The sequence below is a fragment of the Chitinophaga sp. S165 genome, assembly GCF_003182155.1.
Taxonomy (GTDB): Bacteria; Bacteroidota; Bacteroidia; order Chitinophagales; family Chitinophagaceae; genus Chitinophaga.
In genome coordinates, this window is record NZ_QGTG01000018.1 from 1 (window position 1) to 52155 (window position 52155).

Consider the following 52155-nt stretch of genomic DNA (forward strand, 5'->3'; position numbering starts at 1 on the left):
TAACTGTCGGTATGCCTGATCCAAAACTGATGGTTCTTGATGAGCTGCAAAACAACAACTTTTTAACCTTCCCCCCAAGTTTTCAACTTGATCCATTATGCCTCTAACTTAGCCACCACATGGGATTTAGCAGCCTACGCCGAAAAACAACAACTTCAATTTTTACTCTTTCCTGAAGGAATGTCCTACAACCGGAAAAACGACCAGTGTCGAACCATGCGCGTAAATGAAGTGTTCCTCGACATGGCCCAACAGGCGGGGAACCTGCCCCAAAATAAAAACGGAGATAATACTTTCGTACTATCTCCGTCCTCGTTGGTACCGCGTACGGGAGTCGAACCCGTCATTCCTCCGTGAAAGGGAGGCGTCTTAGCCGATTGACCAACGCGGCTTTTCCCGTTTGGGATTGCAAAGGTAGGGAAATACTTTAAATCGCAAAATTTTTTTTAAATATTTTCAAAGAGCACAGAATGTATCACCTTTGTGGTACTATGGGAAAACTGAACATACTTATAGCAGAAAACGATGCAAATGGTAAGGTCCTGATACAGGAGTCATTTGCCGATACCGGGCTATTTAATGTGGTGGCCGTGGCAGAGGATGGAAAGATCCTCAAAGATATCATGGAGGAATCTGATATCTTATTTCCTGACGTGATCCTGTCCGCAGCAGGACATGGATATGATGTCCTGTATTATATCAAAAGAAATGACGCTTTCCGGGAAATTCCTGTCGTAACATACTCAGCTTCAGATAGCGGCAGTGAAGAGAAAAAGTGTCAGCAAATGGGTGCGTTGAAACATTTCATCAAACCCGACAATGTACCAGGCTATCAGAAAATGGCCAAAGAATTATATGACCTGTTACTCGGTGAATAGACAATTATCCTCTTACCATTCATGCTGACCAGCCGCGCAGCGGTTGGCTTATAATATCTTATTTACAAATTGTACAGAGCCATGACTGATCAGTCATGGCTTTTCTATGGAAGAATTACATATGTTTAATTTCCTCCCGGTAAGATCAGCAACCGGGGCGATTGAAAAAACAGGTGTACATGCCTTGAATCATCAGGGGATAAAGCGATGGCTTTCATAGAATTCCAAATGGAACAATTGAGAAAGTTATGTAATTTGGCCCCGCCGCAATCAACAAACTACTACTTATGAATAGGAAGAACCTATTTCTACTACTTCTGGCTCTTTTTATATTCCGGGTTATTTATGGCTTGTGCTCGGAATTCTGGTTCCCTGACGAATTACAAATATACCTGATAGGGTTAAAGTCCTTTACCACTGGTACCTGGCCTACTTATGGCCCGGATGTCGTGTATACGAATACCCAGATTCCCGGAGGACTGCAAGGAATACTCGTAAGCGCTGGTTTTTATATTGCCAGGCTACCTGAAATGCCTACTCTGATTGTTAATATCTTGTCTTTTGCCAGCCTTTCTTTACTGGCTTACTATATTACCCGCCGGGTAAAGGGAGTTCCTGCCTGGATGGTTTGGGTGTTATGTATGACCACCCCGTGGACATTATATTACAGTACGAGGGTCGTAAACCCATCTTATGCAATAGCACTGGCTATTCCCTTTTTTATCTGCCTGCTGGAGGTATTGCCGATGAGTAAAGACAAGTTCATTTCTCCGGTACTGGCTTTCTTTGTAATGGGTCTTACAACAACCATGATCATGCAGCTGCATATGTCCTGGGTGTTGTTATTGCCATATGCAGGAGTAGCAATGTTGTTTTCTTATCGCATGGCAGGGCTTAAAAGTACATCTGTTCGGGTGCTTGTATACTTGACAGGACTAATTGTTGGCGCCCTGACACTTATACCTACCTTGCTGCACCCCGATTCCCAGGCTGGTAAGGTTGCATCCAACATTGTATTCAACTGGAAGAATGCCGGCAATATTATAACTATTCTAACCAGGTACTGGTCTTTTGCTTCTTTTGAAGTGCCCTACGTAATGGGTAATTCCCAGGAGAAATGGGAAGTAATGAAAGAACAGATGTGGGTCACACCTTTCATATTTTTATTGCTGATAGTAGGATTTGTACAGGTCGGATTATTTATCCTTTCTTATTTCATCAAGACGGACAATGAAGAGTGGAAAAAAATGAGATGGTTAAATCTGTTTACATTCCTGTTGGTGTTCGCGAGCTTTTTCTTCTCCATCAAAGGACCGTCCTCACATACTTTTTGCATGTTGTTGCCATTGCCGATGATCTATTCTTTCTATTGTTATGAATGGCTGGTTTCAAAGAAGGCCTTTGTGATAAAAGTATTACGCATCATTATCATCAGCGGTATCTTCTTTCATATCGGGTTAGGCATTTATAATTTCCATCACAGGTCTCTCTACAAAGACAGGGCTAAAGTTGTGGAAGCCTTAGAAAAGAAGGACTACAAAATATTGGGGGAAAGACGTTCAGACCAGTTGGGCTATGGTTATTAAACTGCTTGCATCTGAATGATCTTCCTTTCGCGCTGCAAAAGGGCAGACAAAAAAGAGGAGTGTCCCGGTAAGAGACACTCCTTTTTTTATGCTTATTTCCTTATTTAAATATTACACCGAAGAAGGTGCGCATATCGTTCCAGGATGCGGTATCAGCTGCAGCATTGTAAGCAATAGGCATATTGAATTTTTTGCCGTTTGCGGTAGATGCCGGATTGGTAAAGGCATGCGTAGCTTCAGCATACTCTTTGAAAGTGTAAGGGATGCTCAGAGAATCCAGTTGTTTCCTGAAAGTAGCTACTTCCTGTGGTGCTACAAACGGATCAGCTGCACCATGGCATACCAGGATCTGTGCCTTCGTCAGGCCCTTTACAGGTACTACGCCTGCCAGTCCGCCGTGGAAACTAACAACGCCATTTACTGGCAGTCCCAGTTTAGCGCCATTTAATACCATAGAACCACCGAAGCAGTAGCCGATCGCTGCTATACGGGTAGTATCTGCCTGCGGATAAGTCTTAGCTTTTGCCAGGGCTGCCTGCAGTCTGCTAAAGCCCAGTTGGGGATTGACATAGAACGGCATAGCGTATGCTTTTGCCTGATCAGGATTGTCGGCATGTTTGCCACCACCGTACATATCTATACCGATAGCCAGGTAGCCCAGTTCAGCAAACTGTTTAGCTCTGCTTTTAACATAATCGTCTAATCCCCACCATTCCGGTACGATCAGTACGATCGGCTTTTTAGCAGTAGTATCATCGCTGAAAGCTACTATGCTGTTCAGTGTTACGCTATCTGCCTGAATAGCGACAGTTTCTTCTGTAATTGTTGGTTGAGTAGCGGTGCTGTCAGCTTTATGTTCTGATGCAGCAGGCTGGTTATTGCAGGCTGTCATGCATAATGCGATAGCCGCAGGCGCGATCATTGTTGCAAAATTGAATTTCATGTGATAGCTATTGAGTGTTGTATTTTGGAAAAAGGGAATAAAGGTAGGCATTATACAGATTAGGCTGGTAGCCGTTTATCAAATAATGCAACATCAGGAAATCGTGCCAAAATTAACGTAGTATTATTTAATTTCAAGGAATGGACCGCGGATTTAACACAGCCATATCAAACTCATTTTTTACAGAGTCAGGAGTACTGCAACTGGATCTTCTGCAGTTGCTGCCAATGGCCGTCTGCCTATATGACGCCCAGGGAAACATGACATTTTATAATGAAGCTGCTGCGAGGTTATGGGGGAGAAGACCCGCAATAAACGACGAGCAGACCGGTTACGAAGATGCTTTCCCGTATTATACGACAGATGGGAATTATCTGTCGCTCAACGCGGCTACGCTGGTAGCAATGGCAAAAGAGGGCATACGTTGCGATGATTGGCAGGTCGTGCTTGAACGTCCGGACCGTTCAAGGAGTATTATTAAAGGAAATCTTATTATCCTGAAGAATAAGGAAGGGAAGATGACCGCTGTGCTGCATTGTTTCCAGGAAGTACCGGATGTTTCTGCCTCATTACGGGAAATTGAAGAGCACATCTTACGCTATAGAAGTCTGACCGACGAATTGAAACAGAGTGAAGAGCGCTATCATAAAATGATCGAAGAGGTCGAAGATTATGCGATCCTCCTGATGGACCAGTCGGGCGTGATCCAGAACTGGAATAAAGGCGCTGAAAAGATCAAGGGCTATCATGAGTCAGAGATCGTTGGAAGGCACTTTAGCGTCTTTTATTTGCCGGAAGACAGGGACAGGAATCTGCCTCAAAGATTGATCGCAGAAGCGACGCGTACAGGTAAAGCTGTACAGGAAGGCTGGCGAATGAGAAAAAATGGCAGCCGGTTCTGGGGCAGTATTGTTATTACAGCTTTACATGATACAGAACATAACGTTATAGGCTTCTCCAAGGTAACACGTGACCTGACGGAAAAGAAGCTGGCCGAAGATAAGATCCAGCAATACGCGAATGAGCTGGAGTTTCAGAACAAAGAGCTGGAACAATTTGCCTATGCTGCGGCCCATGATATGAAGGAACCTCTTAGAAAAATTCAGTTCTACAATAGCTATATTTTCGATAATGCCAGTCAGCAACTCCCTGAGAAATGTCTGGAGTATTTGAACCGGTCTATCAATGCCGCTGCGAGAATGAAGGGATTGATAGATGATCTGCTCACATACTCGCAGGCTTCTTCTTTTTCCCAGGAAATGACGGAGACAGACCTGAATGTGATCGTTCATGATGTGATCGCATCACATCATGACACCATTGAAAAGAATAATGCGATCATTGAGGTTAGCAATCTTCCTGTAATGCGTATTATTCCGTTTCAATTCAGTCAGCTGTTCGATAACCTGCTTGGGAATGCGTTAAAATACAGGCACCCGGAACGGCAACCACATATCGTTATTACTGCTGAAAGATCAGCAGCATTGCCTGATGGAAAAGTTGCGGACCCGTCTGAGAGCTGCTATTATAAGTTCTCCGTGATCGATAATGGCCTTGGCTTCGAACCAGGTTATGCTGAGAAGCTGTTTGAGCTTTTTCAGCGATTACACGTCCAGCCGGGCATCTCAGGCTCCGGAATAGGACTCGCCATCTGTAAAAAGATCGTCTTAAATCACCACGGCGTGATCAGGGCACACGGTAGTCCCGGGCAAGGCGCCAGGTTTGATATTTACATTCCCTGTGATTAAAAGCTCAACTATTGCTTACTTCCAGCATTTGTCTGGCAATGTTGTTTAGTTCTTCCGCTTTTGTGGGCTTGACGAAATATTGAACGGCCCCTTTTTCCATACAGCTTCTTACATGCTCAGCCTGGTTAGATGTGCTCCATACAACTTTGGGAATGGATTGCAGCCGGGGGATGTCCCGTAGCTGTTCCAGCACCTCTATAGCATTAAAAATGGGCATTTTATAATCGAAAATAAGAAGCGCCGGTAAACACGAGTCCGGGCAGCCGAGTAGGTATTCAACAGCCTGTTGCCCATCCATTACAGAATGAATGTCGGTGTTGGGATCTAACTTTGTAATGGCATCTTTAAGAATTTCCTGGTCCTCAGGATCATCGTCCGCTAAAAAAATAATTTTAGCCTTGCTCTCCATATCAGAATACGTTTAATAAAAACTTGTTCAATTCTCAATTTATGCATTCTTTTTAAAAAAAAGTTCTCCGAAATAGACAAAATGCAGCGGTAAATTTTCTATTACGGGCGCTTTTGTCAATTGTTCGGGAAGGACCGTCATTCCCAGGCCCGGAGCAGGCATATAATTTTGTGGTTATCCTGATATCAAAAAGGAATACCATGATAATGAATACCATACGCCTTGGCTGGATAGCCGCAGCGCTTTTGCCGCTCACTTTTATTGCCTGCAACAAAGACGATGATAATAATCCTGGAGAAAGCACCCAGAAAAGAACGATCACCGTTGAAAACGTACTGAACTCCAGAAGCCTGGTGGAGTCAGGAACCTATAAAGGAGAGGGAACACCACCAGTAATTCTGCCCGGTCAGTCTGTTAGTTTTCATTTCTCCGCCTCAGTTGGTCAGACAGTGACTTTTGCTTCCATGTACGGCTGGTCCAATGATCTGTTCTTCGCACCTGCTAATCCGGGCATCGCCCTGTATAACGAGAAAAAGGAGCCTATTGAGGGAGATGTTTCCGCCCAGGTAAAACTATGGGATAATGGCACCAGGATCAACCAGAAACCTGGAGCTACCGTTAACCATCCCGGAGTGGCAGACACAAAAGATATCACTGAAGTGAACGGTGCGGATGCGCAGGGTAATACTTACCTGCCAGCATCATCATTGGTAAAAGCTACATTGAAATATGACGGAGATTCCTACTTTACATTGACCCTGACCAACACTTCCGGCGGTACGGCTAATGAAACGCCCCTTAGCCCCGGAGTATGGGCTGTGTCCTATATTGCGGGCGGTCAGCTGCTGAACGATGCACCGCTTTATAAGGCAGGCCAGGCTACAGCGAACGGCTTGACCGCGCTGGCAGAATCCGGAGATAATTCGCAGCTATATGATTACGTAAAAGACAATACGGGCATCTTCACGCCATTATCGCCCGTCCTGGTGGTAGTGTATAACGGAGTTGATAATCCGATCTATAAAACGGGCGAAAATGATAGAGGACAGGGTTTGAAAAACCTTGCACAGCAGGGTGATGCAAGCATACTTGCGGCAGCACTTGAAAAGTTGAATGGAGTGAAGAAAGTATATGTGCTCCCGGCGCCTTCTTCAAAAGTATTATTACCAGTTATAGGCAACCAGGCAGGAGGCGTAGTATCGCAGGACCTGGACGTTGTAAAAGGCGACCGCCTTGCAATTGCCACTATGTACGGTTTTTCAAATGATTGGTTCTTTGCATCTGCTGATAACGGCGTAGATGCTACCCAGACCGGGGATATATCGACCAGCATTAAATTGTTTGATGATGGAACAGCTATCGACCAGTTCCCAGGTGCAGGTAATGCACAGTTTAATCTTGGAGGAAGCACATCTGCCGAGAATAAACCGATCAGCGAGATACCTAACCCCAACGCTTTTACGACCCTTCCCGCTATCAATAATATAGTGAAGGTGACCATTAAATGACCTATGCTATAGACGGGGGAGCCCTGTAACGGGGCTTCCCTTCTTTTATAAAAAAAAGCCCCATAACGTACATTAAGGGAAAAATCTGTATCTCTCCGGGAAGTCTGGACATTCCTGTTTCCTCTATATTATGGCATCTTTAATCCAGTGATATAAATGCCATACAACATGCAACTGGAATTTACTGATAAATCGACATCGGGCCGTTTTATGGTAAGAGTGAACGATCACTCTTTGAAGGGGGAAGGAACAATAAACGGTCAGAAGAGTACGATCAATACGTTCGTCATTAACAAAGGGTGTGAACAGCAGGTCACGATCGATGAAATTGTTTACACCATGCCCGCCCATTCGGTACTGCCCCTGGTGGCCAATCAGCATTTTACATTTGAAAAACCAGAACTGTTACTTGCCTGGCAATTCAACAGGGAGTTTTATTGCATCATGGATCACGATGCAGAAGTGAGTTGTGTAGGTTTTATATTTTATGGAATTAAGCATCCGATGTTCATTCCTCTTACCCCGCAGGAGATGCAAAGTCTTACTAACATTGAGCAACTCTTTCTGGAAGACATGGAACTGAAAGATAGTATGCAGGGGGAAATGCTGCGTACTTTGTTAAAGCGCGCTATTATTAATGTTACACGGATCGCCAGGAGGCAGACAGCGGGTTATCAGCATTCTTCGGAAGATAAGATGGATATTATCCGGCAGTTTAATCTGTTACTGGAAATCAACTTCAGAAAGGAGCATGAAGTGATCTTTTATGCAGAGGCCATGAATAGATCCCCAAAGACATTGACAAATCTTTTCAGGATCTGCAATTGCCCTTCGCCGTCAACACTTATACATAACAGGATCATACTGGAAGCTAAAAGATATCTGTATTACACAGATAAATCTGCAAAGGAAATAGGCTATAGTCTTGGGTTCGAGAGTCCTGCTCATTTCAGTCGCTTCTTTAAGCTAAAAACAGGCTGTAAGGTTTCTATGTTCCGCGACCTGATCTGCGCCGATAAAAATAAGGAGCTCCGGTTGTTATAAGAAAAGGGTTAACCGGAAGGTAGAAACCTTCCTGGCGTAACCCTCTCCATTACAAAACTTAAAACACTTACGCCGCCGTAAATGTGAATGAGTGTATAATTATTTCAACTTCCTGCTGATTGGATGGTGCGTTACCATTAAATAACCAGAGGTTCATGTGTACAGGTAAAGACAGTGTGCCCACATTGTATCCGGCCGGTGTTGTCCATGGGAAGAAGGAATTCGCTTCATCCAGGTTATGACCATGATAGCCTTTGTACGATACAGCAGTGCTGGTACGCGTGAATTTATAAGAGCTATAAGTGCCGTTCAGTGCCAGTTCATATGTCTGCGATACGTTGCCGGAGCCGGTAGCAGGGTACACGGTATAATTGAAATTATGCCATGCACTGTTTCCCCAGCGGGCAAACTCGATGTCTATTTCATGATGTCCGTTGTCACCTGCTTTATAATTAAACAGACCCAGTACAATGTTCCTGTCCAGTTTATCGACAGCGCCTTCTATTTTCCATACATAGGAACCGTATCCGAAGGTTTGTCTGGAAATTACTTCTGCACATAACCATCTGCCGGTAGCGGGGTCTTTTCTGATCTTCAGATGCAGATGGCCTTCGCTGTCCACCCATACGTTGCCTGAGCTCCAGTAATTAGGGCCGGGGCCGGAAGACCCCTGATCTCTCACATCCCATGTATAACCACTGAAGCTGATGGTAGCAGCAGCAGCGGCAACTTTGCGGGCGCCGTCATCGTTTGTTGAAGTTGGGTCGGGGGTAGCGGTTGTTTTGGTAGCTTCTTTGCTGCAACTGGCGAAGAGGGCCATTGCTGCGATTAGAATTGTGAGTCTTTTCATAGAATAATGGTTTTTTGAAGGTGGAAATTTTAACATTCCTGTATAATGACATTTGAAGAGGGGGGATACTTTGATATGGTGGTGGGATTTTTTTAAGAGGACATGATCGGGGATCAATCACAATGGGTTACATGGGTGCAAAAAAAATCAGCGCGAAGATATTCGCGCTGATCCTTAATCTTTGGCTTTTAATTTCTGAAGATTGAACCAGTTATCTGCTTCTTTCAGGAATGTATCTGGAATAACCTTGGCGAGGGTCGCATGCAACCAACGCAGGTCCTTGTTTTTCAGGTAGGCTTCCAGTTTCTGGTTTGCTTCCAGGAAAACTGCGTGTATGGTACACACCTCGTCTGAGTTTTTGCCGTTACCATTATAAAGTATACAGCCAGAGCTTACATCATGACATTCAAACAAGGAGACCCTGCCTTCCACGGCTACTGCAATATCCCAAAAGGTAATCTCCGATGGGTCTTTTGCCAATACATAGCCACCCTTAACGCCCAGGTTGGAGCGGACAAGTCCGCCTTTCTGCAATCGCGTGAAAACCTTTGCCAGATAACTTTCAGAAATATTCTGAAAGGTGGCCAGATCAGCAATTGTCATGATCCTGTCCTTCGGCGCGTCAATCATGTAATACAGCGAATGGATCGCGTATTCAACTCCTTTTCCCAGTAACGGCATACAATATTAGATCTTGAAAGCCCCAAAGATACTAAAAAGCGGGATCTACCGGGGCGGCCGCGGCCACGTTCGCCTCTGGATCCGGAGATGGTACTACCCATACAGTATTGATCTCCATTTTTATTTTCTTGCCTGCGTCTTCTTTTACTTCCAGCTGTCTGTCCCATCCGCGAGTGAACATAGCGCGTTGAGGACCCAGGTCTACACAGGTTACGTAGGTGGATTGTTTGTAAGGAAGTTTTTCTCCTCCGAAGATGTCAACTACCGCATTGTGGCCTGACCACTTACCCTGGAAGAGGGAGTACTGACAGGACATGGTAGCATAAACACCGTCGCTTGGTTTTGATAGTGCGGCATCGCCAGTTACACTAATGTTGCCGTAGCCTGGCAGTTTGAAGTGCTCGTCTACTTCCAGTCTGTTCATGTTATCCTTATTACCATCGAGGAATTTATTCAATGGGCTGGCTTCAAAGCCGGCAGTCCAGATAACTGTTTTAGTTGCTATTTTCTCACCATTGGATAGATATGCGTAATCTTCATCAACCTTAACAGGTAAGGTGCCGGGCCTGAGTTCAATGTTGCTGCTCATCAGCACTTCGTTGATATATTCTCTGGCCTCATTTGAATAACCTATTGCCAGTTCTGGCTGACGGTCAATCAGGATGATCCTCAATTTATCGGAAGTATATTTATCTGCAATTTCCTGCAGGCCGGTTACTGTTTCCAGCCCGGTCAGTCCTCCTCCTACAACTACAACGGTTTTAGCGCCTTCGCCTGTAAAACTGCCTGCTGCCAGTTGTGCTATATGTTTGTGCAGATTGTCTGCACCTTCGAACTGATCAACATTGTGTATGAGGTGATTACCTGGTATTTCAGGCTGCTTTAACCTGCTACCCGCTGCAACAATCAGGTAGTCATAATGCATAGTTAAGTCTTCAGCGTCTTTTTTTACCGCAATGGTTTGTTCCTTTGGTTGAATGCCAGTTACCAGTCCGGTCACCAGGTCAACACCTAATGGCTTTAATAATGGCTGAAGATCAATGCGTACAGTGTCCAGATGTGCTTCATAAAGTCTCGGACGGTTTGTTAAATAGTTATCCTTGTTGATAACGGTGATCTTAAGATCGTTGGCTTTGCCAAGTTCACGGCTCTGTCTTACAGCACTCATGGCACTCCAAAAACCGGAGAAACCTCCACCTATAATAACTAAATGTTTCATTAAAATAATCTGTTTCTGTTAATTGGATAATTCGGATACGACTTGTCGCAAATATACACCGGTTTATGAAATATGCGCCTAAACCGATAAAATAATTTTTGGCAGTTCAGGTAAAGAGGTGATGAAAAATTATAAAATAAGAATATCCTTCATGAATGAGTTTTCAGGATAATGTATTGGATGATAGTGAGTTAGTGTGCTTGTTTAGATGTGCAGCCGGCTGAGTGTTTCTCTGGATACGCCGATATATGCGGCAATAAGGGCTTTAGGCACCCGTTGAAAAAGGGAAGGGTATTGTTCCAGTAGTTGCTGGTATCTGGATTGTGCATCGTTGTTTAACAGGGCCATTACCCTTTTCTGCATGCTGATAAATCCATTGGTGATCTTTAACCTGCAAAAACGCTCGAACTGATGCATCTCATCGCACAATTGCATTCTGTCAGCATATGATATGTATAGTAATTCCACATCTTCGAGGCATTGAATGATAAAGGATGATTTACCGCCTGTATGTAGCGCCTGATAATCGGATACCCACCAGTTCTCCATAGAAAATTGCAGGATGTGCTCTTTCCCGCTGTCATCTATCATGAAGGTCTTTAACAAGCCCTTTAAAACGAAATATTCGTGGCTAACGGTATCGCCGGGTTGAAGAATGATGGAGTGCTTTTTGAATTTCTTAAGATGATAGCAGGTTGATATGCGCTCAAATTCAGCATCGGTCAGTTCGACTAATTCTTCAAAATGTTTTCTAAGCGCTGGATGCATACAGATATATTCAATGACTCAAACTTAGTGAAAATAATCATGTGATCTACATCACATGAAATGTGTGCGCTAGGTCCTTGTACCGGGGCCTTTTGTGAACTTAGCTTTGTGAAAAAATAAATATATGCAAAAGACGATCAGATACGCAACAGCATTTATGGCTTTATTAACATTAGCTTTTACAGGTATGACAGCTACTGCTCAGACTAAGAAACAATCTACATCCAAAAAAGTCCTGATTGTAGTAACATCTGTTGATGCAGCAGGTGACGGTACTAAAACAGGCCTGTGGCTGGAAGAATTTGCCGCTCCCTATTATCATCTGATTGAAAATGGTATTGAAGTTACAGTAGCTTCTCCCAAAGGAGGAAAGACGCCTATTGATCCTTCAAGTATCAGCGACCAGTTTATTGCTCCTGATGCTAAAAAACTTCTGAACGATCAGGAAGGAAAACGAAAACTGGACAACACCGTTAAGCTCAATAGTGTAAAGGCAAAGGATTTTGATGCAGTATTTTATTCCGGTGGTCATGGTCCAACCTGGGACATGCCGGATAACGCAACATCTATTGCATTGATCCAGTCATTCGTTGAACAGCAAAAGCCGATTGCCTTTGTTTGTCACTCTGCTACTGCATTAAAAAATGTAAAGACTAAAGGTGGCGAATACCTGCTGAAAGGTAAAACAGTAACTGGGTATTCCAATGATGAAGAAGTAGCCGGACAGACAACCAATAAAGCGGCTTTCTCTTTAGAAGATATGGTGAAAGGACGTGGTGCAAACTACCAGAAGGCTGAACAAAAATGGACGCCTTTTGCAGTGCAGGATGGATTGCTGATCACAGGAGAAAATCCTGCTTCGTCCCATATTACAGCTGAAAAGCTCGTAGCAGCGATTAATGTAAAATAATCATCAACCAGTTTTTATTGTATTCCGGAATAATGTATCCAATGAAATAAAGAGACGAAGCCCAGAAGAAGGAATTGCAGTGCTGTATAGATAGAAAATAATATTTCTTTCATTGGATCTAAAGTAAATAGTATAGGGTATATGTTATTGCAATTGTAAATATAAGGAATCGCCAGCCGTTTCGGCTGGCGATCTGTAATATTAGGCGCCCATAAGGTCATCCTGTTTTTCAGTTACTGCTTTCTGTCTGAAGATCAGTTCTTTGAAGCTGCCTTCATTGAGCACAGTATCTTCCTGGCCGAAGTGACGAAGCAGATAGTAGCGGTCATTTTCTTTATTTTCTGTACGTAACCAGAGTGCTTCGAGATTAAGGGCCGGGAATTTCAGTACCCTCATTTCTCCTTCAATTTCTTTCTCCTGCAGACTGGATTTGATCTTCTCCATGCCGTTCTCTATGCGATTGAGGTATTCGTCATCGGTATTTACCTGCAATACCTGTGGATCATCTTCCGTAGTAGCGAGGTCATAGAGCGCTACCGGTTGTCTTTGATCCAGCTCTATCACACGGAGTGAACTAGGTCTTTCCGGGATGGTGATATCCTTGTCGATATCTTTCAATCCCACAACATATGCGTGATGTGCAAAGCTCAATTCCAGCTCGGCAGCGCTCTTGTCAACCTTCAGATTAGGGCGCTGTAAACGTATCAGCGGACGAACTTCAGGGATTGGCTTGAGTAATTCCGGTTTGAATACGAGATCTTTGATCCACATAAAGTAAAAATGTTTTTTCGTGATATAAGTGTGTGTCCAGGAACCACTGCCCTGATAATTGGTAGAGAACTGATTAACGGTGAGTATGCTCTTACCATAGATAGGATCATCAATATGGAAATACTTTGTGCTCAATATTTTTGATACGCCGTAAATGACCATAAAGTGTCCGCCACCGCCAGACCAGCCGATTCGTGTACCGACTACCAGGCCTGCATCGATCTGTGCCTTAACAGCTTCCCAGCTTATCGTACCACCTTTTATTTCGACGAAATTTTTGGTACGTGTGAGTGCCTTGTCGAGGTACCATGGTACGTTACAAGGGCCGGGAACTGGTGATGTACAACAGGTCTGTCCGAGTTCTGCAGATGCGATCTTACATTGTGTCCACGGGTTCAGCAGTGCAGAATAAAAGAAAGAAACACTTTTGGACGTCGCCGCCCAGCACCAGTTAGACTGTGTCTGCGCTTCCATGTTAAAGTTAAGTACTGTACTCGAGTAAAATTTGTTCCAGATAGCTAATTCCTGTACAAAAGGTTTTTGGATAACCTGTTCGTGAAGATTTGTGAAACTCATGATGTGTAATGTTTGGGGTTAAAAAAATAGCTGCTCGTTGTGGAATTGTGAGAAACAAAACTACATGCTTCCAAAGTTTTTGAAAAGCGTAGAAATACTTGATTTATGCAAGTAGTAACCGTAAATGTTCCTGTAGTGGCTGCTGCGCCGTGGAGTACAGTTTCCGTTCGGATATTTTGATCAGTAAGTAATAGAGCTTATCCTGCCCGGTAAAATTTGTCAAATTTCAGTTGTCCATTTATGATCCTGAACCGATAAATGTAGGCGTACTCGCCTCCGCCTTCGAAGTATTCTCCGTTCTCATCTTTTTCTTCAGAACGGCCAATTACGCTCAGGGTTAGGGTGTTGTCAGCTGAATCATAACGTGCCGACATACCATAAAAATTGATCTTATCATCTGTAAGGTCAACAACACCCGCTTCGCCTTTCTCATAAAGCATTTTCGTCGGTAACTTGAGGAAGGACTTAACGAACGTTTTATAAAAGATCTGGTCGAAATAGAGAATAAACAATTCTTCTGTCAGGGCGTATTGCTTTTCGTGTAATCTCTCAAGATGCGTACGGGTGTCTCCTTTGGCGTCCTGTTCTGCGACTTCCCAGAATCCGTCTCCCGGATCAGACATGGGAAAATTAAAGAACTGTTTAGCCTTTTCTTTATCTCTCTGATATACTGCATCTCTGAATGTTCTTAGTTGGTCTATCCACGATTGGGCGAAGGCTTTAGTTGTGTTAGCAAACAAAAATAATGAGAGGTACAGGATTGTTTTTTTCATCTTGTATAGGGATTGGAATAGCAAAATAGGTAAAAAGACGACATGAAGAAAGGTGTACAGCGTAGGATTTTGACAGGTATCTTAAACGAATGAAAATGAAATGCGGCCTGATATATAAAAAATGAAGTATGCTGTATCGTCAGATTCTTGTATTTTTAAAGATTAAAAAAAGGAAAATTATGGTCATCGTCAACAGTTTCGCAGAATATCAAGCATTCGAGGGTAAAGAAATAGGTAGCTCTGAATGGCATAAAATAGATCAGGAGCAGATCAATAAATTTGCCGACGCAACGCTTGATCATCAATGGATCCATTGCGATGAGGAGAGAGCAAAAAATGATGGACCTTTTAAAAGCACTATTGCACACGGTTATCTGACCTTATCGTTAATTCCCTATCTGTGGAAGCAGATTGCAGACATCCGCAATGTTAAGATGGAAATAAACTATGGTATAGAGCATTTCAAATTTGGTGAGGCCGTGTTAGTGAACGACGAAGTGCAATTGAAAGCGAAACTCAACTCCATAGTTAATTTAAGAGGGGTTACGAAAGTGATAATTGGCGCCACCCTCAATATTAAAGGTAAAGCAAAGCCGGCTTACACAGGCGATGTGGTGTTTCTGTACCATTTTAATGATTAAACCGTCTGTAGGCATAAAATATAAAAGGGGACGATACGCTGTATTGTCCCCTTTTCATGTGCCATGACCAAAATAGTCCGGCGTGAATAGAATTAAAAAAGGTTGCCCGATTGAGCAACCTTTCCTGTTGGTACAACGGGCCGGACAGGTGTCTAACTTCTTTGTGCAAGATTTTAACCGTACGCGACATATGATCTTTAGGGTATAAAATATCGAAAAGACATATATCAACTTTAAGCCTTCAAGTTGATTGAGTGTGTTTTGTTACAATTTGTTTGCTAAAATGGGTTTGTTTTGTTACATATTCTGGGTTTGTTTACCTTTGTTATGTAACACAATTATCTATGGCCTTTAAAAGAAATGTTGAAGCATATCTCCTGGACTGGAAAAGTCGAGAAACTCGCAAACCACTAATTATCAGAGGTGCCAGGCAGGTGGGAAAAACCACATTGGTTAATAGCTTCTCAGGTTTTTATAGTCATTTCATCACACTTAATCTTGAAAAAGGAGCAGACAGAAAGTATTTTGAAGATTTTGACGATGTTAAGATGATTAGTGAGTCTTTGTTCCTTACTTATGGTATACCCCTGGCAGAGGTTGGTAATACATTGTTGTTTATAGATGAAATACAGGAATGTCCTAAGGCTATTCAAATGTTGCGCTTTTTTTATGAAGAAATGCCGATGTTACATATCATCTGTGCCGGATCCTTATTAGAATTTGCAATTCAAAAAGTGAAAAGTTTTCCAGTTGGAAGAGTTGAATTTTTATACCTCCATCCGATGAACTTCGAAGAATATCTAGAGGCGATTGGTAAGCGAGAGCTTATTGAACAGTTAAGGATAGTTCCCATCAGGCCCGTTGCTCATCAGATATTAATGGATACGTTTCATCGATATGCTATTATAGGAGGAATGCCTGAAGTTATTAAAACGGATATTGATAAAAGTAACCTTGCCGACCTTACAAGAATATATGAAAGTATATGGGGAACATATAAAAATGATGTTGAGAAATATACCACCAATGATACAGAAAGAAAGGTAATCAAACATATCATGGACACAGCTCCTCTCTACTTGGACGAGCGGGTTAAATTTCAGGGATTTGGGAATTCATCGTATAAATCCAGAGAGGTAGGAGAGTCATTTCGGACCCTTGAGGATGCAAAAATTATTCGTCTGATTTATCCGACCACTGATTTACAGCCTCCTCCAAAAGCTGATCTTAAAAAGTCACCAAGATTTCAGATATTGGACACAGGGCTTGTGAACTATGCGTTGGCTATTCAAGCGCAGATGTTAAGTATGGGTGATTTGAGCAATACTTACAAGGGAGCAGTGATTCCCCACCTGATTACACAGGAGATTATTTCATTACAACAGGTATCTACTAATAATCCACATTTTTGGGTAAGAGAGAAGTCTCAATCAAACGCAGAAGTTGATTTAGTGCAGGTGAACGGAGAGTATTTGATTCCAATTGAAATAAAATCTGGTAGTACTGGAACACTTCGGTCACTTCATCAGTTCATAGATGCTGTTGACCATTCTTATGCCGTCAGAATGTATGGCGGTGTGTTTTCTCTTGAGAAAGCAGTTACTGCTAACAGGAAGCCTTACTTATTGATGAATCTTCCTTATTATCTGGGAACTCAATTACCTGCTTATTTGAATTGGTTAGTACAACAGCCGGTTGTCTAAGTGCTGGATTTGTTGTAAAACAAAAAAGGAACATCATCCGATGTTCCTTTTTTGTTTTACGTTGGTACCGCGTACGGGAGTCGAACCCGTCATTCCTCCGTGAAAGGGAGGCGTCTTAGCCGATTGACCAACGCGGCTAATCCCCTCTTTAACATGCTCTCCATGTTTAGAGGACTGCAAAGGTAATCGCTATTTTGATATTTTCAAAAAAAAGTTGCTTAACTTAAATTTATATTGCTTTATCCCGCTATAGCTTGTAAATTCGCTACTCAATTTTTTTCAATCTCAACAAACTCAGTGTAAAATGGGAACTACTCTTAAAATCGGTATTAATGGTTTTGGTCGTATTGGCCGCTTAGTATACCGTCAGATCTACAAGATGCCAGGTATAGACGTGGTAGCTATTAATGACCTTACAAGTCCCGCTGTATTAGCTCACCTGTTGAAGTACGATTCTGCACAAGGTCGTTTCGATTCAGAAGTTAAACATTCTGATAACGCCATCACCGTTGACGGTAATGAAGTAAAAATATACGCACAGAGAGATCCTTCACAAATTCCCTGGAAAGAGCATGGTATTGATGTGGTGATTGAATCTACAGGTTTCTTTGCAGACAAAGATAAAGCAGCCGCTCACCTGACCGCAGGTGCTAAAAGAGTAGTTATCTCTGCTCCTGCTACCGGCGATCTGAAAACAGTAGTTTTCAACGTAAACCATGATATCCTGGATGGTAGCGAAACTATCATTTCCTGCGCTTCATGTACTACAAACTGTCTGGCGCCAATGGCTAAAGTACTGAACGATAAATTCGGTATCGAACTGGGTACTATGACCACTATCCACGCTTACACCAACGACCAGAATACCCTGGATGCTCCTCACCCGAAAGGTGACCTGCGCCGTGCTCGTGCAGCTGCCGCTAACATCGTTCCTAACAGCACTGGTGCTGCTAAAGCGATCGGTCTGGTACTGCCTGCCCTGAAAGGTAAACTGGATGGTTCCGCACAGCGTGTTCCAACTATCACAGGTTCTTTGACTGAACTGGTTACCGTTCTGAATAAGAAAACAAGTGTTGAAGAAATCAACGCTGCAATGAAAGCCGCTTCCAGCGAATCTTTCGGTTATACTGAAGATGAAATCGTAAGCAGCGATATTATCGGTATCTCCTACGGTTCCCTGTTTGATGCTACACAGACCAAGATCGTTGCTGTGGGCGACAAACAACTGGTTAAAACCGTATCCTGGTACGATAACGAAATGAGCTATGTATCTCAGCTGGTACGTACTGTGAAGTACTTCGCCGGTCTGATCAGCAAATAAGCTTATTGCTATACTGTAAGTGGTGAATGGTAAATGGTGATAACACGCACCATTCACTGTTCACCATTTATATTTTATTCTCAGATCACTTCTCCCATCTTTTAAAATATTACAAAATGAGTCAATTTTCCGACTTCAATTTTAACGGCCATAAAGCTGTTGTGCGCGTAGATTTTAACGTGCCTCTGAACGATAAATATGAGATCACTGACGATACCCGTATGACGGCTGCCGTGCCTACTATCAAGAAGATCCTGAAAGATGGCGGCAGCGTGATACTGATGTCTCACCTGGGGCGTCCGAAAGATGGTCCTACCGAGAAGTATTCCCTGAAACACCTGGTTTACCACCTGGTGAAACTGCTGGACGGTGTTACCGTGAAATTCGCTGAAGACTGTATCGGTCCGGTAGCAGAAGCAGCAGCAGCTAACCTGCAGGCCGGAGAAGTACTCCTGCTGGAAAACCTGCGTTTCTATAAAGAAGAAGAAAAAGGAGATAAAGCCTTCGCCGAGAAGCTGTCTAAGCTGGGGGATGTATATGTGAACGATGCCTTCGGTACCGCTCACCGTGCGCATGCTTCTACAGCTGTTATTGCTCAGTTCTATGCTGCCGACAAACGCATGTTCGGTTTGCTCATGGAAGCTGAAGTAGGTAACGCTGAAAAAGTACTGAACGGTTCTGAGAAACCTTTCACCGCTATCCTCGGTGGTGCTAAAGTGAGCGATAAGATCCTGATCATTGAAAACCTGATGGAAAAAGCTAACAACATCATCGTTGGTGGTGGTATGGCATATACCTTCCTGAAGGCACAGGGTAAAGAGATCGGTAACTCCCTCTGCGAGAACGATAAACTGGACCTGGCGCTGGAACTGCTGGCAAAAGCAAAAGCAAAAGGCGTACAGCTGATCCTGCCCGTGGATTCAGTTGCTGCTGATAAATTTGCAGCCGATGCAAATACCCAGATCGTTAGCAATGACAACATCCCTGCAGGATGGATGGGACTGGACATCGGAGAAAAATCAGTAGCCCTGTTCAGCGAAACGATCCAGCAGTCAAAAACTATCCTGTGGAATGGTCCGATGGGTGTTTTTGAAATGAAGGCTTTCCAGAACGGTACCAAATCAGTAGCTGATGCTATCGTGGCTGCAACAGCACAAGGTGCATTCTCCCTGGTAGGCGGTGGCGACTCTGTAGCTGCTGTGAACCAGTTTGGCCTGGCTGAAAAAGTAAGTTATGTATCTACCGGTGGTGGTGCTATGCTGGAATTCTTTGAAGGTAAAGACCTTCCAGGTATTTCCGCTATAAAAGGATAATCACTGCATAACATATTAAAGAACGCTTGGCGTTGTGTGCAAATAGCACTCAGCGTTAAGCGTTTTTTTGTATCTTGACCATATGAGTAAACTTTTCAGGCATCTATACTTCCAGGTTATCGTTGCCATTATCCTTGGCATACTCGCCGGAGCCCTATTCCCTTCTGTAGCCTCCACAGGTAAATTAATGAGCGAAATGTTCATTAACCTCATCAAAATGTTGATAGCCCCTATCATCTTCCTTACCATCGTACTGGGTATCGCCCGTATGGGAGATATGAAAAAGGTAGGACGGGTAGGAGGGAAGGCCATCCTGTACTTTGAGATCGTTACTACACTTGCCATCGTTATAGGGCTATTCGTGGCCAACGTGTTACAGCCAGGTGTGGGAAGAGCTTTTCAGAATATCAATACCGCTGCGGTAGCGAAGTACCAGGAACAGGCTGCCGAATTTAAATGGTCTGAGTTCCTTATGCATATCGTTCCCTCCAATGTGATCGATTCATTTGCCAAAGGTGACATTCTGCAGGTACTGATCTTCGCCATACTGTTTGGTTACGGCCTTACCAAAATGAAAAGCGCGGGCGCCTCACTGCTGATCACTTTTGAGAAATTGTCAGAAGTGTTTTTCAACATCCTGAAGTTTATCATGCGACTGGCCCCATTGGGCGCATTCGGTGGAATGGCCTATACTGTCGGCAGCTTCGGACTGGAGTCTTTATACCCTATGCTGAAATTAATGGGCTGCGTATACCTCACCATGTTATTGTTCATTGGAGTTGTGCTGGCCGGGATCGCCCGCATTTATAATTTTAGTCTGTGGCATTATCTTAAATTTATCCGCAATGAGATATTGATCGTACTGGGCACCTCTTCCTCCGAATCAGCACTGCCTGGCCTGATGGCACGGCTGGAAGAACTGGGATGCGCCAGGGAAGTAGTAGGACTGGTAGTACCTGCCGGTTATTCTTTCAACCTGGATGGCACCAGTATCTATCTTTCTATGGCCGTAATATTTCTGGCTCAAGTCTATGGTGTAAATTTGGACATCTGGCAGGAGCTGACCATCATCGGTATATTGATGATAACCTCAAAAGGAGCTGCCGGTATTACGGGTAGCGGATTTATTGTACTGGCATCAACACTTACTGCTATTAAGGTAATTCCCGTGGAGGGGCTGGGCATCCTGATCGGCGTAGACCGTTTTATGTCTGAGGCCCGTGCTATTACTAATCTTATCGGAAATGGCGTGGCTACGATCGTGATGGCTAAAAGTGAGAATGCTTTTGACGAAGGGAAATACCAGGCTGCTGTCGGTGTCAGCAAAAGGTATAAAACAATTTAACGCTTTCACCACTTAATGAAACTGCATTTGTCGAAACGTTTATCTGTCTCAGCCCTGCTGTTTTGGCTGATGGCATGGTATTGTTCACCTGTGCAGGCACAGGGCACCGCTTATACTTTCTCGCACCTGGACCGTAAAGATGGTCTGGCGAGTAATCATGTCTCTGCCATATTGCAGGATAGTAAGGGCTTTATATGGATAGCCAGTACCGCCCTGCAACGTTATGATGGTATCAACCTGGTAACTATTGCCAGTTTTGATAAGGTGCCGGGATCTATTTATTACGATGATATCTGCCTTTGTGAAGACAATAAAGGACGCATCTGGATGGGCGCTCCGGATAATATCAGGTATTACGATCCGGCAACATCAGGAGTTGCTGTATTGAAGATCGATATTCTGCCTTCTATTCATGGAAACCTCAATTGCAGCCGTATCATCCAGGACCATGCCGGTGTGATATGGGCCACTACGCAGGAAGGGCTGCTGAAATACGATGAGGAGAACCGCATTTTTATTAAACCGCCCAATATTCCCGAAGCCATACGGGGAGACCTGTACAGCACTATTATAGAAGATGCGAAGGGAAACCTGTGGATCAGCGGGCGTAATGGTATCTACATGCTCGAGCCCTCCCGCAAGCACATCTATTACTGGCAGGATAATCCGGGCAATCATCCTCTGCTCTCAATCAGGAGCAGTGTCAGGAAGTTTTATATAGACCGCCTGCAACGTATGTGGGTGGCCGCCAGGGGAGGAGATACGCTCTACCAGTATCAGCCGGAAACACGTCAGCTGAAAGCCTTCTCTTTTGCATTGCCTTCCGGCGATGGAAATATGGTGACCGATATTATTGCCGACAGGGAAATGAATATATGGGTAGCTACCGAAAACGGAGGTATCTATCGGTTTAATGAACGCACTGGTAAATTTGATACGAACATCCGGGCGAATAACGGAGATGATCAAAGCCTGCATTATGATTTCGAGGTCAATTGTTTCCTCAATGACCGTAATGGACGCCTTTGGGTGGGAACGGACCTCGGAGTTAACATCCTCAACATGCCGGACAATTCTTTCCGGATCATGGACCATCGTACAGTTTTCAAGGGCACCGAAGATCGGTTGCCCAGAGCGGAAGTGACAGGTCTGTTCCAGGATAGCGGGGGGAATATCTATGCCGGTTACTGGGGAAAAGGCTTCAGTTGGTTCGATCCTTCGCTGCAGTTGAAAGCTCACTTCCTGCATGATGCCAAAAGCCCCGCTTACCAGCTGCCGGAGGAGCGTAGCCTGGTTTGGAGTTTTGCCCAGATGCCCGACGGCAAGGTATTGGTAGGACAGGAAAATGGAAGGTTGTCGGTATTCGATCCTGAAAAAGGCAGGTTCGTGAACCACTATCATTCTCCTGCATTTGGAGATCAGACCTTAATGACCATGCTGCCGGAAAAGGATACTGCTGTATGGATAGGATTGTACAAAAGAGGGCTGGTAAGGTGGGACACACGTACCAACGAATTTGTGCGTTACCCCGGATTACTGGAATATGTAAAGCGGCCAATAACTATCATGGATGTGGCCCGTCAGCATGATTCACTGCTGTGGATGGCTTCGAGTGACGCAGGACTGATCCGGTTCAATATAAAAACAGGCAAAGTAAGCAGTTCCAGGATCTTTCTGCAGGATAAGCTATCAGTCAGTAACATTACCTGTATTGAATTCCTGGACGATAGTACACTGATAGCAGGAACTGACCATGGTCTCTGGATCTACAACACCAGTCAGGGAACAGGGCGCCCATTAATGATCAATGGTGCGCTGTTCGATGAATGGGTACTGAACCTGCAGGTGATCGGATCTACAGGCGTCTGGTTCACTACCCAGTATGGTTTTTACAGGTTTAATAAGCCACAGGGAACACTTGAAACATTTGTTCAGACCGGAGACATTATCGATAATAACCGGAAGGTACGCCGTTCCGTAAGCCAATTGAGGGATGGCCGTTTGATGGTAGGAGCTTCAGATCATTTTGTGATCTTCGATCCTGCAACGCTCCAGGTGGCGCCGCCACCACCCGATGTGACCATTCTGAGTTTCAGGACAATGGACAGTGTGGTGAACATAGGCGCGGAGCATGGGCGCTATACGCCTGTTACACTATCACACCGGCAGAACTTTATCAGCATAGAGTTCAAAAGTCTGCAGTATCATCATGAGTCGGTGGGATACCTGTATCAGATGGAAGGTGTAGATGAAGAATGGGTAAAGGCAGAAGGCCTGCTGATAGCAAGGTATACTAATCTGGCGCCCGGTAGCTATCGGTTTAAAGTACGCAGCGTGAATGCCGCCGGAACATTTTCATCAGGGGTGACTACGCTGACGATCAATATATTGCCAGCATTTTGGCAAACAGCCTGGTTCCGCATCTTATGTGCACTGCTGGTTATTGTACTGATCTATATCTATTTCAAGTTGCGGGTGAATGCTGTTAAGAAGGAAGCCCGCCGCCGGGCAGTGATACAGCAACAGATTGCCCAGCTGGAGATGAAAGCGCTCCGTGCACAGATGAATCCCCATTTTATTTTCAATGCGCTGAATTCTATCCAGACGTTCATGATGAAACGGGAAACAGAGCAGGCATTGTCCTATCTGAGCCGTTTTGCGAGGCTGATCAGGAATGTATTGGACAATTCACAGTTGAACAGTATCCCTATCTCAAAAGAGCTTAAAATGCTGGAGAACTATCTGGAGTTGGAAAAGCTGCGCTTCGGAGACCAGTTCACTTACGATATCACGGTAGACGATACGCTCGACGCCGACTTCACAGATATTCCGACCATGATCCTGCAGCCATTTGTGGAGAATGCTATCTGGCATGGGTTATTGCATAAAAAAGAAGACGGGCGGCTATCTATCACTTTCCATCAAAGGAAGGGCAGCCTGCTGTGTGTGATCGAAGATAATGGTATTGGAAGGGAGAAAGCCGCAGCACAGCGTCAGCCGGGAAACGAACATCATTCCCGCGGACTACAGATCACGAGGGACAGGCTGGCACTATATAACAGGCGCTTTAACCTGGACGCGACGTTTGATATTGAAGACCTTTACGATGAGACCGGGCAACCTGCGGGGACAAGGGTATGTGTCTGGTTCCCGCTAACGGAAGCATAAAAAAGCAGGCTGCTCAAAGAAGAACAGCCTGCTTTTTTTATACGGTATTTTGTGTGTTACCAGTTTCCGCTGGCGCCGCCTCCACCTCCGGAGCCGCCACCAAATCCGCCGAAACCACCACTGTCACCACCGCCCCAGCCTCCGCCGGAGGAACCTCCACCGAAGCCGCCAAAGCCACCGAGACCGCCAAGACCACCTACAGGGCCTATCCAGCCACCGGAGCCTCTTCTGCTGATGGTGGTGCCACCACCGCCACCCCGGTTTCTCATGATGAGTATAATGATGATAATGACGAATATTGCCATGAACAGGGCATTACTTCCTTTTCCTTTGCTTCCACGGCCTGGAGTTGCCTTATATTCTCCTGCCGCAGCGGCAATGATCTTGTCAGTCGCCTCGTCTAAACCCTGGTAATAGTGCTGCTGACGGAAATTAGGCTTGAGGTTTTCATCTATGATACGGTTAGCAATAGCGTCGGGCACTACTCCTTCCAGACCATAACCTACCTCAATACGCACCTTTCTATCCTGTATAACAGCCAGTATCAGGATACCGTTGTTCTTGTCTTTAGTACCGATGCCCCAGTCGCGAAGGATCTTGAGGGCCACATCACTGCTTTCATAGTCGCCGACAGTGTTCAGCGTTACGACCGCGATCTGCGTGGAGGTACTATCGTTATAGGCGCGGAGCTTGTGCTCCAGCATATCGGCTTCGTTACCTAACAATACGCCTGCCAGGTCGTTTACCAGCCGGGGAGGATTAGGGCGCGGAGGAATATCCTGCGCCTGTGCTTTCCATCCGGTGAATAACAGTATAACCAGCCATAACCAGCATATTTTCCTCATCATATATAATTTTACGCTGCGGAGGGATCATCACCGCTGCCTATCTACCGAACACTATATCGTCGGGTAATTCATTTTCGTCGTCCCCTTCAAAAGGAAAATGTGCGCAAAGCGATTCTCCTATTTCCCTGATGCAGGCATCAATGCCGCCAACATAGTCATTCTTAGAAAAATAGCTGACCAGCAGTTCTCCTTCTTTTACCCAGAACCCGGCGCCTACTTTTTCATGAATGCCTCTGTCTCCCAGTATTGCAAACTGGCGGTCTTTCAGCGCGATGTACAGGATAACACCGTTACTGCGTTTAGTCTTGTCCATACCCAGCTGCAGGAATATTTCCTGTGCACGGTCCATAGGGTTGACATACGCGCAATGGCTTTCCACATACAGCCTGATCTCTCCGCTCGTGAGCCTCTCCGAATCACGTATAGCCTGTACCAGTTGTTGCTTTTCAGCTTCTGTGAAGAGCTCCTTTTTTTTGAATGGGAATATGCTCATACAGGGTTGCTTTTAGAATTGCACTTTAGGAGCATTCTCAGCGCCCGCCTGTGCTTCGAAATAAGGTCTTTGCTGGAAGCCGCCGAAGCCTGCCACGATGTTGTTAGGGAAGGTGCGGATTGCACTGTTATATGTTCTGGCAACGTCATTGAAATCTTTACGGGCAACGCTGATACGATTTTCAGTGCCTTCTATCTGCGCCTGCAGGTCACGGAAGTTCTGGTTAGCCTGCAGTGTAGGATAGTTTTCAGTAACCATCAGCAATCTGCCCAATGCTTGGCTCAGCTGGCCTTGCGCCTGCTGGAACTGCTGCATTTTTTCAGGAGTAAGATCGTCAGGGTTTACGTTGATAGAAGTTGCTTTCGCACGTGCTTCTACTACTTTGGTCAGTGTTTCCTGCTCGAAGTTAGCAGCACCTTTTACAGTTGCAACAAGATTCGGGATCAGGTCAGTTCTGCGCTGGTACTGGCTCTGTACGGTACCCCAGGAGTTTTTAACAGCTTCATCCAGTCCAACCATCTTGTTATATTTCTGAACACCACAACCGCCAAGTATTACGACTACGGCTATAATAATAATCAGAACAAGTGTGTTTTTTTTCATTTTAATAAGGATTTAAGTTTAATCTATGGTTTGCAGTTTGGAAATACAACAGTACTATTATCACTTTGGTTTATCGTAACTTAGAATGCAGTTTTGGGGGCATCCGGTCATCAAACCTCCCTGAAATAAACTGGATAGCAATAGCAAACATAGTGGCTTTTTTTTAATCTGCAAGGAAGGGTTGCGTAAACGATAAAACGGCGTTATTTTACTTTCACAGAAAAGATATCATCATTGTCAAAAAAAACGGCCCCGGTATGTACGTTTCTCTATAATTTTACTAATATTTCACGGTGGCGAGGTACGGAACAGCTTGTATCTAAAGAAGTTATCCATGAATAAGCGCTTGTTTTTCAGTGTCTATCCTTCTTTCATTCGTTTGTAACGCTTTTTTTATAATAATTTGAATCTAAGGCAGCGTCAATGAGTGCACAACACATCCATATCCTGTATGTTGATGACGAGATACACAACTTAAATGCTTTTAAGGCATCTTTCCGTAGACTTTATACAGTATATACGGCTACTTCGGCAGAGGAGGCGGAAGAGGTGCTGGCAAAACAGGAAGTGAACATCATCATCTCTGATCAGAGGATGCCCAAAATGACAGGAATTGAATTCTTTGAATCCATCCTTGATAAATATCCGGAACCGATCCGGATGCTGTTAACCGGTTATGCTGATATCAATGCTGTAATAGACGCCATTAATAAGGGACAGGTGTACAAGTATTTTTCAAAACCCTGGAACGATGATGAGCTAAAGCAGAACATAGACAAGGCATATGAGGTATATTCTCTCCGGAAGGAGAATAAAGAATTAACAGCCAAATTGCTGGATGTGAATGAGAAGCTGGAATTCCTGCTACGGCAGAAACTGATCTCCTGATTATTACTGACTATTTTTTATGTACGGTAAAGTGAATGGTGCCGTCATAGATCTTGAAGTCAAGACCATTTTCCCAGCATAGCTCGTTCAGAAATTCAGTAACGGGTTTATCCTTATCAAGATCGCCGGAAATGAGTATGGCAGCCATACTGGCTGATGCGAACGATACCTTCAGCCCAAACCAGCGATTCATTACCGGGATTATATCTTCCAGCGGTTTATCATGAAACCGGAAGATCCCATCTCTCCAGCCCAGGGTAACGTTCTCGTCAAAACGTTTTACTTTGAAACGTTCGCCCGGCTTGTAAATAGCCTCGTAACCCGGTTTCAGGGTCACATCAAGACTATCACCTACATCTGTAACTACACTGCCTGTAACAAGGGAAGTTGTGATAACATTATTATCATAGGAATTGATGTTGAAGGCCGTGCCTAAAGCAATCACGGAAGTCGTGCCCGTATGCACGATAAAGGGTTGTTTCGGGTTATGCGCCACCGTGAAGAAAGCTTCTCCTTCCAGGTAAACCTCCCTGGTTCTGCCAGGGAATATGAACGGGAACCGCAGGGTGGAACTTGCATTCAGATGCACTTCCGTCCCGTCGGACAGTTCAATCCTGTAATCTGTTCTGGGCGGTACTGTCAGTGTATTCCACTCGATAGTATTGCTTTGATAGATGCTGTCGTGCGTGATCCGCTTTCCGGTTACAAGTACGCCCTCTTTCTGCATGGCCGTATCATTCGGAAGATGGGTGTTGTCCGCTATCAGTCGTGGGTCGGGAGCCGTGTGGGTTGTCGTGTCTATAGGTAACGCCGGCGTGAAAACAGGTGTTTTTTTCACCGGCCGTGTAGCCTGTTGACGTGCCATTGGCGTACGGCCCTTGCCTGGTGCAGGTGCTTTGAAATAGCCATTTTCATAAAGTATCCAGCCGGCTGCCAGTGTAATAGCGGTAGCAAAAACTGCTGCTGCAGCATTACGCTGTATCACAAACTGGAGGATCCTGGTATGTAAGGGTTTGGGGGCAAGGATAGCTGCTACTTTGCACCAGTCATGTTCTACCCGCAGATCGTCAAGGAAAGCATTATCGGTATATAATTTCGCTTCTTCCTGTTCATAGAAACATTTACGAACCTGTTCATCGGTATGCATGACCTTTTGCAGCAACTTATCTTCCACTTCACTTAATTCGCCCAGTTGCTTACGCAGGAGTAATGTGTATATATACTCTTGGTCGTATTTCATCTTGTGCTGAGAAGATTATTGAGGGTGATGTGTATGTTGTGTATGTTATGATCGGGTCACGAATCTAATAATACTGCCAGTTGCGGCGACAATGCCTGTTGCGGTACAAGAGCGCCTGTCTGACACGGCGGGCAGGTGCTGATCTGCTGCAGGTGCAAACATCGCTCATATAAAAGTTGATAAAAGAACCCCCCGGGAGAGTGCGAAATGTTCCTGTAGGTCCGCTCTCTCCATACTTCTATAAACAATTGCTGCACTACCTCCAGCGCACGATCCTGGTTCCCCAGCATCTGGCAGGCTTTGAAGCAAAGGGGCTTGTAGTATTTCATGAAGAAGTATTGATAAGCCTCAAGTCTGTTATCCTTCTGCAAGGCAGATAACATTGTGATGTCCTCGCTGGTTTGCATACTATTTCGGGATTGGTGTAGTGTATACCGGTTTGGATGATCAATTTCGATCAAAAGATCTACAATATTGTTAATGCCATGTTAATGTAAACAAAATGATTTCAAACTGATTCTCTGCGTTGCTCCCCCAACGTTCACGAATACTGCCGGTATACCGTTTGTTTGGTCCCCCAATTCACTACGCTTTATACACGACGCATACATGCTTCATATACGACGCATCCCCGACGCATCGGTGGGTAAAACCCGGCTTTCCCATCCTGTCCATAGACCGTTTTAAGACCGATCAGCTGAAACAGACAAATCATTATTTCTGACTTTCCCTTAAATTGCACCTTTCTAAAAAGTCTAATACACTGAAACATGCAAGTTTGGAAAGATTATCAGTTACAACATAAAGATCGTTTCCTCGAAGAACTGCTGGAATTGCTGCGTATCCCTTCAGTTAGCGCTGACTCAAGCTTCAGCAAGGATGTAAAGGCATGTGCCGAAGCTGTAAAGCTGCGCCTGGAAGAAGCCGGCGCTGAGAAAGTGGAAGTTTGTCCTACTGCCGGCCACCCTATCGTATATGGAGAAAAGATCATAGATCCTAAACTGCCTACCGTGCTGGTATATGGTCACTATGACGTACAACCTGCCGACCCGCTGGAACTCTGGCATAGCGGTCCTTTTGAGCCTGTTATTAAAGAAGAAAAGATATATGCCCGCGGCAGCGCGGACGATAAAGGACAGTTCTATATGCATGTGAAGGCATTTGAAACCCTGTCCAAAACCAATACCCTGCCCTGCAACATCAAATTCATGATAGAAGGGGAGGAAGAAGTTGGCTCCGCTAACCTCGGCATCTTTATCCAGGAGAATAAAGAAAGACTGAAAGCAGATGTAGTACTGATCTCCGACACTGCTATGATCAGCCTGGAAAATCCTTCACTGGATACCGGTCTGCGTGGCCTTTCCTATATGGAAGTAGAAGTGACCGGTCCTAACCGCGATCTGCATAGTGGCGTTTACGGTGGTGCTGTAGCTAACCCGGCTACCATCCTCTGTAAGATGATCGCTTCCATGCATGATGAAAATAATCATATAACCATTCCTGGCTTCTACGATAAAGTTCAGGAACTGACAAAAGAAGAACGTGCTGCATTGAACGCCGCTCCGTTCGACGAAGCAGAATATAAAGCAGACCTGGGTGTAGATGACCTGTGGGGCGAGAAAGGCTTCACCACCATCGAGCGTACCGGTATCCGTCCTACCCTGGAAGTGAACGGCATCTGGGGTGGTTACACAGGTGAAGGTTCTAAAACGGTACTGCCGTCTAAAGCTTTTGCCAAGATCTCCATGCGCCTGGTGCCTAACCAGGACTGGAAAGAGATCTCTGCCCTGTTCCAGGCTCACTTTGAAAAGATCGCTCCAAAAAGCGTGAAAGTAAAGGTAACTACCCACCATGGTGGCAGCCCTTATGTAACGCCAACTGATCATGTAGCTTTCAAAGCTGCCAGCGAAGCCGTTAAGGCCACCTTCGGTAAAGGACCTATCCCTACACGCGGCGGTGGAAGTATTCCTATCGTAGCGCTGTTTGAAAAAGAGCTGGGCCTCAAAACCATCCTGATGGGCTTCGGTCTGGATAGCGATAACCTGCACTCGCCTAATGAAAAGTACGGACTGGCCAATTTCTACAAAGGAATCGAGACCATTCCTTACTTCCACAAGTATTTCGCAGAAATGAGCAAATAGCCTGATAACGCTATTTATTAATAAATTTGAAGGCCGGCTCGTTACTAACGGGCCGGCCTTATACATATAGTCAAGATGAAAGAAGTAGAAAAAGTACGTATCGACAAGTACCTCTGGTCTATCAGGATCTTCAAGACCCGCTCCCTGGCTACTGACGGCTGTGACTCAGGCAGGGTGAAAATGAATGGCGCTAACGTCAAACCCGCCCGTCCCGTAGCTGTCAATGACATCTACGAGATCAGGACCGAAGGCCGTAAATGGGTGATCCAGGTAGTAGCCCTGCTGGCTAACCGTGTACAGTACACAGAAGCTATAAAATATTATAACGATATCACCCCCGAAGAGGATAAGCACGAACAACGCCAGGCCTCTGTCTTCCAGACAGGCAAACGTCCCAGCAAGATCGGCCGTCCTACCAAAAAGGAACGCCGTGAACTGGACGATTTCATGGGGGGAGAAGAAGATCTGTAAAATTTCCGGTTTCAGTAGTAAATTCGCAGACTTTTCAGGCGGCCTTTACCGAAAAGACCTCCTGCATGTGAAAATTTGTAAATCATTATCCATAAATGTCTAAGCAAAGCGATCTTCTCCCAGCCGATTTCCTTGTAAAGGTGGCTGAAGAATTTGGAACACCGGTGTATGTATATCATGCTGAAAAAATAAAGGTCCAGTACGAAAAGCTGCAAACGGCTTTCCAGAAGACGGATGCACGCTTTTTCTACGCCTGTAAAGCACTTACCAATATCAATATCCTCAAGTACATCAATTCCCTGGGCTGCGGGCTAGATACCGTATCCATCCAGGAAGTACATCTGGGGCTGAAAGCCGGTTTTGCTCCGAACAATATCATCTTCACGCCCAACTGTGTGGACCTGGAAGAGATCATTGCCGCGAAGGAACTGGGCGTTAATATCAACATCGACAATATTTCCATCCTCGAACAGTTCGGAAACCGCTTCGGCGATTCTTACCCGATCTGTATCCGCCTGAACCCGCACATCATGGCTGGTGGAAACTATAAGATCTCCACAGGTCACGTTGACAGTAAGTTCGGTATCTCTATTCACCAGCTGCGCCACATTGAGCGTATCGTGAAGAGCACCAAACTGAAAGTGACCGGTCTGCATATGCATACAGGTTCTGAGATCAAAGACGTGGACGTGTTCCTGCGTGGCGTAGAGATCATGTTCGAACAGGCAGTACACTTCCCTGACCTGGAGTTCATTGACCTCGGCAGCGGCTTTAAAGTAGCGTACCAACAGGGCGATCCTGAAACAGATATCAACCTCCTGGGCAGAAAATTGTCAGAGGCCTTCAATAAATTCAGCAAAACATATAGCCGTCCTTTGCAGGTATGGTTTGAACCGGGTAAATTCCTGGTAAGCCAGTGCGGTTATTTCGTTGTAAAGGCGAATGTGATCAAACAGACCACTGCTACCGTTTTCGTCGGTGTGAACTCTGGCTTCAATCACCTGATCAGACCTATGTTCTACGATGCTTTCCACCTGATCCGCAATATCTCCAATCCGAAAGGAACTGAGCGTATCTATACCATCGTGGGAAATATCTGTGAAACAGATACTTTCGGTTGGGACCGTAAACTGAACGAAGTGAAGGAAGGCGATTACCTGGTATTTTATAACGCCGGCGCTTATGGTTTCGAAATGGCGTCCAATTTTAACTCCCGTCTGAAGCCTGCTGAAGTACTCGTAAAAGACGGCAAAGCACAGCTGATCCGCAGGCGTGATACGATAGAAGATCTGCTGCGTAACCAGATCGAGTTATAATAGTTAAATAGTTAATACTTAAAATATTAATGCAGATTTGTATAAGCAAATCTGCATTTTTTTTGAAGTGTTGTAACCAGTTTTAACATAACTTTGCAGATAATTCTCGATGATCCTGCTTTTACCTGCACGCTGTATATACTGGAAGCCATAAAATATTTTATTATCCCATTCGTCTATATAGTATACGATGAGTATTTTTTACACATTATAGTTTATGAAAGTTTTATCTGCTAACTCCGAGGTGTTTAAAGAAGAGGAAGTACTGATAGACAGCCATATCTCATTTGGACCTTACGTTAAGTTTCTGAAAGAAAAGGCTGCTAAGACATCGGACGCGCGTGCTGCATACTACAACAAGATAGTTAAACAGTTTGAAGGCAACCCCGCCTTATTGGGGCCAATAGCCGGTGCGGACGATCTGTCTGCCTACCAGGAATATCTCGATCTGATCATTGCAACTATTTTCCCTGTCACGGTCGACATGGATAAAGATATCTATGGCATAGGTGTTCCGCACAAATTTGCCATTTTTTATTATTCCGATCTGTTCAAAAAGCTTTTTGCCGCTAATGGCGATAAATTGCTGGCAGTGCCGGACGGGATCTCTGTTGAGAAAGTAAAAAGGGACAAGCTTGAATGGTTGTACAAACTATTGCTCGAAAAAGTATATGGTTTCCCGGTAGACTATCAGAACGAGATCATCCATCATGTAACATTGCCGGAAAGCAATGGCCTGAAGAAGTATGTGAAGTTGCATATCGACGCCCGCTTCGTGGATGTCAAAGTAAAAGGTGAGCTGCCTGATCTGAGATATGATAATATCTGTCAGCAGCATTTTTCCCTGGAAACATTACAGGAATTACTACCCTTGCGCAACTTCGCGCTGGAAGGATTTGTGATCTGGACCATACAGGATGTTACAAAGGATGAGGTACAGAATACCATGAAGAACCTGATCCTGAACATGCATGATGGTAATGAGCAACAAACTTACCGCCGGATGGAAGAGGAAGTAGAGTCACTGATGCAGCAGGAAGATTCCAGCGTGCATATTGTGCCTATTCCGAAGATCAACGGACAGTACGTGCTGGAGTGTGAGCTCTGTGAAAGCGGCGTTATGCTGGGCGTTATCAATAATGGCAAACAGCAGCAGCAATTATTTCAGCAACTGCTGGATCACCTGATGAAGCAGAGAGATCCCCTGTTGATCCCTGAAGTGACAGATGCTACCTTGTTATCTTATCCCTTCCTGCGCTATCTGCCCCTGAAAGGTATCAAGAGTTACCTGATGGCGCCTGTGTGGTATGAAGATCAGCTGCTGGGTATTGTTGAAATAGCTTCTCCTCATGTGAACAGGATCACTGCGGAAACTTTAGGCCGGGCATATCCCGCCCATCCGCTGGTGATGATGCTGCTGACAAGGGGAGCCGATATAGTGAATAACCGTATCATCCAGGTGATAAAAGAGCAGTTCACTGCCCTCCAGCCTGCGGTGGAATGGAAGTTTACGGATGCCGCATGGCATTATCTGCATACGCCGAAAGAAGACCGTAAAGACATCGGGAACATTTCTTTTGAAGATGTTTATCCGTTATACGGCGCTGTCGATATCAGGAACTCTTCCACAGAACGCAGCAATGCGATCCATGAAGACCTGCGTGAACAGTTATTGCTGATCAGAGAGACGCTGGATTATATTGGTAACGCTATCTATCTGCCACTGCTGGAAGAACTGAAGTTTAAGAACGATGAGCTGATCACAGGTATTACCAGTGGTATGTTGTCGGAAGATGAACTGAAGACGAACAACTACCTCGATGAAGAGATCGGGCCATTGTTCCGTCACCTGCATGAGAGTCATCCGTCCCTGCAACCGGCACTGGAACGCTACTTCTCTCTCGTAGATACTTCAGAAGGCCACATCCTGCATCACCGCCAGGAATATGAAGAAAGCCTCGCCAAGATCAATAAGGAGATCAACAAATACCTGGATAAAGAGAAAGAGAACATTCAGCATTCCTTCCCCTGCTATTTTGAGAAGTACCGCACCGACGGGGTTGAGTACAATATCTACATAGGACAGGCTATTGCACAGAACCGCAAATTCGATTTGTTGTACCTGCGTAATCTTCGTCTGTGGCAGCTGAGTTCCATGGCAGAGATCGCGAAGATGACAAACAAGCTGAAAGATTCTCTGAAAGTACCTTTACAGACCACACAACTGATACTGGTACACAGCAATCCGATCGATATCAGCTTCCGCCAGGACGAACGCCGCTTTGATGTAGAAGGTGCTTATAACATCCGTTACGAGATCATGAAGAAACGGATAGATAAAGTGCATATCCGTCAGACAGGCAAACGACTGACGCAACCGGGTACTATCTCTATCGTATATGCTTACGCAAGAGAGATGGAAGAATACCTGAAATATATCACCTTCCTGCAGAATAAAGGATTACTGTCATCTGAAGTGGAAATGCTGGACCTCGAAGACCTGCAAGGGGTAAGTGGTTTGAGAGCATTACGTGTGAAGGTGAATATGGATTAAGGACTGTAGGATTTAATATAACAAAAAGGCCCGCTCTTGTTATGAGAGCGGGCCTTTTTATTTGTCCGGAGATCAGATCAGCTTAGAACCTGAACCCGAAAGTAATATAAGGTAATACGCCTTCTTCAGAACGGCCTACTACAGCAGAAAGTACTACGAGATTAGCAGGTGTGAAATATAGTCCGCCGCCATAACCGTCATGCCATCTGGCTGATTCTTGGTTAGGATACCATACCCGGCCTACGTCATTGAAGGCGAGTAAACCTACGCTTGCAGGGAAGAGATAGGAACGGAAGTCAAACAGTTTGATACGCAGTTCCACATTATTGTAAACAGCTGCATTACCGGTAAACCGATAGTTGCGGTAACCTCTCAGGTTCTGTACACCACCGATAGAAGCTGCCTGGAAATATTCATAGTCGCCCCAGATCTTATTAGCGCCGAAGCGGGCTACCAATACAACACTGGTAGGTACGTGGAAGTTAGTATAAATACTCAGGTCTGTTTGTGCCTGGAGGTAATCACGCTTCTGTTCATTCAATCCCTTGCTGCCATACACGGAGCTATTCCAGATGATACCTCTTGTAGGGATGAGCGGATTGTCGCGTGTATCTATCTTTAATCCCAAACGCAGACCGGCATATGTTTTAGACTGGTACACTGATAGTGAGTCCAGTCCGTTATGCGGGAAGTCGGAAATGATACGTCCTGCAGTCTGGTCCTTGTCAAGCGTATAATAGGTCAATGAAGGACCGTAGTACAACTCTACATTTTGCGACAGCTTGGTGTTCAGCAAAGGTTCGATGTTGTAAAGGCTGAAACGTGTACGGTAGTAACGGATGGTCCGTGATTTATCAAAAACGGTTTCATTACCGAAGCCGAAGAAGTTGATCGTGTTATTAGGTGCTTTTACATTGGCGGCAATGGTCAGATCGGAGTTGCCGATTGCATCAGTGAATTCACCCAGGTAACGGAACTGCCATGCGTTCGTACCTAGTGAGTGCCCGGCCAGTACGGTATGTCTTGTTGCGAACGGACGCTTGCGGAAGCCCTGTGTGGTATACTGGAAGCCGGCGCCGAGAGACAATCCGTCATCCTGGTTAAACGCAGCAGTGGCCAGCGGCATCAGCTTATTGTAGTTATAACGGAAGAAGACGCGTTCGTACCTGATCACATCCGGGTTAGAGGATAAGATACGCTTGTCATTACCATTCATGTCAAAGCTGTCTTTCCTGTTAGCGAGGTCGTAGATCCGGATACGTTTGCCTGCATGACTACCGGTACTATCAACATAAGTATCTATGTCCTTACCGCCAATGATGCGGATTTTGATAGGGGAGCCATTGTCGCCTTTCACTACATATTTATCTTCGCCGCCAAGACCATATAAACGTACTTCACGGGTATCTTTTGGATCGAAAGTACGATGGTAGATGACCTGTTCCAGTTCACCCTGTTTGTTGATCTTGGTAACAGTTACGTCTACCAGTCCGCCGGCCAGACGTTCTACAGAGAATAACTCTGTTTTCTTACTGCCGGTTACGTCCACATCTTTAGCCAGGAAGCGATAGGCCACCAGTGCTTCTTTTTCGAGGATGTCACGGCGGGCTTTCAGTATGTTATAGGTCCGCTCTCCAACTTCCGACTTGATCGAATCCGGGAAGTGGTTAACAGCATCTCTGATAGATGCATCTGTGATCTTCTGTACGAAGGCTTTAGAAATATCTTTCCACTGTTGTTCACTGAGCTCGTTCATAAAGGAACGGTCAAAGGGTTGTGCAGTAGGGTTCTGGCCTTCTATATACCTGATCTTCGGACGGAAGCCCTGGATGTTAGGCAGTGCCCAGCGCCTGGATGCGATACGTGGTAACAGACCTTCATTCACAAAGAATGCCTGGTCACGGTCGCGCGGGATGGGATAATATTTCTGCGTCTTCTCTTTTTTATTCTTTTCTTCCGCCCATCTCCACTGGTCGTCGTGACGGTCCCAGTCTGCGATCAGCCAGTCCAGCAGACGAGCATTCAGCACGGAAGGCTGATCAACGGTATTGTCGTTATCGCCCTGCAGTTGTTCCAGCAGTTTCGGCGTACTGAGAGTCTTTTTCTTTACATCCGGTTCTCTCTCTTCAAAGAGATATACATCATCGCCAAAGGTGTTTGCATAAATGCCGAGGATAGTGTCTTTGGGCAGATATACAAAAGTGGGATTAGTGTGATGCACGCCGGCAGCTTCAGCCAGTGGTACTACAGCTACCGGTGCGTATGGGTTAGCTGCGGATATCTGGTCCTGTACTACATCTTTCGCTACTGTTTCACGCAAGGCTTCAGGAACTGCCTTCTCAGGATATTTCTTCAGCGAACGGAGTACCCATTCCTTACCATCTTTATCTTCCAGACGCAGGGAGAGGGTTTGCATACCGCCTCCGCGTTTTATTATCTTAAGTCCGCCCTTTTCCTTGTTCAGGTCTAATACCGGGAAGCTGAGCGGAGTGGCCCATACGTCACGGTAGTTCCTACCCATTAACCAGTAATGGAAACCACTTTTACCTGCATATTTGGGATCAGCCGGCATAGACAGGCTAGATGGCAGCTGGCTGGCCGAAGGACTGGCATTAGCAATTGTGCTGGAACGGACATCCTGCAGGCTGAATAATTGTTGTGCGTATGCAGGAGCGTCGGTTTTATCTACCGTGTAGTATTTCACTTCCACGCGACCGCTTTTGGAGATTTCCAGTACGGTGTAGCCGTTCTCATTGCTGGCAAAAAGTGATTTACTGCCTTTCTTCACACGGGTTTCCTTCGAACCGGAACCGCTTACCACGTAAAAGTTCTGGTCATCTTTGATGAGCTGGAGGGTGTGATCATGGCCTGATACAAAGATGGCCGGGCCATGAGGTTTGATGGCCGCTTCCACGCCTCTGATCATTGACTGATAGATGGGGTTCGGAATATCTTCGGGCGTACCGAATACACCACGGGTGATCGGGTAAATAGAGCCGATCAGTGGTAAAGGAATGTACAGTCCTTTTTTAAGGTCGGTGAATGGGAAAATATGTTGTTTAATAGTATAGTATCCGCCATGTATGCCGTAGCTTCTGAAAGGGTGGTGCCCGGCGAAGATGATCAGCTTATTCCTGTTACGGCTTACGATGTCGTTCAGTTCTGTGAGGACCTCTTCCCTTGTTTTAGTATCGCAGGAAGACTCTGATCCTGGCTTCTGATAAGGGAACAGCCACCATTCCGTATCCATGATGATCAGGGTGGTGTTATTATCAAGTTGTACCTCTTCAGGGCCTGGGCAGCCGTCTTTAGGAAGGAAGTTGACATTGGGCAGTCCCAATGAATCTACATAGAGTTGCTGATTGATCACTGTTTGCCAGCCATCCGGTTTAGAGCGTTTCCAGTCATGATTACCGGGAATGAAGATGGCTTGTGTATTGGTATTTCTCACCAGGTTGACCTGGTAGTCGAGTATTTGTTTCGCCTCATCATATCTGCCAGCGCCGGGATCGGGCATACCGAGAGGGTATATATTGTCTCCGAGGAATAATACGGTGTTCCTCGAATCCTGCAGGTTGATACGCTGTTTAACAGCATCTATAACAACGTTGTGTCCGTCTTTGTGCAGTTCTCCGGCATCCCCGATAAGGATAACCCTGCGCGCCAGACTGTCGTCTGTCATCTGGGCCTGCGTAAGCAATGGCAGGAAAAGAAGGGGTAGAATGTGTCTCGCTTTCGGTAAAATGCTAATCATCGTGATGAGTTCAATGGTACTTAAATTTCAGTATGTTGGCTTGTGATTCGTCTACTGCTTCATTTGATATGTACATATCGCCGTTCGCACTGAAGGAGATGCCTTCCGGTTGCGGAAACCTGCGATGCCGTATATTATAGGCTTCCTGTACTTTACCGTCAAGGTCGGTAATGACGAGCAGGCGGTTGATAGCCGAAACAATATATAGCCTGTGTTCTATGGGATGAACTGCAGCGGCGGAAGGCCTGAAGTGCCCCACATCGCCGCCTGTTAACCTGGCAATATCAGCTACGTTGATACGGTATGCGGGCATGGTATCCCACTCCATCGTATTCAGCTGGAAACGGTAAGCGGTAGTAAAGCCCTCTCTTTTGTCTTCTTCGCAGTTCTTGCAAACTGCTACCAGGCTGCTATCCCGCGCATCGAAATACAGGCTTTCAAATTCTCTTTTGCCCGGAAGTGGCAGTTTGTAGTGTACTGCGTCTACTGTGTCGGTAAACATGGCGATAACATGATACAGGTTGCCGTTACTCTTCAGTACAAACCAATCAGGGCCGGTAGTTGCGAGGTCTTCGTAGTCACCGCTTTTGTCAAATTTAGAAGTGGGATAAGGCTTATCCGTATTCACATCAATTGAATGGATCTTCCCTTCTTCGTCATTAATAGCCAGGATATGATGTTCATCAGGAGCCAGGACAATGCCCGATATCTCCTGCATGGACTGCCTGACACGGTAACGGGTAGCCTCTGCAAGATTATAACCTTTAGGGGAACCATATTGTTTATCCTCGCGGTCGAAAGCATTGCAGGACAGAAACAGGAAAAAGAACGCAATATATCTTACTTGCATAGATGAGTAGTTAATATTCAACGCAAAAACACAACGAGCAGCTTGCCCGTTGTATTTTGCGTTGCGTATTCATAGAATAAAATTAACTTAAAAATGCAGTAACTTGCTGATCTCAGTTTCGCTTTTTTAACTAAGGCTTATGCAAACAGGATTAATCATAGAAGCAGCAGAAACATATGTTGCGAAGCAATACCAGGAGCGTCCTCACCCTAACCTGGTCTATCATAATTTAGAACACACACAGCTGGTAGTTGCAGCAGCACAGCAGATTGCAGCGCATTACAGGCTGGAGGACAATGAACTGCTGGTGGTATACGTCGCATGCTGGTTTCATGACCTGGGTTACCTGATGGGGGAAACGAAAATGCACGAGGAGAAAGGTGCAGAGATGGCAAGGGACTTCTTAAATATACAACAGATTCCAGAAAATGTACAACAACAGGTGACAGGCTGTATCATGGCTACAAAAATGCCACAGAACCCACAGAACCTGCTTGAACAGATCGTGTGTGACGCTGACCTGTTCCATCTGGGTACAAAGGAATTTAAAGAGCGTTCCCGTTTGTTACGGCAGGAAATGGAACTGACCACAGGCAGGGAAATTCCAGGCGCAGTCTGGAACGCAGGGTCACTAAGACTGCAGGAATCTCATCATTATTTTACTGCTTATTGCAAGGCATTACTGCAACAACAGAAAGAAGAAAACATCGCCAGATTGAAGAGTAAGTTAGAGAAACAGGAAGAGAAAGCGGAGAAGAAGAAAGAAAAGGCGGCAAAGAAAGAAGCCGTTGCAATGCCTGAAGAAATCGTAACATCCGATGAAGTTATAATAACGCCCGCTGAAGTCAGACCAACGCCTGTCACCGTAGCTGCAGTTAACGGAGATCCTTACGCCGCCTTGAAGGAGGAAAGGGAAAAGAAGGAAGAGAAAGGCGGTAAAGAGAAAAAGAAAGACAAGGAGAAAGATAAAGAGCCTAAAGTAGGCAGGGGAGTGGAAACAATGTTCCGTACTACTTCCACTAACCATATACGTCTCAGCTCTATGGCCGACAGTAAGGCCCATATCATGATCTCCGTGAACTCCATCATTATTTCCGTAATACTTGGTGTGTTGTTCCGGCGACTGGAAGATTACCCTAACCTCATCATACCTGCTTTCATCTTCCTGCTGACAGGTGTGCTGACCATCATCTTCTCAGTACTGGCCACCCGTCCTAACGTTAATGTAGGGAAATTTACCAAGGCTGACATCGACAGTAGAAAAACTAATCTGCTCTTCTTCGGCAACTTCCATAAAATGTCACTGGATGAATATACCTGGGGCATGACCGAGATGATGAAAGACAACGAATATGTGTATGGCAGCATGATCCAGGATATTTATCACCTGGGCGTAGTACTGGGCAAGAAGTATAAACAGCTGCGTATAGCTTACAATATCTTTATGTTCGGATTGATCATTTCCGTACTGGCATTCCTGGTAGCAGCCCTATTTTTTCCGGTGAAGAACTAAGCATGAGTAATAAGACTATTTTAACGAGTGTTCCGCTGTATGACCGAGACCTTAGCTGGTTATCGTTTAACTACAGGGTACTGTGTATGGCAAATGATGATCAGGTGCCTTTATATGAGAGGATTAAATTCCTTTCCATCTTCTCTTCCAATTTAGATGAGTTCTTTCGTGTACGGATGCCCGCTATCCTGACAGTGAACAAACTGTTGCACCGTGATCCGGATGTAGCAGGCGAGGAGATCCTTTCGCAGGATACCCTGCCGGCGATACAGACAGAGATCAGCAGACAGCTAACGGCGTTCGGGCGTATATTGACGGGAGAGCTATTGCCTGCCCTGCGCGCCAACAATATTCATCTCTACTACAACGAGCCGTTACATGCTTTACATATTGAGCACCTGCGGGAGTATTTCCTGACACGGGTGCTCAGCTTCCTGCAGCCATTGTGGTTAAGGAAGAAGAAACCGGAAGAAGTATTCCTGGAAAATAACCAGTTGTACCTCGTGATCTCCCTTTCGGAAGATAGTACTCCGGAGATGCAGCAATACGCCCTGGTGAACATCCCCAGCGCATCATTGCCCCGTTTCATAGAATTACCTGCGCTGGACAACGTATCTTACATTGCTATGCTCGACGATGTGATCAGGGAGAATATAGGCTTCCTGTTCCCCGGTTATACCGTGAACGGGTGTTATAGTATCAAGATCACCCGTGATGCAGAAACGGATATGAACGAACTGGCCAGCGACATCCTTGAGCAGGTAGAGACCATGATCCAGAAGAGAGAACTGGGCATACCTACCCGCTTCCTCTACGATGCAGCTATGCCGGTAGTGTTACAGAAGCTGTTGTCAGTCTACTTCCACATCCTGCCGGAAGAAATGGTAGAAGGAGGCCGTTATCATAACCTGAAGGACCTGAACGACCTGCCTATGCCGGTTAAGTCGCCAGCCTTCACTTATCCGAAACAGCCTTCCATACAGGTACCTGCACTGGAAAAGGCGCCCCGTTTGCTGGAGGAAGTATTGAAGCGGGATATCCTGCTACATGCACCTTATCAGCGTTACGATTACATCCTGCGTTTCTTTAACGAAGCAGCAGTAGATCCGGCAGTACAGGAAATATACATCACGCTGTACCGTATCGCTTCCAGTTCGCAGATCGCGAATGCATTGATCAGCGCCGCCCGCAACGGCAAACAGGTAACGGTGTTCGTGGAGCTCAAGGCACGCTTTGATGAAGCCAACAACATCCGCTGGGCCAAGAAGATGAAGGCGGCCGGCGTAAAGATCATCTATAGTATTCCGGGACTGAAAGTACACGCCAAGATCGCATTGGTGAAACGCCGCACCGGTTATCATTGGGATTATATGGGCCTGATGGCTACAGGTAACTTCAATGAAACGACGGCACGGTTCTATACAGACCATGTACTGATGACCGCCCACCCGGGTATTACGCAGGAATTAGAATTGTTATTCCTGTACCTGCAGGCCAGGGAGCAACCGGCTAAGTATAAGTTCCTTACCTTCCAGCATCTGCTGGTAGCGCAGTTTAACCTGATGGACCGCTTTAAGGAACTGATCAGGCGGGAGATTGAAAATGCCCGCGCAGGCAAACCTGCAAAGATCACCATCAAGCTCAATAACCTGCAGGAGAAAGAGATGATCGCCAGTTTGTATGCCGCCAGCCAGGAAGGTGTGCAGATCGATCTGATCGCCCGCAGTATCTGCTGTCTTGTGCCGGAACAACCGGAGAGCAGCAATATCAGGGTTCGAAGAATAGTTGACCGTTACCTGGAACATGCCAGGGTCTTTATTTTCCATAACAATGGCAATGAAGAGGTCTATATGGGATCGGCAGACTGGATGAACCGTAACCTGCACAGGCGTATTGAAGTATGCTTCCCGGTATATGATCAGCAGTTGCAGGAGCAGCTGAAAGAGATCATCCGCCTCCAGCTGGCAGATAATACGAACGCTGTAAAGCTGGACGCCGATATACAGAACATCGAAATTGTTCCGGAAGAAGGCGCACCTGTCGTAAACGCACAGCAATCCATCTACCGGTATATACAGTCTTTGTAGACAGATAAATTAACGTATGCAGAAATATTTATGGTTACCCATCGTGGTAATGATGTGCACTGTAGCAACGGTACATGCACAGGAGAAGCCGCACCTGGACCTCCAGCATATCTATGACCCAACGGCAGATGCTGCTGCGGACCTGCTGAAGGCGGAACAACAAGCGGCTGCCAGCAATAAACATGTGCTGGTCCAGATCGGTGGGAACTGGTGCATCTGGTGCAAACGGTATTATAAGTTTGTCCAGGAAGATTCCACGCTGAACGCACTGACGGAGAAGAATTACGTGGTGTATCACCTGAACTACAGTAAAGAGAACAAGAACCTGCCGTTGCTGAAACAACTCGGATATCCGCAGCGCTTTGGATTTCCTGTGCTGGTGATCCTGGATGCAAAAGGCAACAGGTTGCATACACAGAATTCTGCCCTGCTGGAATCGGCTGATACGTATGATAAGGAGAAGGTAGGCGACATGCTGCAACAGTGGTCACCACAGGCACTGAATCCCGCTCATTACACAAATCAATAAAGCCAATATGGAGCATCCCAACTTTCATCCTGCCGTCCGGTCATTTATCCGTTTTGCCGGACACCCGTTCAAGTTCTCCCTTTATCTTTTATGGAAATTGCCCATTGCCTGGCTGTCAGGCGTTAGATTGAAACAATTGGACGAAGGGCAGTGTATTACAATGGTGCCTTTTAAATGGTTATCCCAGAACCCATTCCGGTCTACTTATTTCGCCTGCCTGTCTATGGCCGCAGAGATGAGCACCGGATTACTGGCAATGATGTATGTACGAGCAGCTGCTCCTAAACGTGTATCCATGCTGGTAACAGGTATGGAAGCATCTTTTGTAAAAAAGGCAGTTGGCAGAACATGGTTCACCTGCCAGGACGGAGCAGCCATACAAGCGGCAATAGCCCGTACAGCGGAGACGGGCGAGCCGGAAACGATCACAGCGAACAGTATCGGGAAGAGCCTTGATGGCACAGTAATTGCCTCCTTCGCCATCACCTGGTCCTTCAAAGGAAAAGTATAGACAGGATTAATTTTTACAGATCATCTTTCAAAAACACCACATGAAAATAGCATTTCACGGAGCGGCACGTACGGTTACAGGGTCTAAACATCTTATCTCGCTAAAGAATGGCAAGAAGATCTTGCTGGATTGCGGGATGTTTCAGGGAATGGGCAGGGAAACTGATGCTATGAATGAAAACTTTGGTTTTGATGCAGCTTCAGTTACGCACCTGATCCTCTCACATGCACATATCGATCACTCAGGACTGATACCATTACTTGTAAAAAGAGGGTTTAAGGGAAATATCTATTGTACGCCGGCCACCCGTGATCTGACAGAGATCCTGTTGCTGGATTCTGCAAAGATCCAGGAAGATGATGCGAAGTTCACCAATAAGAAAATGAGGAAGGAGGGGAAACCGGAAATAAGCCCCTTATATACCATTAATGATGCTGAACGTAGCATCAGCGCTCTTAAAAAAGTAAACTATAAAAGCTGGTTCCGGATAGATGAAGATGTGGAAGTATATTTCACGGATGCCGGGCACATTATAGGTAGTGCTGCTGTACATGTGCGCATCACCGAAAACGGAAAGACCACACAGATCTCCTTCAGTGGCGATATAGGAAGGTATAATGACGCTATATTAAGATCCCCCGATATCTTCCCCCAGGCAGATTACATTCTGCTGGAATCTACTTATGGCAGCACGTTACATGCGGAGGCCGTTCCTTCAGACGACCTGCTGATCAAATATATTCATGATACCTGTAAGGTGAAGAAAGGGAAACTGATCATTCCCGCCTTTAGCGTGGGCCGTACCCAGGAACTCCTGTATTCACTGAACCGGGCAAACCTGGACGGTAAGCTGCCGAAGGTGGACATCTTTGTGGATAGTCCTTTATCCCGCGAGGCGACCGACGTGGTAAGGCATCATCCGGAGGTATTTAATAAAACAGTGGCGAAGTTGCTGGAAATAGATGATGATCCTTTTGACTTCCCGGGTTTGCATTACATCCAGACCGTGGATGAGTCAAAGGCGCTGAACTTCCGGGAAGAGCCCTGTGTCATTATTTCGGCTTCAGGAATGGCGGAAGCGGGCAGGGTGAAGCACCATATCGCCAATAACATTGCCGATAGCCGGAATACGGTCCTGATAGTGGGATATTGTGAGCCGCAGTCGCTGGGCGGCCGTCTGATGAGAGGGGCGAAGGAAGTGTCGATCTATGGTACCCATTACGAGGTAAGGGCCGACGTTGGCGTGATCCGTTCCATGAGCGCTCACGGCGATTATGAGGACTTGAGCCAATGGCTTTCCTGTCAGGACCCAAAAGAAGTGAAGAAGTTATTCCTGGTACACGGAGAGTATGAAGTGCAGCAGATATTCCGTAACTGGTTGTTAAAGAAGGGATTTCAGGATATTGAGATACCGGAGCGTCATTGGGAGGTTGGACTGGGATAACTAAGTCCCTGTATGTCCTCTACCGGGTGTCTACTAAAACAGGACTATACAAGGTTTATACAAGCTTTATCTTACGTTCATCTTACGTCTTTGAACGTAAGATGAACGTAAGATAAAGCTTGTATAAACCTTGTATAATAGGAGCTGAATTGAAGATAAGTATTAGTATAGAAGAACTTTACAGTTCTATTGCAGTGGTTCAGTATTGACTTTACAGATGAATGTTTTCTCGTTGTGCTAATATAGAGAATTCATATAAAAGAAAAGGGGCTCGTTTCAGACGAACCCCTTTTCTTTTAATTCTTCAGCTCAGTGGCTACTTTCTTCATATAATCACTTTGCTTTAACAAACCCGTCTTTTTATCGGGGCTGGCCAAAGCAGCTTTTTCTTCTTTGTTTCTGGCGATAGGCTGCAGGAGGCTTACCAGGTAGTTGTTGACCATCTTGTTATTGAACAGGAGGGCCATCTGTTTGATGTCTTCCACACCTTTCAGCACTTCATCAGTGTCATCTACGATACCCAGGATCCCCAGGTATTGGATAGCAGCGTCCAGTTTGTCCTGACCGCTGGCTTCATTGAAGGTTTTGGCGAAGAAAGCGATATCTTCTTCATTACCTTTCTGAGCATAAATAGACACGATCGCGTTGCTCAATGCGCCTTTGGAATCCTTTTCCATCTGTTTGGCCAGTGTATAGCCTTTTTCCAGGTCAAGGGCGCCCAGACTTTCCAGGGCAGCACCGGCAGCAGCATAAGAGCGGTCTTTCGCTGCGGCTTCAAAGATCGGCGTCAGTTTAACATCTTTCAGAGAACCCAGCTGGGTCAGCGCGGCAGCACGTACGGTCGCGTTATCATCCTTCTTTGCCAGTTCCTGTAAGGTAGCCAGAGTAGCTGTTTTAACTGCAGGATCGGTCAGTTTCAGGCCGTTGATAGCCAGGGCGCGCAGGCCGTAGAACTTATCTTTCAGCGCAGCAGCTATTACTTTCAGCGCAGCCGGATTGGTGCTCTGCTCCTTCAGACAGGCTTCGATAGCTTCCCGGCGGTCCAGGTATTCAGGAGCGTGGGTATACTGGAAGATGTATGAGTTGATGTCCCGGTTTTCTTTCTTAACTGCCAGCAGTACTTTATCTCCGTCGAAGTTAACCAGGTCAGGCTTTACATCGGACGGCAGGGTGAAGGTGCTTACTTTATCGAAGATGGTCACCTGGTGGCGTACTTTTTTGCCGCCGGCATAAATGTCGATGGCAACAGGCAGTTGGAAGATCTTATCGCCCTGCTGCTGTTCTACTGTAACGGTTACTGTTTTAGCAGTTTCGTTATAGCTGGATTTGATGTCCAGAACAGGGTAGCCCTGTCCGAAGTACCATTGGTTGAAGAACCAGTTCAGGTCCTGACCACTTACTTCTTCAAAGGCAAGACGCAGCTGATGTGCTTCAGCAGCCTTGAAGGCATTTGTTTTGAGGTACAGGTTCAGTGATTTGAAGAAGGCGCTGTCGCCAACTACGTTGCGCAGCATGTTCAGGATACGGCCACCTTTCTGGTAGCTGATGGCGTCGAACATATCTTCTTTATCATGATAGTGGAAACGTACCAGGTCTCTGTCGCCGGAGTACTGGGCAAATTTCTGGTAGCTCTGCATCGCTTTATACGAATGATCGTCAGCAGCGTCTTTACCATATTTGTAAGCCATCCACAGATACTCGCTGTAGTCGGCAAAAGACTCGTTCAGCGTGAGGTTGCTCCATGATTCAGCGGTTACGAGGTCGCCAAACCAGTGGTGGAACAGCTCATGTGCAACAACTGCTTCATTGTAATTATTATTATCCAGCAGTTCACGGTCGGTTTTCTGGAGGAAGTCGCCATGGATAGTAGCGGTGGTATTCTCCATTGCACCAGACACATAATCCCTTACTACAACCTGTGAGTATTTCACCCAGGGATAGTCGTAACCGAGGATGTTGGAATAGAAGGTCATCATTTCAGGGGTATTGCCGAAAATAGCCTTTGCGTACGGCGCGTATGCTTTTTCCACATAATAGTTCACTTCCTTGCCTTTCCACTGGTCTTTAACGATAGCGAAATCGCCTACCGCCATCATGAACAGGTAAGGAGAGTGGGGAAGGTCCATTTTCCAGTAGTCGGTGCGGGTGCCGTCAGCATTGTTCTTCTGGCTCATCAGCTTACCATTGGAGAGGGTCACATATTTCTTATCTACAGTAATGCTGATCTCTTCTGTGGTTTTCTGGGCAGTACGATCGATGGTCGGGAACCAGGCGGAGGCCGATTCGGTTTCTCCCTGCGTCCAGATCTGAACTGGTTTATTCTTTACGCTGCTGTCGGGGTTGATAAAGTACAGGCCTTTAGCATCTGTAATGGCAGCGCTACCGGCAGATTTTACCTCGTCTGGACGGGCAACGTAGTCAATATATACAACGAAAGACTCTGTTCTCTGATAGGCCTTGTCCAGGGCAATATGCAGCTGGAGGCTGTCGTACTGGAACTTCAGGGGAACGTTCTTTCCACTTTTAACAATAGCTACCTGTTTGATATCCATTGCTTTAGCGTCCAGTGTGAGGGAGTCGGTCTTATAAAAATGCGGTTTGAGGGTAAGCCAGGCCTTACCAATTAAATATCTTTTAGCGTAGTCAAAGCGAACATCCAGTTTGGTGTGTACCAGGTCATGCACTTTTGTTGAGGTGGCGCGATAGATTTTAAGGGAGGGATCTTCCTGCTGTGAGGGGGCCTGTTGAGCCGCAACGGGAGTGACATAAATGATCCCCGTAAGACTTGCAAACAGTACACTTTTTAGCGTGTGCTTCAAAGGTTTGAACATGATGATAATCTGATTTTGATACGAAATAACAGGTTTTATCAGATATAATTGTGAACAGAGCTGTTAATATTAACTAAATCGTGATAATTGGCTATAAATCGGGATCATTCGCAAAGCCCGCGCCCGGTAAGTGTTTAAAAGTGTTATTTTTGTCGCAGTCCAGTAAAAACCATGTTATGATAAAAGCAATTGTGAATGGAGAGCAGTCGTTTGTAGTCGATACCGATAAGTTCCCTTTTACCTGTAATGACCAGCCGGTGATGTGGTCGGGAGTAGCACTTCCTAATGGTAATCACAGTGTTATACTGGACGGCAAGAGTTATGTTGCCCAGGTGATAAAGGTTGACAGGGATACGAAAACGGTCACTATTATGATAGATCAGCAGGAATATGCGGTGGTCATAGAGGAGCCGATCGATCAGTTACTGGCGGAGATGGGCATGAAAGATGCCTTGAGCCGGAAGGTGAACGACCTGAAGGCGCCAATGCCCGGACTGGTATTGAAAGTGCTGGTAGAACCGGGACAGGCAATTAAGAAGGGGGACCCGGTATTGATACTGGAGGCCATGAAAATGGAGAATGTGTTCAAGGCAGCGGCAGATGCCGTGGTAAAAGAAGTGAAGGTTAAAGAGCGGACGGCGGTAGAGAAAGGGGAGGTCTTAGTTATCTTGGAATAGATTTTGTAAATATAATTAGTTAATCAATCAATCATAAGCGATCTGGAATGACGGATTTGTCCGTCATTCGTAGTTATTTAAGAAATGGGTATGCTGCAATTTTTTAAGAGATCTTTGTTCACACTGTTTTTTCTGGGGATGGCGTTCCGCATGTCAGCCCAGGACCAGCAGTATTTTGTATATATACAAAGTGAGAGATCCCAACCTTTTTATGTAAGATATGATGGGAAGCTGATGCCGTCGTCGGACAGGGGATATATTATCCTCTCCAAAATGCCGGCAGGTACGGCCTCTCTGAGGATAGGCTTCGCGAAAAGTGACGCGCCTGAACGCCAGTACCTCGTGAAGGTAACAGGCCCGGGCGATCAGGGGTACCTGTTGAAACAGGACGGGGACCGCGGATATGCGTTATTTAATCTGCAGACGTTTGCGGTGATCAGGCCTGGAGAAGAAAAGAAGAAGGAGCCTGTAGCGGTGGCTGAAACGCCGGCAGCTGAAGTGGCGCCGACCCAGGACATGGAGGTAGCGCCTGCAGTAGCGGCAAATGAAACCGAAACAGCACCTGCGCCCGTAGTTGCGGATAGTCCGGTTGTGCCAGCGCCTCCGGTACCGGTTTCGGAGGAAGAGCAGAAGCAGGCCATGATGGCATCTTTAAAGAAAGACCTTGATTCTACTTTCCCTACAAAAAGCGGAGTGGCGGTAGGACCGGGTACCCGTCCGGTGAAGCAGTCCAACAAATTCTCCCAGGCATTGGATAAAGTAGTGAGTGACGATCGTCCGGACGATATACAGCTGGAAGAACCTAAAGCGCCGGTAACGGCGGCACCGGCTACAGATGTGCCGAAAGCAGCTCCTGCTACTGAAGCACCGGCCGAGAAGAGACGCAGAAGGAGAAGAGAGCGTGATCCTTTGACAGAAGAAGAAAAAGCATTGGCCAGTGCAGTACTGGCTGAAGAAAATAAAGCGGCAGCACCGGCATCTGAACAGCCAATCACAGAAGCGACGCCGGCAGCGGTGCCAGTAACTGAAGGCACTCAGGCAACAACAGCGCCGGTGGGTGAAACGGCTAAATCATCCGAAGAAACCGTACCTGCCGAACCGGTGAAGGAAGAGGCGCCAGTGACAAAGAAGGAAAAGAAACAGCGGAAGAAGAAGAGCGACGACCCGGCATTCATTGATTTTGTGGATACCGGCGGACATCAGGCACCACCAGCAGGCAGTGTAGCAGCACCTGCGCCGGCCACTACTGAAAGTACCCCGGCAGAAACAACCGTTATTCCGGCTGAAGAACCGGCAAGTGCTAAAAAGAAGAGACGTAGCAGGATTGCTGAGAAAATAGATACGATAGATACATCTGAACGTCCTAATAATGTGGTGAGTGATCCGACAGGATATGAGGTAAGTGATCTATCAATAGATCATCCGAAAGAGAGCAAAAAAGACAAAAAGAAAAAGAAGGCGGCAGAAGGAGAGGGCGTGGACGTAGCTGCTCCTGTGGCAGCGCCGGTAGCGGCAGAACCGGCTCCGGAAACGAAATCATCCTCTCTGAAAATGATCAATTCTGATTGCGGAAAGGTGATGGATGATGAGACGTTCCGTAAAATGCTGCGGAAGTTCGTTGCCGGAAAAGATGATGATGCAATGGTGGAAGCATTCCGTAGGCAGACCAAAGGTTATTGCCTGGAATCTTCACAGATCAAGACATTGGTACAGTTAATGGGAACGGATGAATCCCGGTATCGTTTGTTGGATCAGGCCTATCCGAAGGCTTATCATTCAGACGAATTTGCCGGTTTGGAGAGCCTGTTGTCTGACAGTTATTACAAAAAGCGTTTCAGGGCCATGCTGCACAAGTAGCGGGGAAGAAGATAATTACGAAGAGGTCACAAGGTTGTATGACAGCAACTTTGTGACCTTTTTGTTTTTGCGCCTTACCTTTGCGTTTCGCAATCAGGAATTATGAGATATTTTATCGAGGTAGGATATAAGGGGGCTGGTTTTGCCGGTTTCCAGGTACAGGATACTGCACACACGGTACAATCGGCCATAGATCATGCTATCAGTACGCTGATGCGGACGAAGATAGTGACGACAGGCTCCAGCCGTACGGATGCGGGGGTGCATGCGTTGCAGAACTTCCTGCATTTTGATACGGACCAGCCATTGCATCCTCAGTTCCAGTATAAGGTGAATGCGATCCTGCCGCCGGATGTGGTACTGAAACATGTGTACAGGGTCGGGGATGAAGACCATTCGCGTTTTGCGGCGTTGAGCAGGTCTTACGAATATACATTGTACATGCACAAAGACCCGTTCCTGCATGACAGGGGGTACTTTTTTCCGTACCGGCTGGATGTGGAGCTGTTGCAGGAAGCGGCGGGCGTGTTGATGGAGTACCAGGACTTTATGACGTTTTCGAAGCGGAATACGCAGGTGCGGACATATATCTGCAATATTATGTCGTCGGCGTGGACGGCGAAGGAAGACCGGTTAGTGTACAATGTAACGGCGAACAGGTTTTTGCGAGGGATGGTGAGGGGAATGGTAGGAACGATGTTGCGGGTAGGGCGCGGTAAGTTGACGATGGAGGGATTCCGGGAAGCGATAGAGAGCCGGAATTGTGTGAATGCTGATTTTGCGGTACCGCCGCAGGGGTTGTTCCTGATAAAGGTAGCGTATCCGGAGGGGATGTTGAATGACAGGGTGCAGTAAAATGTGCCCACTTAATATATTGATATTAAGCAGTTTAGTATAATCGTACCAGTTATCTTTCAAAATTTATTTGGTAGTAATGAAAAAACTCCTAATTTTGCATCCCGCTTCGATAGAAAGCAACGCATACAAAAGCTCTTCCCAAGTATAGAATTTCTCCTTTTTTGATAAGGCGCAGCTGGCTGAAAGTGGCTGCACTGTTGGATTTAGAAGGGTCGTTGCTAAAATGATCACTAAAATAAAATTTCAAAAAAGATTTGGTGGTAATGAAAATTTAATACACCTTTGCAACCCCAACGCAAACGATGCGAAACGGAATAAAGCGAGAAAGTTCTTACAGTATAGAAAAGATGTCCGGCAGCAAGTGCCACGCAGATCGGATCTGAGACATTGACGAAAGGTTAAGCGAATGGCTTGACTAAAGTTCTTTGAAAGAATGGAAACAACAGCAAATTTTAAACAGGTAATGTTCAAGCGAAAACATTAGATAAATGACGTCTAATTTCGAGAGAAATTACACAGTCAGTATCAAAACTTC

Annotated in this window: 41 protein-coding genes and 2 tRNA genes; 25 read left to right on the forward strand and 18 right to left on the reverse strand. The window is 45.7% G+C overall.

From position 1 onward, the window contains the following. Nucleotides 1–316 precede the first annotated feature (316 nt). Nucleotides 317–391 (reverse strand) — tRNA-Glu (locus C7475_RS32140). 79 nt (nt 392–470) lie between these two features. Between C7475_RS32140 and C7475_RS32145 the strand changes: the two genes are divergently transcribed. Both C7475_RS32145 and C7475_RS32150 read left to right on the forward strand, forming a co-directional pair. Further along, a complete protein-coding gene (locus tag C7475_RS32145) occupies nt 471–878 on the forward strand; it encodes a response regulator (protein WP_110057546.1) in 408 nt (135 codons plus the stop codon). A gap of 287 nt (nt 879–1165) precedes the next feature. Beyond that, nucleotides 1166–2464 carry a hypothetical protein gene (locus C7475_RS32150; protein ID WP_110057547.1) on the forward strand — a complete coding sequence of 433 codons (1299 nt, stop codon included), beginning with the start codon at nt 1166–1168 and terminating at the stop codon, nt 2462–2464. A gap of 100 nt (nt 2465–2564) precedes the next feature. On the opposite strand, the gene C7475_RS32155 is transcribed toward C7475_RS32150, so the two are convergent. Continuing rightward, nucleotides 2565–3407: a dienelactone hydrolase family protein gene (locus tag C7475_RS32155; RefSeq protein ID WP_110057548.1), complete on the reverse strand. Its 843-nt coding sequence runs from the start codon at nt 3405–3407 to the stop codon at nt 2565–2567. Nucleotides 3408–3547: 140 nt separating this feature from the next. Between C7475_RS32155 and C7475_RS32160 the strand changes: the two genes are divergently transcribed. Further along, nucleotides 3548–5155, forward strand: coding sequence for a PAS domain S-box protein (locus C7475_RS32160; protein WP_110057549.1), 1608 nt, complete (start codon nt 3548–3550; stop codon nt 5153–5155). 4 nt (nt 5156–5159) lie between these two features. Here C7475_RS32160 and C7475_RS32165 read toward each other — a convergent pair whose 3' ends face one another. After that, nucleotides 5160–5564 (reverse strand): response regulator, encoded by a 405-nt coding sequence (locus C7475_RS32165; RefSeq protein WP_110057550.1) that lies wholly within the window; start codon nt 5562–5564, stop codon nt 5160–5162. Between the two features lie 206 nt (nt 5565–5770). Here C7475_RS32165 and C7475_RS32170 point away from each other — a divergent pair, with 206 nt between their 5' ends. Further along, entirely contained in the window at nt 5771–7072 is a 1302-nt protein-coding gene (locus C7475_RS32170; RefSeq protein WP_110057583.1) for a spondin domain-containing protein, read from the forward strand. A gap of 168 nt (nt 7073–7240) precedes the next feature. Further along, nucleotides 7241–8116, forward strand: coding sequence for an AraC family transcriptional regulator (locus C7475_RS32175; RefSeq protein WP_110057551.1), 876 nt, complete (start codon nt 7241–7243; stop codon nt 8114–8116). 67 nt (nt 8117–8183) lie between these two features. On the opposite strand, the gene C7475_RS32180 is transcribed toward C7475_RS32175, so the two are convergent. The 4 genes from C7475_RS32180 to C7475_RS32195 all read right to left on the reverse strand — a co-directional run bounded on the left by C7475_RS32180 (nt 8184) and on the right by C7475_RS32195 (nt 11634). Then, nucleotides 8184–8966 carry a glycoside hydrolase family 16 protein gene (locus C7475_RS32180; protein ID WP_110057584.1) on the reverse strand — a complete coding sequence of 261 codons (783 nt, stop codon included), beginning with the start codon at nt 8964–8966 and terminating at the stop codon, nt 8184–8186. Between the two features lie 174 nt (nt 8967–9140). After that, complete coding sequence (locus tag C7475_RS32185) at nt 9141–9647, reverse strand: Rrf2 family transcriptional regulator (RefSeq protein ID WP_110057552.1); 507 nt, start codon at nt 9645–9647, stop codon at nt 9141–9143. A 31-nt stretch (nt 9648–9678) separates the two neighbouring features. Then, the gene (locus tag C7475_RS32190) at nt 9679–10866 is read right to left on the reverse strand and encodes an NAD(P)/FAD-dependent oxidoreductase (RefSeq protein ID WP_110057553.1); all 1188 of its coding nucleotides are present in this window, start codon (nt 10864–10866) and stop codon (nt 9679–9681) included. A gap of 204 nt (nt 10867–11070) precedes the next feature. Continuing rightward, nucleotides 11071–11634, reverse strand: coding sequence for a Crp/Fnr family transcriptional regulator (locus C7475_RS32195; protein WP_110057554.1), 564 nt, complete (start codon nt 11632–11634; stop codon nt 11071–11073). 124 nt (nt 11635–11758) lie between these two features. On the opposite strand from C7475_RS32195, the gene C7475_RS32200 reads away from it, so the two are divergent. Next, a complete protein-coding gene (locus tag C7475_RS32200; protein WP_110057555.1) occupies nt 11759–12544 on the forward strand; it encodes a type 1 glutamine amidotransferase domain-containing protein in 786 nt (261 codons plus the stop codon). Between the two features lie 201 nt (nt 12545–12745). Here the strand turns inward: C7475_RS32200 and C7475_RS32205 are convergent, their stop codons facing one another. Then, nucleotides 12746–13891, reverse strand: coding sequence for a papain-like cysteine protease family protein (locus C7475_RS32205; protein ID WP_110057556.1), 1146 nt, complete (start codon nt 13889–13891; stop codon nt 12746–12748). Nucleotides 13892–14088: 197 nt separating this feature from the next. After that, on the reverse strand, nt 14089–14664 hold the full coding sequence (locus tag C7475_RS32210; protein WP_110057557.1) for a hypothetical protein: 576 nt from the start codon (nt 14662–14664) through the stop codon (nt 14089–14091). A gap of 128 nt (nt 14665–14792) precedes the next feature. Between C7475_RS32210 and C7475_RS32215 the strand changes: the two genes are divergently transcribed. Continuing rightward, nucleotides 14793–15305, forward strand: coding sequence for a MaoC family dehydratase (locus C7475_RS32215; RefSeq protein ID WP_233260040.1), 513 nt, complete (start codon nt 14793–14795; stop codon nt 15303–15305). A 344-nt stretch (nt 15306–15649) separates the two neighbouring features. Then, the gene (locus C7475_RS32220; RefSeq protein ID WP_110057558.1) at nt 15650–17008 is read left to right on the forward strand and encodes an ATP-binding protein; all 1359 of its coding nucleotides are present in this window, start codon (nt 15650–15652) and stop codon (nt 17006–17008) included. 62 nt (nt 17009–17070) lie between these two features. Here the strand turns inward: C7475_RS32220 and C7475_RS32225 are convergent. Continuing rightward, a tRNA-Glu gene (locus C7475_RS32225) sits at nt 17071–17145 on the reverse strand. A gap of 167 nt (nt 17146–17312) precedes the next feature. On the opposite strand from C7475_RS32225, the gene gap reads away from it, so the two are divergent. The 4 genes from gap (at nt 17313) to C7475_RS32245 (ending at nt 24155) form a co-directional block, all read left to right on the forward strand. Next, nucleotides 17313–18329, forward strand: a complete 1017-nt coding sequence (gene gap, locus C7475_RS32230) for a type I glyceraldehyde-3-phosphate dehydrogenase (protein WP_110057559.1) — start codon at nt 17313–17315, stop codon at nt 18327–18329. A gap of 116 nt (nt 18330–18445) precedes the next feature. After that, nucleotides 18446–19642, forward strand: a complete 1197-nt coding sequence (pgk, locus tag C7475_RS32235) for a phosphoglycerate kinase (protein WP_110057586.1) — start codon at nt 18446–18448, stop codon at nt 19640–19642. Nucleotides 19643–19724: 82 nt separating this feature from the next. After that, the gene (gene dctA, locus C7475_RS32240; protein ID WP_110057560.1) at nt 19725–20987 is read left to right on the forward strand and encodes a C4-dicarboxylate transporter DctA; all 1263 of its coding nucleotides are present in this window, start codon (nt 19725–19727) and stop codon (nt 20985–20987) included. Between the two features lie 15 nt (nt 20988–21002). Then, nucleotides 21003–24155, forward strand: coding sequence for a histidine kinase (locus C7475_RS32245; protein ID WP_110057561.1), 3153 nt, complete (start codon nt 21003–21005; stop codon nt 24153–24155). 56 nt (nt 24156–24211) lie between these two features. Here the strand turns inward: C7475_RS32245 and C7475_RS32250 are convergent, their stop codons facing one another. From C7475_RS32250 to C7475_RS32260, 3 genes are read right to left on the reverse strand one after another with little or no spacing between them, the layout of a single operon-like run. Further along, nucleotides 24212–25000 (reverse strand): YgcG family protein, encoded by a 789-nt coding sequence (locus C7475_RS32250; protein WP_233260041.1) that lies wholly within the window; start codon nt 24998–25000, stop codon nt 24212–24214. Nucleotides 25001–25040: 40 nt separating this feature from the next. Then, complete coding sequence (locus C7475_RS32255; RefSeq protein WP_110057563.1) at nt 25041–25496, reverse strand: TPM domain-containing protein; 456 nt, start codon at nt 25494–25496, stop codon at nt 25041–25043. 12 nt (nt 25497–25508) lie between these two features. After that, entirely contained in the window at nt 25509–26099 is a 591-nt protein-coding gene (locus C7475_RS32260) for a LemA family protein (RefSeq protein WP_110057564.1), read from the reverse strand. A gap of 423 nt (nt 26100–26522) precedes the next feature. On the opposite strand from C7475_RS32260, the gene C7475_RS32265 reads away from it, so the two are divergent. After that, the gene (locus tag C7475_RS32265; protein ID WP_110057565.1) at nt 26523–26987 is read left to right on the forward strand and encodes a response regulator; all 465 of its coding nucleotides are present in this window, start codon (nt 26523–26525) and stop codon (nt 26985–26987) included. 10 nt (nt 26988–26997) lie between these two features. Here C7475_RS32265 and C7475_RS32270 read toward each other — a convergent pair whose 3' ends face one another. Together C7475_RS32270 and C7475_RS32275 are read right to left on the reverse strand one after the other, a co-directional pair. After that, nucleotides 26998–28227 (reverse strand): FecR family protein, encoded by a 1230-nt coding sequence (locus C7475_RS32270; protein WP_110057566.1) that lies wholly within the window; start codon nt 28225–28227, stop codon nt 26998–27000. 56 nt (nt 28228–28283) lie between these two features. Next, the gene (locus C7475_RS32275; protein ID WP_110057567.1) at nt 28284–28634 is read right to left on the reverse strand and encodes a hypothetical protein; all 351 of its coding nucleotides are present in this window, start codon (nt 28632–28634) and stop codon (nt 28284–28286) included. 363 nt (nt 28635–28997) lie between these two features. On the opposite strand from C7475_RS32275, the gene C7475_RS32280 reads away from it, so the two are divergent. The 4 genes from C7475_RS32280 (at nt 28998) to C7475_RS32295 (ending at nt 34709) form a co-directional block, all read left to right on the forward strand. Next, on the forward strand, nt 28998–30368 hold the full coding sequence (locus C7475_RS32280) for a dipeptidase (RefSeq protein WP_110057568.1): 1371 nt from the start codon (nt 28998–29000) through the stop codon (nt 30366–30368). 75 nt (nt 30369–30443) lie between these two features. Then, nucleotides 30444–30839 carry an RNA-binding S4 domain-containing protein gene (locus C7475_RS32285; protein ID WP_110057569.1) on the forward strand — a complete coding sequence of 132 codons (396 nt, stop codon included), beginning with the start codon at nt 30444–30446 and terminating at the stop codon, nt 30837–30839. A gap of 95 nt (nt 30840–30934) precedes the next feature. Next, a complete protein-coding gene (lysA, locus tag C7475_RS32290) occupies nt 30935–32155 on the forward strand; it encodes a diaminopimelate decarboxylase (RefSeq protein WP_110057570.1) in 1221 nt (406 codons plus the stop codon). A gap of 217 nt (nt 32156–32372) precedes the next feature. Next, complete coding sequence (locus C7475_RS32295; RefSeq protein WP_110057571.1) at nt 32373–34709, forward strand: hypothetical protein; 2337 nt, start codon at nt 32373–32375, stop codon at nt 34707–34709. An 82-nt stretch (nt 34710–34791) separates the two neighbouring features. On the opposite strand, the gene C7475_RS32300 is transcribed toward C7475_RS32295, so the two are convergent. Beyond that, the gene (locus C7475_RS32300; RefSeq protein WP_110057572.1) at nt 34792–38463 is read right to left on the reverse strand and encodes a BamA/TamA family outer membrane protein; all 3672 of its coding nucleotides are present in this window, start codon (nt 38461–38463) and stop codon (nt 34792–34794) included. A gap of 10 nt (nt 38464–38473) precedes the next feature. Then, entirely contained in the window at nt 38474–39313 is an 840-nt protein-coding gene (locus C7475_RS32305) for an SdiA-regulated domain-containing protein (RefSeq protein WP_110057573.1), read from the reverse strand. Between the two features lie 139 nt (nt 39314–39452). Between C7475_RS32305 and C7475_RS32310 the strand changes: the two genes are divergently transcribed. From C7475_RS32310 to C7475_RS32330, 5 genes are read left to right on the forward strand one after another with little or no spacing between them, the layout of a single operon-like run. Beyond that, nucleotides 39453–40826, forward strand: coding sequence for a Pycsar system effector family protein (locus tag C7475_RS32310; RefSeq protein WP_110057574.1), 1374 nt, complete (start codon nt 39453–39455; stop codon nt 40824–40826). Between the two features lie 2 nt (nt 40827–40828). Then, a complete protein-coding gene (ppk1, locus tag C7475_RS32315; RefSeq protein ID WP_110057575.1) occupies nt 40829–42913 on the forward strand; it encodes a polyphosphate kinase 1 in 2085 nt (694 codons plus the stop codon). Nucleotides 42914–42929: 16 nt separating this feature from the next. Continuing rightward, nucleotides 42930–43442, forward strand: a complete 513-nt coding sequence (locus tag C7475_RS32320) for a thioredoxin family protein (RefSeq protein WP_110057576.1) — start codon at nt 42930–42932, stop codon at nt 43440–43442. A gap of 7 nt (nt 43443–43449) precedes the next feature. Beyond that, a complete protein-coding gene (locus C7475_RS32325) occupies nt 43450–43953 on the forward strand; it encodes a DUF4442 domain-containing protein (RefSeq protein WP_110057577.1) in 504 nt (167 codons plus the stop codon). A gap of 40 nt (nt 43954–43993) precedes the next feature. After that, a complete protein-coding gene (locus C7475_RS32330) occupies nt 43994–45397 on the forward strand; it encodes an MBL fold metallo-hydrolase RNA specificity domain-containing protein (RefSeq protein ID WP_110057578.1) in 1404 nt (467 codons plus the stop codon). 296 nt (nt 45398–45693) lie between these two features. Here the strand turns inward: C7475_RS32330 and C7475_RS32335 are convergent, their stop codons facing one another. After that, the gene (locus C7475_RS32335) at nt 45694–48228 is read right to left on the reverse strand and encodes a M1 family aminopeptidase (protein ID WP_110057579.1); all 2535 of its coding nucleotides are present in this window, start codon (nt 48226–48228) and stop codon (nt 45694–45696) included. 176 nt (nt 48229–48404) lie between these two features. Here C7475_RS32335 and C7475_RS32340 point away from each other — a divergent pair, with 176 nt between their 5' ends. From C7475_RS32340 to truA, 3 genes are all read left to right on the forward strand, one after another. After that, nucleotides 48405–48905 (forward strand): biotin/lipoyl-containing protein, encoded by a 501-nt coding sequence (locus C7475_RS32340; RefSeq protein ID WP_110057580.1) that lies wholly within the window; start codon nt 48405–48407, stop codon nt 48903–48905. 90 nt (nt 48906–48995) lie between these two features. Next, nucleotides 48996–50762 (forward strand): DUF4476 domain-containing protein, encoded by a 1767-nt coding sequence (locus C7475_RS32345; RefSeq protein WP_158286672.1) that lies wholly within the window; start codon nt 48996–48998, stop codon nt 50760–50762. Between the two features lie 102 nt (nt 50763–50864). After that, on the forward strand, nt 50865–51617 hold the full coding sequence (gene truA, locus C7475_RS32350; RefSeq protein WP_110057582.1) for a tRNA pseudouridine(38-40) synthase TruA: 753 nt from the start codon (nt 50865–50867) through the stop codon (nt 51615–51617). Nucleotides 51618–52155: the final 538 nt, after the last annotated feature.

Coding starts and splice junctions, on each gene's coding strand:
- C7475_RS32145 (WP_110057546.1), top strand. CDS start 471: ATGTATCACCTTTGTGGTACTATGGGAAAACTGAACATACTTATAGCA.
- C7475_RS32150 (WP_110057547.1), top strand. CDS start 1,166: ATGAATAGGAAGAACCTATTTCTACTACTTCTGGCTCTTTTTATATTC.
- C7475_RS32155 (WP_110057548.1), bottom strand. CDS start 3,407: ATGAAATTCAATTTTGCAACAATGATCGCGCCTGCGGCTATCGCATTA.
- C7475_RS32160 (WP_110057549.1), top strand. CDS start 3,548: ATGGACCGCGGATTTAACACAGCCATATCAAACTCATTTTTTACAGAG.
- C7475_RS32165 (WP_110057550.1), bottom strand. CDS start 5,564: ATGGAGAGCAAGGCTAAAATTATTTTTTTAGCGGACGATGATCCTGAG.
- C7475_RS32170 (WP_110057583.1), top strand. CDS start 5,771: ATGAATACCATACGCCTTGGCTGGATAGCCGCAGCGCTTTTGCCGCTC.
- C7475_RS32175 (WP_110057551.1), top strand. CDS start 7,241: ATGCAACTGGAATTTACTGATAAATCGACATCGGGCCGTTTTATGGTA.
- C7475_RS32180 (WP_110057584.1), bottom strand. CDS start 8,966: ATGAAAAGACTCACAATTCTAATCGCAGCAATGGCCCTCTTCGCCAGT.
- C7475_RS32185 (WP_110057552.1), bottom strand. CDS start 9,647: ATGCCGTTACTGGGAAAAGGAGTTGAATACGCGATCCATTCGCTGTAT.
- C7475_RS32190 (WP_110057553.1), bottom strand. CDS start 10,866: ATGAAACATTTAGTTATTATAGGTGGAGGTTTCTCCGGTTTTTGGAGT.
- C7475_RS32195 (WP_110057554.1), bottom strand. CDS start 11,634: ATGCATCCAGCGCTTAGAAAACATTTTGAAGAATTAGTCGAACTGACC.
- C7475_RS32200 (WP_110057555.1), top strand. CDS start 11,759: ATGCAAAAGACGATCAGATACGCAACAGCATTTATGGCTTTATTAACA.
- C7475_RS32205 (WP_110057556.1), bottom strand. CDS start 13,891: ATGAGTTTCACAAATCTTCACGAACAGGTTATCCAAAAACCTTTTGTA.
- C7475_RS32210 (WP_110057557.1), bottom strand. CDS start 14,664: ATGAAAAAAACAATCCTGTACCTCTCATTATTTTTGTTTGCTAACACA.
- C7475_RS32215 (WP_233260040.1), top strand. CDS start 14,793: ATGCTGTATCGTCAGATTCTTGTATTTTTAAAGATTAAAAAAAGGAAA.
- C7475_RS32220 (WP_110057558.1), top strand. CDS start 15,650: ATGGCCTTTAAAAGAAATGTTGAAGCATATCTCCTGGACTGGAAAAGT.
- gap (WP_110057559.1), top strand. CDS start 17,313: ATGGGAACTACTCTTAAAATCGGTATTAATGGTTTTGGTCGTATTGGC.
- pgk (WP_110057586.1), top strand. CDS start 18,446: ATGAGTCAATTTTCCGACTTCAATTTTAACGGCCATAAAGCTGTTGTG.
- dctA (WP_110057560.1), top strand. CDS start 19,725: ATGAGTAAACTTTTCAGGCATCTATACTTCCAGGTTATCGTTGCCATT.
- C7475_RS32245 (WP_110057561.1), top strand. CDS start 21,003: ATGAAACTGCATTTGTCGAAACGTTTATCTGTCTCAGCCCTGCTGTTT.
- C7475_RS32250 (WP_233260041.1), bottom strand. CDS start 25,000: ATGAGGAAAATATGCTGGTTATGGCTGGTTATACTGTTATTCACCGGA.
- C7475_RS32255 (WP_110057563.1), bottom strand. CDS start 25,496: ATGAGCATATTCCCATTCAAAAAAAAGGAGCTCTTCACAGAAGCTGAA.
- C7475_RS32260 (WP_110057564.1), bottom strand. CDS start 26,099: ATGAAAAAAAACACACTTGTTCTGATTATTATTATAGCCGTAGTCGTA.
- C7475_RS32265 (WP_110057565.1), top strand. CDS start 26,523: ATGAGTGCACAACACATCCATATCCTGTATGTTGATGACGAGATACAC.
- C7475_RS32270 (WP_110057566.1), bottom strand. CDS start 28,227: ATGAAATACGACCAAGAGTATATATACACATTACTCCTGCGTAAGCAA.
- C7475_RS32275 (WP_110057567.1), bottom strand. CDS start 28,634: ATGCAAACCAGCGAGGACATCACAATGTTATCTGCCTTGCAGAAGGAT.
- C7475_RS32280 (WP_110057568.1), top strand. CDS start 28,998: ATGCAAGTTTGGAAAGATTATCAGTTACAACATAAAGATCGTTTCCTC.
- C7475_RS32285 (WP_110057569.1), top strand. CDS start 30,444: ATGAAAGAAGTAGAAAAAGTACGTATCGACAAGTACCTCTGGTCTATC.
- lysA (WP_110057570.1), top strand. CDS start 30,935: ATGTCTAAGCAAAGCGATCTTCTCCCAGCCGATTTCCTTGTAAAGGTG.
- C7475_RS32295 (WP_110057571.1), top strand. CDS start 32,373: ATGAAAGTTTTATCTGCTAACTCCGAGGTGTTTAAAGAAGAGGAAGTA.
- C7475_RS32300 (WP_110057572.1), bottom strand. CDS start 38,463: ATGATTAGCATTTTACCGAAAGCGAGACACATTCTACCCCTTCTTTTC.
- C7475_RS32305 (WP_110057573.1), bottom strand. CDS start 39,313: ATGCAAGTAAGATATATTGCGTTCTTTTTCCTGTTTCTGTCCTGCAAT.
- C7475_RS32310 (WP_110057574.1), top strand. CDS start 39,453: ATGCAAACAGGATTAATCATAGAAGCAGCAGAAACATATGTTGCGAAG.
- ppk1 (WP_110057575.1), top strand. CDS start 40,829: ATGAGTAATAAGACTATTTTAACGAGTGTTCCGCTGTATGACCGAGAC.
- C7475_RS32320 (WP_110057576.1), top strand. CDS start 42,930: ATGCAGAAATATTTATGGTTACCCATCGTGGTAATGATGTGCACTGTA.
- C7475_RS32325 (WP_110057577.1), top strand. CDS start 43,450: ATGGAGCATCCCAACTTTCATCCTGCCGTCCGGTCATTTATCCGTTTT.
- C7475_RS32330 (WP_110057578.1), top strand. CDS start 43,994: ATGAAAATAGCATTTCACGGAGCGGCACGTACGGTTACAGGGTCTAAA.
- C7475_RS32335 (WP_110057579.1), bottom strand. CDS start 48,228: ATGTTCAAACCTTTGAAGCACACGCTAAAAAGTGTACTGTTTGCAAGT.
- C7475_RS32340 (WP_110057580.1), top strand. CDS start 48,405: ATGATAAAAGCAATTGTGAATGGAGAGCAGTCGTTTGTAGTCGATACC.
- C7475_RS32345 (WP_158286672.1), top strand. CDS start 48,996: ATGCTGCAATTTTTTAAGAGATCTTTGTTCACACTGTTTTTTCTGGGG.
- truA (WP_110057582.1), top strand. CDS start 50,865: ATGAGATATTTTATCGAGGTAGGATATAAGGGGGCTGGTTTTGCCGGT.